This is a genomic window from Pseudomonas hefeiensis (assembly GCF_030687835.1).
Lineage (GTDB): Bacteria > Pseudomonadota > Gammaproteobacteria > Pseudomonadales > Pseudomonadaceae > Aquipseudomonas > Aquipseudomonas hefeiensis.
Window position 1 is genome coordinate 1,895,982 of sequence record NZ_CP117449.1, and the last position, 55,926, is coordinate 1,951,907.

Genomic DNA, 55,926 nt, shown 5'->3' on the forward strand with positions numbered 1-55,926 from the left:
CCTCACCGATTGTTGTCCAACTGACATGGCCCAACGCTATCTGGCGTAGACTGACGCCCGCGCGCGCTGGCCATCTTTCCCCGATGCGGCATTCTTGAGGTTTTTATCATGCGTTTAACTTTATCCAGCTTGGTACTTGGGCTTTTGGTTGCTCAGGGCGCTATGGCCGCCGGCGACGGCACTGCCGCGGTTGGCGGTGGCCTGGGCGGTGCGTTGGGTAACGTAGTCGGCCAGCAGATGGGCGGCAGCACAGGCGCGGCCATTGGCGCCGGTGTCGGCGGTGCAGCCGGCAGTGCGGTGGGGGCTCGTAAGGGCAGCCGTACGGAAGCGGCGATTGGCGGTGGCTTGGGGTCGGCCGGTGGTTCGATTGTCGGTAACAGCCTGGGCGGCTCGACGGGCTCCACCATCGGCGCAGGCATTGGTGGCGCGGCGGGTGGTGCGTTGGGCAGCAACCTGTCCAATGACAATGATGGTCATTCGGGTGGTAAGAAGCACAAACACAAGAACAAGCATAAGAACAAGCATCGTTAATCTGGTGTTTGGATGAGAAAGACCCGGCCTTGAGCCGGGTTTTTTGTTCTCAATAGGTTCGCAGCTTATCTGCTCACAGTCCTGTGGCGTTTCTTTGCGTGGTTATTCACCGGAACGTTTCCCCTCTCTGCACCTCGAATTCATACACCCATCAGCAATTGAGAGGTACGTCATGACCCCGGAAACCGAAGGTACGGAAGAAAAAGGCCCCTCGGGCGTTCCTTTCGTCAATGACCCGGGCAATGAAGACCCCGGCTCGCTGATGGACGACGCCCAAGTGCCCTTGATCGAGGGTGAGGAGGTTGAAGACGCTGAGATTGAGGACGAGTCCTACGATTGAAGTCGCTCAAGCTGACTGTCTGTGTTCTCAAAACTGCATGGCGTGTTGTCCCGTCATCAGGAGGTTGCCATGACTGCCGATTCGCCTGTCCCTGACGATGATGAAACCCCGGAATACCCGCTACCCTCGCCAACCGACTCCCTGAGTCGGGACCAGCGGCCGCCTGACGACGAAGCCGGGGTAGAGCAAGTGCCGAGTGAGGGTGAGGATATCGAGGCGAGCCCGGACGATCCGGACATTGCCGGTAACGACGCCTCTGGCGAACCGAGCTGATTGCCGGTTCCGCCCGTCGATTTATCGGCACCATCGGTCAGGCACGATTGCCACACATCAGGTAGGTAACCTTAAAAAGGGAGACTCACCATGATGAAATCAAATGTGACAGCGCTGACTCTGGCCGGGATTCTGTCGGTCAGTTCCATTACAGTTTTCGCCGAGACTTCGGGCGGCAATCCCCCTGTAGATAAGGGCGGGATGCCACCCTCCACCGAGATGGAAGCCGGCACCCCCTCGGGCACGGGGGGCGCTTTGCCGCCGGGTTCAGTGGAGGGCGGTAATGGCAGCGACGCCAGTGGTAGCAGCACCAGTCCTGGCACGGGCAGCGACTCAATGAGCGGCGGCAGTTCCATGGGCGGCGATTCCTCCAGCAGCGGAACCGGGGCCGGAACCAGCGACAGCGGTGGTAGCTCCGGTGACGGCGGTTCGAGTGGTTCCAGCCAATAACGCATCGCTTATCAACTGAACCTGATCTTTGTTATGGCGAGGGGGCACGCTCCCTCGCCTATGACCGTCGCCCACACAGATTTCCCATTGCCTGTACCAAGCCCCTCTCGTTATCCTGCTGAATCCTTTAAGGCGAACACTTTTGCCTTGGCCAAACCGGGGCCATCTCTGGAACCTTGTGTTGATAACGGATCAGATGCGATGAAAGCACCGCTGCAAGAGTTTGGCCCGATCAAGGCTGTGATTTTCGACATGGATGGGCTGTTGCTGGACACCGAGGGCATTTACACCGAGGTGACTTCCATCATCGCCGAGCGCTACGGGCGCACGTTCGACTGGAGCGTCAAGCAGAACATCATCGGGCGCGGTGCCGGGGATCTGGCCAACTATGTGGTCCAGGCGCTGGAGTTGCCGATCACCCCGGAAGAATTCCTGGTGATCCGCGAGCCCTTGATGCGCGAACGCTTTCCGCACGCCCTGGCGATGCCCGGCGCTGAAGAGTTGGTGCGCCATTTGAAGGCCCATGACGTTCCGATTGCGGTGGGCACCAGTTCGTCGAGCCAGTCGTTTGCGCTGAAAACCACGCTGCACCGGGACTGGTTCGCGTTGTTCGATTTCATCGTCACGGCGGATGACCCGGAGGTCGGCGCGGCGAAACCGGCACCGGATATCTTCCTGACAGCCGCCCGACGCCTGGGTGTTGCACCCCGCGATTGCCTGGTGTTCGAGGATTCACCGTTCGGGGTGACCGCGGCGAAAGCGGCGGGGATGACCGCCATTGCCATTCCGGATTCGGCCATGGCCGATGAAAAATACGCCCATGCCGACGCGATCATTCGTTCCCTGAACATGTTCCAGCCAGGCCTGTGTGGTTTGCCAGAACTGGAATGGGCCTGACGACACAGCGACCCATAATAAAAAACGCCGATCATGGTAGAACCCATGACCGGCGTTTTTTATGGCCTGGATCAGGCGCCGAAACCCCCGTCGATAGTCAGGCTGGCACCGGTGATGTAAGCCGCTTCCGGGCCTGCCAGGTAGGCGACGAAACTGGCGATTTCTTCGACGGTGCCGTAACGGCCGATCGCCATCAATGCCATCAGGCTAGGGGCGAAATCGCCGTCGGCCGGGTTCATGTCGGTGTCCACCGGGCCGGGCTGCACGTTGTTGACGGTAATGCCGCGCGGGCCCAGGTCGCGGGCCAGGCCTTTGGTCAGGCCCACCAGGGCGGACTTGCTCATGGCATAGGGGCCACCGCCGGCGAAGGGCATGCGGTCGGCGTTGGTGCTGCCGATGTTGATGACTCGTCCACCTTCGCTCATGTGCCGAGCCGCTGCCTGGGTGGCGATGAATACGCTACGCACGTTGATCGCCAGGGTCTGGTCGAAGTCTTCGAGTTTGAACTCGTCCAGCGGTGCCATCGCCAGCACGCCGGCGTTGTTGACCAGGATGTCCAGCCGGCCAAAGGCTTCGACGGTGGCATTGACGGCGTTGCGGATGGCCTCTGCGTCGGCGCTGTCGGCCTTGATTGCCAGGGCCTTGCCGCCGGCTGCGATGATACTGTTCTGCAGTTCTTCGGACTTGGCCGCGGAGCTGACGTAGGTGAAGGCCACGGCGGCGCCTTCTGCTGCCAGGCGCTTGACGATGGCGGCGCCGATGCCGCGAGAACCGCCCTGGATCAAGGCGACTTTACCGCTCAGTGCTTGGTTACTCATGATGATCTCCAAAAAGTGCCGGGGCGAGATGCCGCGGTGATGGGGCGAGTATCAAGAAGGTGCGGTGGGCTGTGTAGACCGCCATTGCTATAGTCTGTCTAAACCAAAAGTTTAGAGTGAGTCTCATGGAGACCTTCAACAGTATCGAATGTTTTGTGCGCAGCGCCGAAGTCGGCAGTTTTGCCGAGGCGGCGCGACGTTTGAGCGTGACCCCGGCCGCGGTGGGTAAAAGCGTCGCCAAGCTGGAGGCTCGAATGGGCGTACGCCTGTTCCAGCGCAGCACCCGCAGCCTGAGGCTGACCGAAGCCGGCCAGTTGTTCTTGAGGGAGGTCGGCAGCAGCTTCAACACCATTCAGAACGCCGTCGCCAACCTGGCCAGCGCCGGAGGGCAACCGGCAGGGACGCTGAAGGTGAGCATGGGCACGGCGTTCGGCCGATTGTTTGTCGTGCCGTTGCTGGGGGAATTTCTGCGACGTTATCCGGCGATCAACCCGGACTGGCATTTCGATAATCGCCAGGTGGACCTGATCGGCCAGGGCTTCGATGCGGCCATTGGTGGCGGCTTCGAGTTGCCCCAGGGGGTGGTGGCGCGCAAATTGACGGTGGCTCATCGAGTGCTGGTTGCCTCAACCGAGTACCTGCAAACCCATGCCGCGGTGACAGAGCCGGAAGATCTTTCACAGCATCAAGGCATCCTGATTCGTTCACCACAAACCGGGCGCGTGCGTTCCTGGCAACTGACCAGCCGTAATCGGGAACACAGCCCGCTGACGCTCAAGACGCGCATGACCATGAGTGATTCGGAAGCCGATTGCGCCGCCGCCGCCCAAGGGCTGGGCATCGGGCTGGTGAGCATGCCGATCGCCGTTCCCTTTCTGGAAACCGGGGCGCTGCAGCGGGTGCTGCCGGACTGGTATGTAGACGATGGCAACATCTCCATCTACTACGCCGAGCACAAACTGTTGCCGGGCAAGACCCGGGCGTTTGTGGATTTCATCATCGAGCAGTTTGCCGGGCAGGGGTTGGCGCGGCGGTTTAGTGCGGTTTGAGCTGGGCTCTGGGCTGGGTTGCTCCCATCGCGAGCAGGCTCGCTCCCACACGGGTTTTGTGGTGATCGCACATGTTGCGTCCACCCAAAATCCCTGTGGGAGCGAGCCTGCTCGCGATGGGAGCGATGCGATTCAGAGCGGTGAACTCACCGCCCAAACCGCCCCGGCCAGCCAATGATGGTCTTGGGCCGAGGCGTGGCATAGGTGCGCACTTTCGAGGTGGATAACCCCAGCCGTACCAGGGATTCGGCAATGGTCACCGCCGCCGTCACGCCATCGACCACCGGCACCCCGGTGCGCTGGCGGATCTGCTCACCGAGCCCGGCCATGCCGCCGCAACCCAGGCAGATCACTTCGGCCTTGTCCTGACTGATCGCCAGCTCTGCCTGTTGCACGATGGCTTCGACCGCCCGTTGCGGGTCTTGCTCAAGCTCCAGCACCGCCAGGCCACTGGCGCGCACCGAGGCGCAGCGATCGAACAGGCCGGAGAGCTTGAGGCGGTCTTCGATCAGCGGCACGGTGCGGTCCAGAGTCGTGACCACCGAATAGGCGTGACCCAGGAACATCGCGGTGCTGGCGCCAGCGTCGGTGATGTCCACCACCGGCACATTGAGCAGTTCCTGCAAGCCTTCGCGCCCATGTTCGCCGTAACCGGCCTGGATTACCGCATCAAACGGTTGATCGTAGGACATCACCCGGTCCATCACCGCAATGGCGGCCAGGTAGCTTTCGAAATTGCCTTCGATTGAGTCGGCGCCGAAGTAGGGCGTGAGCCCGACGATCTCGGTGCCCGGCGCGGCCACGGCCTGGGCTTGTTGGGCGATGGCCTGGGTGATGGATTCGGTGGTGTTGACGTTGACTACAAGAATTCGCATGAGCTGTCCTTTTCCATAAGCGCAAGTAGGCGGCCCGTCTGGCGGGCCGTTTTAACAATCAGCGGCAGAGGTTATCCACAGGGATGGAAAAATGTCAGGTTCTTGCGGTCCGCATGGTTTTTGTAGGCACTGCGGTTTTTTTCAGGCCTTGGATTTGCTGATGATATTGCCAGCGTGCAGCCCGCATTCTTTCTGCGTGGCTTCTTCCCACCACCAACGGCCTTCGCGTTCATGCTGGTTCGGCAGCACCGGGCGGGTGCAGGGCTCGCAGCCGATGCTGATGAAGCCGCGTTCATGCAGGCTGTTGTAGGGCAGTTCCAACATGCGGATGTAGCCCCAGACTTCTTCGCTGGTCATCTGCGACAGCGGGTTGAACTTGTACAGGGTGCGCTCAGGGGTGGAAAACGCCGTGTCGATTTCCAGTGCGGCTACCTGGCTGCGGGTGCCGGGGCTCTGGTCGCGACGCTGGCCGGTGGCCCAGGCGCGGACATCGGACAGCTTGCGCCGCAGCGGCTCGATCTTGCGAATGCCGCAGCACTCGCCGTGACCGTCCTTGTAGAAGCTGAACAGGCCTTTTTCCTTCACGAAGGGCTCGAGTTTCGCCGGGTCCGGCGAGATCAGTTCGATATCGATCTTGTAGTGTTCGCGCACCTGTTCGATGAACCGATAGGTTTCCGGGTGCAGGCGACCGGTGTCGAGGCTGAACACCTTGACGTTCTTGTTCAGCTTCCAGGCCATGTCCACCAGCACCACGTCTTCGGCGCCGCTGAAAGATATCCACAGGTCATCGCCGAATTCGGCGAAGGCCAGTTTGAGGATGTCCTGTGGGGACTTGTTGGCATAGGTCGTGGCGAGTTCCACGACGTCAAACGTTGGGCTCATCAGGGCGGCTTCCTACAGGTCGGTGGCGCTGGGCGCTCTATATGGGGCTGATGGTAACAAAAGCTGTCGGGGCTGGCGCGCTCCTGTGCGTTGCGCAGGCATCGACGAATGGCTAGAGTCGGCAGTCCTTTTGTTCGCTCAACCGATAAACAGCAAAAAATGGGAGTGTCTTGTGGAAATTGCCTGTCTCGACCTGGAAGGTGTGCTGGTCCCGGAAATCTGGATCGCCTTCGCTGAAAAAACCGGTATTGAATCCCTCAGGGCAACCACGCGGGACATTCCCGACTACGACGTGTTGATGAAGCAACGGTTGCGCATCCTCGATGAGCACGGCCTCAAGCTCTCCGATATTCAGGAAGTCATCGCCACCCTCAAGCCGCTGGACGGCGCCATTGAGTTTGTCGACTGGCTGCGCGAGCGCTTCCAGGTGGTGATTCTTTCCGACACCTTCTACGAATTCTCCCAACCCCTGATGCGTCAGTTGGGTTTTCCAACGTTGCTCTGCCATCGTCTGATTACTGATGACAGCGGGCGGGTAAGCGGATACCAGCTGCGTCAGAAAGATCCCAAGCGCCAGTCGGTATTGGCCTTCAAGAGCCTGTACTACCGGGTGATCGCCGCAGGGGACTCCTACAACGACACCACGATGCTGGGTGAAGCCGATGCCGGGATTCTGTTCCATGCGCCGGACAATGTGATTCAAGAGTTCCCGCAATTCCCGGCAGTGCACAGTTTTGCCGAATTGAAGCAGGAATTCATCAAGGCCTCGAACCGTAGCCTGAGCCTGTAAGACTGTCGCAAGACCTGTGTGGGCTTGCTCGCGAAAGCGGTGTCTCAGCCAGCATGGATGGTGACTGACACGACGTCATCGCGGGCAAGCCTTGCTCCCACAGGGGTATGACGCAATCCTGTGGGAGCGCACCTGCTCAGCCTTGCTCCCACAGGGGGATGACGCGAGCCTGTGGGAGCAAGGCTTGCCCGCGATGCTTTTAGAGGTCTTGCAAGGTTTCGAGCAAGACCCGAACCTTGGTAATCGACTCCTGATACTCAGCCTGCCAGTCCGAATCCGCGACAATCCCGCCGCCGCCCCAGCAACACACCTGTCCATCCTTGACCAGCAAGCTGCGAATGGCGATGGAGCTGTCCATCTCCCCGCGCACGTCCAGGTACAGCAACGAGCCGCAATACAGCCCGCGGCGGGTCGGTTCGAGTTCGTCGATGATCTGCATGGCGCGGATTTTCGGTGCGCCGGTGATCGAGCCGCCGGGAAAACTGCCCGCGATCAAGTCCAGAGCGTCCTTGGCGTCGGCCAACTCGCCGGTCACGCTGCTGACCAGATGGTGGACGTTGGGGTAGCTTTCCAGGCTGAACAACTCCGGCACGTGCACCGAGCCGATGCGGCAGGTGCGGCCCAGATCGTTGCGCAGCAGATCGACGATCATCAGGTTTTCCGCCCGGTCCTTGGCGCTGGCCAGCAGCTCGGCGGCCTGTGCGGCGTCTTCCTCAGGCGTTGCGCCGCGTGGGCGCGTGCCCTTGATCGGTCGGGTTTCCACATGGCCTTCGCTGACCTTGACGAAGCGTTCCGGCGACAGACTCAGCACCGCGCCGCCATCGGGCAAGCTCTGGAAACCGGAAAACGGCGTCGGGCAAGCCGCCCGCAGCGCCTGGTAGGCGACCCAGGCATCGCCTTGGCACGGGGCGCGGAAGCGCTGGGCGAAGTTGACCTGATAGCAGTCACCGGCCTGGATATAGGCCTGGATCCGTTCGAACGCCTGGCGATAGGCATCGCTATCGAGGTCGGGCGCCATGGGCGCTTCAAGGCTGAAGGCGGTCACAGGCGCTGAGGTTGGCTGGCTGAACAGCGCAATCAGGCGCTGGCGTTCGCTGTCGGCGCAGTGAGGGTGAAACACCAGCTGGCTGGTCCCGGCCTGATGGTCGGTGACCAGCGCCCAGTCGTACACGCCGAACCGTGCGTCGGGCAGGTGCAGATCGTCTTTGGCGTGGGACGGCAGGGTTTCGAGGTGTCGGCCGAAGTCGTAGCTCAGGTAGCCGATCAGGCCGCCTGCGAAGGGCAATTGCACCGAAGCCGGCAGTACAGCTCGCCCCAATTGCGTCAGATGAATGCGCAGGCGTTGCAGGAAATCGGCACCGCTCTCGTCTGGCAATACCGCCAGATGTTCCAGCGGCCAGGCACTGAGCAAATCATAGCGTCCGCGTTCGGCGCTTGGCCGGCCGCTGTCGAGCAGCACACTGCCCGGGGCATGACGGATCACCGCGAAATACTCGGCGGGGTTGGCGCGGTAGGGCAGCGGGTGTACGGAGCAGGTTGGCATGGGCGGGGCGGGTCAGCCGTTCAGGCGGGGTGGCGATTGTAATCCCTCTGTAGGATTTGCTCCTAGAGGGATGTCGGAGATGAGTAAGTATGGGGCCATCGAAAACATCTGGCTGTGAACACCTTGTGGCGAGGGGATTTATCCCCGCTGGGTTGCGCAGCAACCCTAAAACTTACCACCTCGGTGTATCAGGCTGACTGCATCTGCCTGTTTGGGGCTGCTTCAACCCAGCGGGGATAAATCCCCTCGCCACAGGGGTGTTTCAGCCTTCAACCCTCAACCGGCGGAATATGCCCAAACAACTCCTGGGCAAACGCCACGCGTTCCTCGACGGTTTCAACCACGCCACGGGCCTTGAGTTCTTCCAGGCGCGCTTCCACGGCGTGGGTGCGCAGGGTCAGGCCGCAGTCGTTGGCGATCTGGATGTTCAGCCCCGGTCGGGCGTTGAGTTCCAGGATCAACGGACCTTTTTCCTGGTCCAGCACCATGTCCACGCCGATGTAGCCCAGCCCGCACAGTTCATAGCAACCGGCGGCCAGTTTCATGAAGCCATCCCAGTAGGGCAGTTGCACGCCGTCCACCGCGTTGGTGGTGTCAGGGTGTTTGGTGATGATGTTGTTCAGCCAGGTGCCGCGCAGGGTCAGGCCGGTGGCGAGATCTACGCCGACACCGATGGCGCCCTGGTGCAGGTTGGCCTTGCCGCCGGACTGGCGGGTCGGCAAGCGCAGCATGGCCATCACCGGGTAGCCCATCAGTACGATGATGCGAATGTCCGGCACTCCTTCATAACTGATGCTCTTGAAGATCTGGTCCGGCGTCACGCGATATTCGATCAGCGCCCGGTCACGGTGTCCACCCAGGGAATACAGGCCGGTGAGGATGCTGGACACATGGTGTTCGATTTCTTCATGGCTGATGATCTTGCCGGACACCGTGCGATAGCGGCCCTCAAAGCGGTCGGCAATGACGATGATGCCGTCGCCGCCGGCGCCCTGGGCCGGCTTGATCACGAAGTCGGTCCGCCCGTCGATGATCTCGTCGAGCTTTTCGATTTCCTTCTCGGTGGAGATCACCCCATACAGCTCCGGCACATGGATGCCGGCAATGATGGCCCGTTCCTTGGTGATGATTTTGTCATCGACGATCGGGTACAGGCTGCGCTTGTTGTATTTGAGCACATAGTCGGCGTTACGCCGGTTGATGCCCATGATGCCCCGGGCCTCCAGGGCCTTCCAGGTCTTCCACAGGCCGAACATTATGAGTCAGCCTTGACGAAGGCCTTGAACCGCACCAGCTCGGTCAGGCGGTAGCCGCGGTAGCGACCCATGGCCAGCATGAAACCTACCAGAATCAGCAGGATGGCCGGGAAGGTGAACACGAAGTAGATCAGTTCCGGCACGCTCATGATCAGGTGCGCCAGGGCGGCGGCGAACAGGGTGCCGATGGCCACCTTCATGGCGTGGCTGGCGCCGCGCTCTTCCCAGGTAATGGACAGGCGTTCGATGGTCATGGTCAGAATCACCATCGGGAACAGCGCTACCGACAGCCCGCGTTCCAGGCCCAGCTTGTGGCTGAACAGGCTGATGGCGGCGATCAGCACCACCACGAACGTCAGCACCACCGAAAGCCTTGGCAGCATTTGCAGCTTGAGATGTTCCAGGTAGGAGCGCAGTGACAGGCCCAGCGCCGTGATGACCGTGAACAGGATGATCCCGAAGCCCAGCTGGGTTTCGCGGAAGGCCAGGGCGATCAACACCGGTGTGAACGTGCCCAGGGTCTGCAGGCCGATCAGGTTGCGCAGCACCAGAATCACCAGCACGCCGATCGGGATCATCACCATGATCATGAACGTCTGCTGGGTTTGCAGCGGCAGGCCGTAGAGCGAGTATTCGAGGAAGTTGGCGTCGGTGTTTTCGTCCGTCAGCTTGGCCAGGCGAATGGCGTTCATTTCGCTGTTGTTCATGGTGAAGGTGACGTTGGCTTTCTTGCCGCCATCGACGGTGATCAGGCTTTCATCACCGGTCCACCACAGCAGGCGGTCGCTGGGCAGGCCCCGTTCACCGGTGTCCGGGTTGAAGTACAACCAGTCGGCGCCGTTGAAACTGCGCAGCCACAGTTCAGGCGACTGCGGTTGGTCGGCGACCAGGCGGATGGTGTGGACCTTCTCCACCGGCACGTGGGCGATGGACAGCACCAGCTCGACGACTCTCGCCTTGCTGGCCGTGGACGGATCGCCGGCCAGCAGCAACTTGACGTTGTCATCGTTGGGGTTGTTGACCCGTTTGATCGCTTCACTGATGAAGGTCTCGACGTCGGCCGAGTGCTGGCGGATCGGCGCGAGCAGGGCTTCGGCGGCCAGCTTCTCGGGGCCTTCGACGGCGATGCTGTCGCGGAAGGTCGGGCCCTTGATCTTGGATTTTTCCGAGGTATAGCGCTTGGTCAGCACCAGGCGGTAATACAGCGTCTGGTTGCCCTTGGCCCGGCGGGCCGACCATGTGACCTTGCGGTTACCGTCCACCCGGTTTACCGCCACACCGTAGTTATTGGAAATGAAACTCTCGTTGAGACTGACATAGTCCATGCTCAGTGGCGGCACGAACATCTGGATCTTCACCGGATCCTTGGCATTGGGGACGAACTCGACCTTGGCGTCGATGTTCCACAAGTCGTCGGTGGCGTCTTCGGTCACGGGGATGCCGAGCACGAAAATCTGATAGGCCGTCACCGACACGCCCAGCACCACCAAGATGGCGATCAGCATTTTCAAATGGAGGGTAAGAGAGCGCATTGGAATTACTCTGCGGTTTGAGCGGCATTGGCGCAGGCGGGTTTGCCGGCAGCGTATTTGAGACTGGGGTCGACCAGCGCGTCGAAGCGTTTGAGCGCTTCGGAGCCGATCAGTAGCGGGTATTGGAATGCGCTGCGGTCGGTGAGGTTCACTTCGATGCTGCGCAGGGCCGAGCCCATGCAGATGTCCAGTTCGATGACCGGCCGAGCCGTGTAGTTCTTGCCTTCTTCGGGGTCATAGTCCCCGGCGCGGCGTTTAATCTTGCTGACCCGGGCCAGCGGACGTTCGATAGGGTGCGAATGCGCCGCGTCGATGGCCAGGTAAAAGCGTACCCAGGATTCGCCATCGCGTTTGAAGCGCTTGATGTCCCGGGCGCTGAGCGAAGCGGTTTTGGCGCCGGTGTCCAACTTGGCGGCAACCTCCAGGTCGATGCCCTGCAGGGCGGCGTATTCATTGAGACCATACACGGTTTTTTCACCCGCCAAGGCAAGCCCCGGCAGGCACATGAAACAAAGAACAGCAGATAAGGGCTTGAGTGTCATAAATCCTGGTGCACAGTGTTCCGTTTGTCGGTTCAGGCCCTGGCATTACTGCACAAGCTCCCTGGATTGCCTTCTCTAATAGAAGGAGAGCGGCAAATTGCGGCGGCATTCTAGCACGGTGGTTTTCTGACGCCACCGCCGGCCGGATCCTACGACTCATCCGGGTGGACGGTTATGGTGGGAGCGACTCTTAGACGATTGTCGACAATGTTCAATTTTTCTTTGACGTAAGCGCGGCGATTGGTTAGTTTTTGCCTTGTAGATATCAAAGGTGTCGACAATATGCTCGATCAGCTCGAATCCCCGCCTCTGGTTCAGGACGATTCGGAAACCCTTTCCGAGAACGTCTTCCGGCGTATCCAGGCCGCAATCGTGCGAGGCGATATTGCCCCTGGCAGCAAGATTTCCGAGCCCGAACTGGCACGCACCTACGGCATCAGTCGTGGCCCGCTGCGCGAGGCGATCCATCGCCTGGAAGGCCAGCGCCTGCTGGTGCGGGTGCCTCACGTGGGCGCCAGGGTGGTGTCCCTGAGCCACGCCGAGTTGCTGGAACTCTACGAGATCCGCGAGTCCCTGGAAGGCATGGCCTGCCGTCTGGCGGCCGAGCGCATGACCCTGGAAGAAATCGATGAGCTGCGCCGGGTCCTGGAAACCCATGAGCGCGACGCGGCGTTCCAGGCCGGTGTCGGCTATTACCAGCAGGAAGGCGACTTCGACTTTCATTACCGGATCATTCAGGGCAGCGGCAACCGCACCTTGACGCAAATGCTCTGCGGCGAGCTGTATCAATTGGTGCGCATGTACCGCATCCAGTTTTCCACCACGCCCAACCGTCCGCGCCAGGCCTTTGCCGAGCACCACAGGATTCTTGATGCCATCGCCGACCGTGACGGTGAACTGGCTGAATTATTGATGCGCCGGCACATCGGCGCCTCCAAACGCAACATCGCGCGTCATTTCCAGGACAGCGCCGCCACTGAACGAGGTGAGTCATGAGCAACAGCACTCCAGGCCAGCGTTTTCGCGATGCGGTCGCCAACGAGCATCCGCTGCAAGTGGTGGGCACGATCAACGCCAACCACGCGCTGCTGGCCAAACGCGCCGGTTTCAAGGCGATCTACCTGTCGGGCGGCGGCGTGGCGGCCGGCTCCCTTGGCGTGCCGGACCTGGGCATCACTGGCCTGGATGACGTGCTGACCGATGTGCGCCGTATCACCGACGTCTGCGACCTGCCGTTGCTGGTGGACGTGGACACCGGGTTTGGCTCCTCGGCGTTCAATGTGGCACGCACGGTCAAGTCGATGATCAAGTTCGGCGCGGCGGCCATTCATATTGAAGATCAGGTTGGCGCCAAGCGCTGCGGCCACCGTCCGAACAAAGAGATCGTCTCGCAACAGGAAATGGTCGACCGCATCAAAGCCGCCGTCGACGCGCGCACCGATGACAGCTTCGTGATCATGGCCCGTACCGATGCCCTGGCCGTGGAAGGCTTGGAATCGGCCCTGGACCGCGCCGCCGCGTGCATCGAGGCCGGTGCCGACATGATCTTCCCGGAAGCTATTACCGAACTTGAGATGTACAAGCTGTTCGCCAGCCGGGTGAAAGCGCCGATCCTGGCCAACATCACTGAATTCGGCGCGACCCCGCTGTACACCACCGAACAACTGGCGGGCGCTGACGTATCCCTGGTGCTGTACCCGCTGTCGGCCTTCCGCGCCATGAACAAAGCGGCCGAGAACGTCTACACCGCGATCCGCCGCGACGGTACGCAACAGAACGTCATCGACACCATGCAGACTCGCATGGAGCTTTACGATCGCATCGACTACCACACCTTCGAGCAAAAGCTCGATGCGTTGTTCGCGGCAAAAAAATGAACAGAGCGCAGCCTCTACAAATCTAAAAAATGGAGACAGCAAATGGCCGAAGCAAAAGTACTCAGTGGCGCCGGGCTCCGTGGCCAGGTGGCCGGGCAAACTGCATTGTCCACCGTAGGCCAGTCAGGTGCCGGCCTGACCTATCGCGGCTACGACGTTCGCGAGCTGGCGGCTGACGCGCAATTTGAAGAAGTGGCTTACCTGCTGTTGTACGGCGAGCTGCCGACCCGGGCGCAACTGGACGCCTACACAGGCAAACTGAGCCATTTGCGGGACCTGCCTCAGGCCTTGAAAGAGGTGCTGGAGCGCATTCCCGCCGACGCCCATCCGATGGACGTGATGCGCACCGGCTGCTCGTTCCTGGGCAACCTGGAACCGGAGCAGAATTTCTCCGAACAGCACGACAAGACCGACCGCCTGTTGGCCGCGTTCCCGGCGATCATGTGCTACTGGTATCGCTTTAGCCACGAAGGCCAGCGCATCGAGTGTGTGACTGACGAAATCTCCATCGGCGGCCATTTCCTGCACCTGCTGCATGGCAAGAAGCCGAGCGAGCTGCACGTCAAGGTGATGAACGTCTCGCTGATTCTGTATGCCGAGCACGAGTTCAACGCCTCGACCTTCACGGCGCGGGTGTGTGCCTCGACCCTCTCTGACCTGTTTTCCTGCATCACTGCCGCCATTGGTTCGCTGCGCGGCCCGTTGCATGGCGGGGCCAACGAAGCGGCGATGGAAATGATTGAGCGCTTCAAGTCGCCGGAGGAGGCGATCAAGGGCACTTTGGGGATGCTCGAGCGCAAGGACAAGATCATGGGCTTCGGCCACGCGATCTATAAGGACAACGACCCGCGCAACGAGGTGATCAAGGGTTGGTCGAAAAAACTTGCCGACGAGGTGGGTGACACGGTGCTGTTCCCGGTTTCCGAGGCCATCGACAAGACCATGTGGGAACAGAAAAAACTGTTTCCCAACGCCGATTTCTACCATGCCTCGGCGTATCACTTCATGGGCATCCCGACCAAGCTGTTCACACCGATCTTCGTTTGCTCGCGCCTGACCGGCTGGGCCGCCCATGTCTACGAACAACGTGCCAACAACCGCATCATCCGACCGAGCGCCGAATACACCGGCGTCGAACAGCGCAAGTTCGTGCCAATCGAACAACGCTGAACTGGAGGGGCTGCAATTGAAGGAACAAAACCCCTTGTGGGAGCGGGCTTGCTCGCGAATGCGAACTGACATCCAACATTGATGCCGACTGATACACCGCCTTCGCGAGCAAGCCCGCTCCCACAGTGGACCGAGTTCACTTCAGTAGCTCCAGCCCCTTCCTGAAACCACCGTGACCCGAGTGCTGACGATGAACACAGAATTTCGCAAACCGCTGCCCGGCACTTCGCTGGATTATTTCGACGTTCGCGGGGCCGTGGATGCCATCCGGCCTGGCGCTTACGACGGCCTGCCGTATACCTCCAGGGTGCTGGCGGAAAACCTGGTGCGTCGCTGCGACCCGGCGACCCTGAGCGAGTCGCTGCTGCAACTGATCGAGCGCAAGCGCGATCTGGACTTCCCGTGGTTTCCGGCCCGGGTGGTGTGCCATGACATCCTCGGCCAGACCGCCCTGGTGGATCTGGCCGGCCTGCGCGACGCCATCGCCCTGCAGGGGGGCGATCCGGCGCAGGTCAATCCGGTGGTGCCGACCCAACTGATCGTCGACCACTCGCTGGCCGTGGAAAGCGGCGGGTCCGATCCCCAGGCGTTCGCCAAGAACCGCGCCATTGAAGACCGGCGCAACGAAGACCGCTTCCACTTCATCAACTGGACCAAGAAAGCCTTCAAGAACGTCGACGTGATCCCGCCGGGCAACGGGATCATGCACCAGATCAACCTGGAAAAAATGTCACCGGTGATCCAGCAGCGTGACGGCGTGGCGTTTCCCGATACCTGCGTGGGCACTGACAGCCACACCCCCCACGTCGATGCCTTGGGCGTGATCGCCATCGGCGTCGGCGGCCTGGAAGCCGAAAGCGTGATGCTGGGGCGTGCCTCGTGGATGCGCCTGCCGGAAATCATTGGCGTGGAGCTGACCGGCAAGCTGCAACCGGGCATCACCGCCACCGACATGGTGCTGGCGCTGACCGAATTCCTGCGCAAGCAAAAAGTCGTCGGTGCCTGGCTGGAATTTTTCGGTGAAGGCGCCAGTGCCCTGACCTTGGGCGACCGCGCGACCATTTCCAACATGGCCCCGGAATACGGCGCCACGGCGGCGATGTTCCATATCGATCAACAGACAATCGATTACCTGAAGCTCACCGGCCGCGAAGACACCCAGGTGCAGTTGGTGGAAACCTATGCCAAGCATGTGGGCTTATGGGCCGATAGCCTCAAAGGCGCGCAGTACGAGCGAGGGCTGACCTTCGACCTGTCGTCGGTGGTACGCAACATGGCCGGCCCGAGCAATCCTCACGCCCGCGTCGCGGTATCGGATCTGGCCGCCAAAGGCATCTCCGGCCAGTGGGACGATGTGCCCGGGCAAATGCCCGACGGCGCGGTGATCATCGCCGCGATCACCAGTTGCACCAACACCAGCAACCCGCGCAACGTGATCGCCGCCGGCCTGCTGGCGCGCAACGCCAACCGCCTGGGCCTGACCCGCAAGCCGTGGGTCAAGTCGTCCCTGGCGCCGGGCTCGAAAACTGTGGCGCTGTACCTGGATGAAGCCGGTCTGACCAAAGAGCTGGAGCAGTTGGGGTTTGGTGTCGTGGCCTTCGCTTGCACCACCTGCAATGGCATGTCCGGTGCGCTGGATCCACTGATCCAGCAGGAAATCATCGACCGCGACCTGTACGCCACAGCCGTGTTGTCGGGCAACCGCAACTTCGACGGGCGCATCCACCCGTATGCCAAGCAGGCGTTCCTTGCATCGCCGCCGCTGGTGGTGGCCTATGCCATCGCCGGGACCATCCGTTTCGACATCGAGAAGGACGTGCTCGGCGTGGTGGATGGGCAGGAAGTCCGCCTCAAGGACATCTGGCCGAGCGACGAGGAGATCGACGCGGTGGTCAAGGCTTCGGTGAAGCCGGAGCAGTTCCGTCAGGTGTACATCCCGATGTTCGCCATCCAGGAGGACACCGGGCCAAAAGTGACGCCGCTGTATGACTGGCGCCCGCAAAGCACCTACATCCGCCGTCCGCCGTATTGGGAAGGGGCGCTGGCCGGTGCGCGGCCGCTCAAGGGCATGCGTCCGCTGGCGGTGCTGCCGGACAACATCACCACCGATCACCTGTCGCCGTCCAACGCCATCATGCTTGACAGCGCCGCTGGCGAATACCTGGCGAAAATGGGCCTGCCGGAAGAAGACTTCAACTCATACGCAACCCATCGGGGCGACCATCTGACCGCCCAGCGTGCGACCTTCGCCAACCCGAAGCTGTTCAACGAGATGGTCCAGGAAAACGGCAAGGTCAAGCAAGGTTCTCTGGCCCGTGTCGAGCCGGAAGGCAAGGTCATGCGCATGTGGGAAGCCATCGAAACCTACATGGAGCGCAAGCAGCCGCTGATCATCATCGCCGGTGCCGACTACGGCCAGGGCTCTTCCCGCGACTGGGCGGCCAAGGGCGTGCGCCTGGCCGGTGTCGAGGCGATTGCCGCCGAAGGCTTCGAGCGTATCCACCGCACCAATCTGGTAGGGATGGGGGTGTTGCCGCTGGAGTTCCAGCCGGGCACCGACCGCAAGACCCTGGGCATCGACGGCAGCGAGATCTATGACGTAATCGGCGAGCGCACCCCGCGTGCGACGCTGACCCTGGTCATCACCCGTAAGAACGGTGAACGCGTTGAAGTGCCGGTGACTTGCCGCCTCGATACCGCCGAAGAAGTGTCGATCTACGAAGCCGGCGGTGTGCTGCAACGCTTTGCCCAGGACTTCCTCGAATCGGCGGTTGCCGTTTAAATCACTGCTGCGGACACCGGCTGGTGTCCGCTTAAGGAAGAGCATCATGGCTCACGCACCTCAAATCAGAATCCCGGCCACTTATATGCGTGGTGGCACCAGCAAAGGCGTGTTTTTCAGTCTGCAAGACCTGCCGGAAGCGGCTCGCGTCCCCGGTCCGGCCCGGGATGCGTTGTTGCTGCGGGTGATCGGCAGCCCGGATCCGTACGAGAAGCAGATCGACGGCATGGGCGGTGCGACGTCCAGCACCAGCAAGACCGTGATCCTGTCCAAGAGCACTCGGGCGGACCACGACGTCGATTACCTGTTCGGTCAGGTGTCCATCGACAAGCCGTTCGTGGACTGGAGCGGCAATTGCGGCAACTTGTCGGCGGCGGTGGGTTCGTTTGCCATCGGCGGCGGTCTGGTGGACGCCGCTCGTATCCCGCAAAACGGCGTGGCGGTGGTGCGGATCTGGCAGGCCAACATCGGCAAGACCATCATCGCCCATGTGCCGATCACCGACGGTGCGGTGCAGGAAACCGGTGACTTCGAACTCGACGGCGTGACCTTTGCGGCGGCTGAAGTGCAACTGGAATTCATGGACCCGGCGGCCGAGGAGGAGGGCGGTGGCGGCTCTATGTTTCCCACCGGTAACCTGGTGGATGATCTGCAAGTGCCTGGAGTCGGTACGCTCAAGGCGACCCTGATCAACGCCGGGATCCCGACGATTTTCATCAATGCCCGGGACGTTGGCTATACCGGGACCGAATTGCAGGGTGCTATCAACGGCGATCCGAAGGCTCTGGCGATGTTCGAAACCATCCGCGCCCATGGCGCCTTGCGCATGGGCCTGATTCAGCATCTGGACGAAGCCGCCCAGCGCCAGCACACGCCGAAAGTGGCGTTTGTCGCACCGCCGGCGGACTACATCTCCTCCAGCGGTAAGGCCGTGACGGCGCAGGACGTCGACTTGCTGGTGCGGGCGCTGTCCATGGGCAAACTGCACCACGCCATGATGGGCACCGCGGCAGTCGCCATCGGCACAGCGGCGGCGATCAGCGGCACGCTGGTGAACCTGGCGGCTGGCGGGATCGACCGCAACGCTGTGCGCTTCGGCCATCCCTCCGGCACCTTGCGCGTCGGCGCCGAGGCCAGCCAGGTCAATGGCGAATGGACCGTGAAAAAGGCGATCATGAGCCGCAGCGCGCGGGTGTTGATGGAAGGGTTTGTGCGGGTGCCGGGGGATCTCCTGAGCTGACACTTGACCCAGGCAAACCCGTGGTGAACGCGGAGTCTGCGAGCATCCGCGATCAAAACTGTGGGAGCGAGCCTGCTCGCGATAGCGGCGTTTTTCAAGGTAGTTGTCGCGTACACCGTTTTGTTATGCCACTTTTGCAGTCACAGTAAGCTCTCTTTCAGGGTTCAGATACACCGTCCCTACTGGCCTCCAATTGCGTGTTTCTCCTGACCACCGTCCAGGATTTTTCGCTCTAGCTAATCTGTAAACAGTGTCGCGGCGGGCGAGGACTTCATTGTCCTTACCTTCATGACGCTGGGCCGGGGTGACGAAGCGGATTCTGCTATGGCGATGCACGGTGTTGTACCAGACCATAAAGTCCCGCACCCAGACACGTGCATCATCCAGACTGTCAAACCCGCCCAAGGGCCACTGCGGACAGTATTTCAATGTTCTGAACAACGACTCGGAATAAGGGTTGTCGTTGCTGACGCGAGGTCGCCCTCGCGAAGGCGTAATGCCCAAATCGTACATCTTGGACAGCAGGGTCACCGACTTCATGGGCGCGCCATTATCCGAGTGGAGCACCAACGGCTGCTGCCAACATTTTTCCTGAGTCACACTTCGCTGCAGTAATACCGCCGCTTTTTCTCCGCTTTCTGCTTCGTAGACTTCCCAGCCCACGGCTTTGCGGCTGTAGATGTCCTCGATCAAGTAGAGATAGTAAAACTGCCCACGAATCGGCGTGGGCAGATAGGTAATATCCCAGGACCACACCTGATTGGCCGACGTCGCGGCATACGTCGTCGGTGCAGCATGATGCTGTGGTCTCTTGGCTCGCGACCGATGTTGCTGTTGGTCCGCAGCCTTGAGCACCCGATAAAACGTGGCTTCCGAAGCGAGATAGCGCCCTTCATCTGCCAATTGCGGAACGATCTGACTCGGCGGCAGATGAGCATAGGCTTTGCTGTTGCACAGCATCAGGATGCTTTGGCGCTCCAACTCACTGAGCGCATTACAGGGTATTGGCCTGACCGTTGTCGTACGGCCATCGGCGAGGATTTCGGACGGTAAGCTCCAGCGTTGCAGCGTCCTGAGCGAAATACCAACTTCCTGACAAGCAGGCGCCCTACGGGCGCCCGCCGTGATGGCTTCGTTGAGCCAGCCCACGAGTAAATACCGTTCTGGCAACAAGGTCAGTTGTCCCCGTCGTCGCTCCCCCAGTAGGCATTGAGCTTTTTTCGCAGCACCAGCAGGGCTGCGGTTTCAGCGAGAGCGGCATCTTTGCGGCGCAGTTCACGCTCCAGTTGTTGAATGCGTTTCTTGTCTTCGCGCACTTGCGCGGCATCAACTTTTTTAGCTGTAGGCTGATTGGCGCTGTTGGTGATAAACGCGTTGCGCCAAGCGGCAATCTGCTCAGGGAAAATGCCCATGCGGCGGCAATATTCACCCAGTTCCAGTTCCGACAGTGCTGATGTTTCGATGATCGCTGTCAGTTTTGACTCAGCTGACCAGTTCTCTATCGGTTGCTTTTTTTCGGACAATTGAGAGCCTCGGGCAGCAGCCTGTTTGCGCCATTGATAGAGAGAAAAATCGCTACAACCCTCGCGGCGCGCGACCTCTTTTGCGGAGAGGCTAAGGGGCGGAAGCATCATTTTCAGTAGTGCGGCTTTACGTTCAGGTGAATAGAAAGGCATGACCATACTCTTGCCGCCCCCGAAATGCTTTTAGGAATCTGGAGAGGCGACAACTAGCCTGACACCGGGGGATAGCGGTGGTACAGCCAGCAAAGATATTGGATGTGCCGGCCTCATCGCGAGCAGGCTCGCTCCCACAGTGGATTTGTGGTGAACACAGAATCTGCGAGCATCCGCGATTAAACCTGTGGGAGCCGAGCCTGCTCGCGATGAAGCCGGCACAGTCAGCATTGATGTCGCCTGATCCACCGCAATCGCGAGCAAGCCCGCTCCCACAATTTATCTGTGATGGACTTGAGTTCTGGGTCCGCTGCAAATCCCTTGTGGGAGCGAGCCTGCTCGCGATGAGGCCGGCGCAGTCAGCATTGATGTCGCCTGATCCACCGCAATCGCGAGCAAGCCCGCTCCCACAAATTCATCTGTGATGGATTTGAGTTCTGGGTCCGATGCAAACCCCTTGTGGGAGCGAGCCTGCTCGCGATGAGGCTGGCACAGTCAGCATTGATGTTGCCTGATCCACCGCTTTCGCGAGCAAGCCCGCTCCCACAAATTAATCTGTGATGGATTTGAGTTCTGGGTCCGCTGCAAATCCCTTGTGGGAGCGAGCCTGCTCGCGATGAAGTCGGCACAGTCAGCATTGATGTCGCCTGATCCACCGCAATCGCGAGCAAGCCCACTCCCACAATTCATCTGTGATGGACTTGAGTTCTGGGTCCGCTGCAAATTTTTTGTGGGAGCGAGCCTGCTCGCGATGAGGCCGGCACATCCAACATCTTTGCTGGCTGTACCACCGCTATCGCGAGCAAGCTGCTCCCACAGTGGATCGCATTCCTGCTGTCAGCCCTCTGTCAACGCCGTGATGACCAGGTCCACATTGCTTTCCAGCTCCGCCACGGGATCGGCGGCGTCGGTGCTCAGGACCAGTAACTGACTGCCGCCCTCGGTGATGGCCGCTTTCACGGTATCCGAGGGCTGACGATGATGCAGCACCCGCTTCACGTCGTTGTCTTTCAACGTGGCGGTCAGCTGCTGGAGGGCTTCGGGTGTCCATTCGGCGTCGGGTCGGGCATCGGTGCTGATTCCGTCCAGATTCAAGCCACTGATCAAGTAACCGAAATGCTCGCTCAGGCTGACCACGCTCAGGTTGTCGGCACTGGCGAGGCGCTTTTCACTGTCGGCGCTGAGTTTTAGCAGGCGTTGCTTGAGCGCCGCCAGGTTGGCGTCGATCTTCGGTTTGGCCGTTGGCGCCAGGCGCACCAGGTCGGCGGCGATTACATCAGCCATCCGCCCCAGGTTATGGCTGGCCATCCACGGTTGGCTCGCCAGGCCATCGACCGACCCCGATTGCACGGCGATGCCGGGCAGGGCGCCGTCCACCGGGCGGGCAGCATCGACTTCGACGATGCGGATGTTGCTGCGTCGGGCCATGGGGTACAGCGGATCATCCGGCCACAACGAGCGCAGACCTATGACGGCGTCGGCATCGCGGGCCAGTTTGCTCAGCGCCGGCGCACCACGGCCGCTGAAGTAGGCATTCTGGCGCGTACCGGGCAGATTGGCCGGGGTGGCGCGCTCCAGGCTGACATCAGTGCCCTTGAGCAACGCCTCACCCAAGCCGTAGGTGACCGGCAACGAAGCAAGCAGGCGCACCGGTTTGCCTTCGGCGGCGAAAGAAGGGCTGGTTACCAGACCACACAGGGCCACGGCCAATGCCAGTTGTCGCAATGAAAAAACCATTTATCCAAGATTCCCTTTGAGGCTGGGGACAACACCCCGGGCGATGGCGGCCAGGGCGAATGCGATGCCGGCCACCAGAATGATCGCGGCACCGGACGGGATCGGCAGGTCGAAGACAATCGGCGCGAGAATCCCGCACAGGGTGCTGACGGTTGCGATCAGCACGGAGCACCAGAAAAACCCTTTCAGCGACTGGCTGAGCAGACGCGCTGCTGCTGCCGGAATCACCAGCAAGGCCCCCACCAGAATCGCGCCGATGACTTTTACTGCCGCCACGGTGATCAGCGTCACCAACACCACGAACAGGTAATCCAGTGTCTTGACCGCTACCCCGCGCACCGCCGCCAGTTGCGGGTTGAAACTGGCGAGCATGATGCGGTTGTACAGCGGCAACGCCAAAGCCATCACCAGTGAACCGACCACCGCCAGCACCAGCAGGTCATTGCCATTGACCGTCAGCACCGAGCCGAACAGCACGTTCTCCAGGATGTGCACGTTGATCTTGCCCGCCAGGATCAGCAACAGGCTGGCGCCCAGGGCCAGGGACACCGAGAGGAAAACGCCGATCAGCGTGTCCGGTGCCAGACCGGTGCGGTTGCGCAGGTAATTGAGCAGGATGCCGAACAGCAGGCAATAGCCGAACAGGCTGCCGTAGGGCCCGGTGTAGGGTTCGCCGAGCAGGATGCCGACCGCCACGCCGGTCAGCGCCGCGTGGCCCACCGCTTCGGAGAAAAACGCGAAGCGCTTGACCACCACCAGTGTGCCGAGGCCACCCAGGACCGGACCGATCAGCAGCCCGGCCAGCAACGCATTGACCACAAACCCGTAAGCCAGCGCTTCGGGCAGGTAGCCAGACGACGCCCAGCCCTGGACCATCAAACGAAAGGCTTCGTAACTCATCAGGTGGCGCTCCCGTTCTGGCGTGGGTGAGTGGAAAACAGCGTCAGCAAGCGCTCCGGCGTCAGGGTCTGGCGCGGCGGGCCATCGAACAGCACGCGGCGGTTCAGGCCGGTGACGCGGTCAGCCAGGCGCCCGACGGCTTCCAGGTCGTGTTCGATCCACAGCACCGTGATCCCGGCTTGGCGCCAGTCTCGCAGCAGTTGTTCAAACACCTGGATGCCGGCCTCGTCCAGCGCTGACATCGGTTCATCCAGCACCAGCAGTTGCGGCGCGGGAATCAGCCCCTGGGCCAACAACACCCGCTGGCGCTCGCCGCCGGACAGCGCGCCCATGCGACGCTTGCGTTTGTCCTGCATGCCGACCCGTTCCAGGGCCTGGCCGATGGCGCCGACGTAATGCTTGCTCAGGCCGAGAAAGGCCGGCCGGCGTTGGCACATCGCTGCCATGAAATCATCCACGGTCATAGGCAGGCCCCGGTCGAATTCCAGGGCCTGGGGCACATAGCCGATGACACCGGGCTCACCCGGCCATTGCAGGCTCAAGCGTCCCTGGTGGGGCATCTGTCCCAGCAAGGTCTTGATCAGCGAACTCTTGCCGCCGCCGTTCGGACCCACCAGTGCATGAATGCTACCGGGCTGCACCTGGAAGGTCACAGCGTCGAGAATCGTAGTGCGGCCCAGGTTCAGGCTGACGTCGCCGAACTCGATCAAGGGACCGACGTGTTGCAAGGTGAGCGTTTCCTGGACAGTCATGCGCCGGACTCCTGAATGGCCCGGACCACGGTGTCGAGGTTGCCAGTCATTTCCTTTTCATACTTCTCGGCGCTGTAGTCGCCGTAGGAAATGTGCGAGAGCGGGTACAGTTTTACCCCCGACTCCCGCTGGATGGTGTCGACGTAGGTGGAGGGAAAGTCCATCTCCGAGAAGATCACTTTCACGTCCAGTTCGCGCAGTTGGTCGATGGTCTTCTTCAACTGGCTAGGGCTCGGCTCGATGCCATGGGCCGGCTCGACCACGGCGGTGACCTCCAGGCCGAATTCGCGCAACAGGTAATCGTAGGCGGCGTGGACCGTGGCGACCCGCAACTCGGCATTGGGGGCCTGGGTCAGCTTTGCCAGGGCCGCAGCACGCATTTGCCTCAGGCGCTTGCCATAAGCGCGGGCGTTCTGGGTGTAGACCTTGGCGTTGTCCGGATCAAGCTTGCCCAGTTCCCGGGCGATGTTATTGACCTGGGCAATGGAGGCGCTGATGGACAGGAAAGTATGCGGGTTCACAACCTTGCCGGCGCCCCGGGCGGCGATCCCGGTGGCGGCCAGCAGCGGTACGTTTTCGTTGGCTTCGATCACGTTCACGTTCGGGGTTTCGCTGGCGGCGATCATCCGGTCGGCGAAATCGTCATGGCCCACGCCGTTGAGCACGATCACATCGAGACCGCTGATGCGCTTGATGTCCTCGGCACGAGGTTCGTAGGCGTGGGGGTTGAAACCGGCCGGGATCAGCGGCACCACTTCGGCCTTGTCGCCGACGATGTTGGCCACGTAGCTGTAATAAGGATGCAGGGTGATGCCGATACGCAGGCGCTTGGCCGCTTCGGCGCTGGCCAGTGGGGTGAACAGGCAGGCGAGCAGGCCGATCAGCAGAAGGCCCAGCAAGGGACGGCGTTGGAATGCAATAGACATGGGCAAACGGTCTTCTCTCGAATGAGGGCGTGGGGTCAGTGCCGATGCTGGCGCGTTACGCCGGCGTCGAACTGCGCGACGATCTGTTTCCAGCCGGCGGCGGACAAGGCGGTATCGTCCAGATCGCTGGAGACGGCGACGCTGTTGTCGCGATTGAGCCAGATGTCCGGGGCGGCGTCGGATGCTTCGTCGATGCGCATCAGAAATGAACCGGCGACGGATGGATTTGCACTGGCGCCGAAGTAGGCCCGGTTCTCCACTTGCCGCCAGACATGTCCGCCTCGGCTGACGGAACTGGCGTCCTGAGCGAACGGGGCAAAGCCTTCTTCGGCGAGGATTTGCGGGGTTGGCAGGGACTGCTGTTCTTCGCGTAGCAGACGGATCTCATCCAGGGTCACCCGCAGATCGGCATAGATGCCTTGCTCGGCGGCGCTGAGATCGCGGCGGGCGTCGAGCTGATGGGCAGGCACATGGCTGACGTCCCGGGTTTCACCGTGCCAGGCCACCACCGATCCGGCCATCAGAACGATGATCAGGCACAGCAGCAACACATACAGGGTTTCATGGCCGGCGCCGGCGGGGCGGATCACTTGGGTGGTGGGATTACTCATGGGGCCTCGATATCGGCTTGGTCGATTTCCACCACGTGGCCGGGGCCGGCGTCGAAGAGTACGTAGAACTCGGCATTGGGTTTCTTGAACGTCAGCGTTGAATCGGCGCCGAGCTTGCCCGGCACCAGGATGGTTTCGTCATAGCCGATCACATCCAGGGTCACCCCGGGCGCGCCGCTGCCATCGGAAAAACCGCCAGTGCACTGGATCTGCTCGGCATCAATGGCTTTGCATTCACACATCGGGTTGTGGGCCAGGGCGTTGCTGCTGGCGCCTGCGCAGAGCAGCAGCGCCAGGCTGTTGAGATAGCGGCGGGCAATCATGGTTGGGTTCCTTGGGTTTTCAGCCAGGCGATGGTGGCCGGCGAGGCCTGGCTCAGGGGAATGGAAGCCTGGTGCATCGAACCGTCCCAGCCTTCAAGGGTGATCCACAACTCAGCGTCGGGCCGGGTCTTTTGCGGCACCGGCAACAAGGTGCCCATGCGATAGGGCGAACCGAAGAAAATCACCCCGGCGGCCCGCAGGCTGCGAGGTTTGCCGATGCGCAGATAAGTAGCCTTGACCTGGCTGATGCAGCGTTGGCACAGCGCGGCAGTGAAGTGCTTCATAGGCCCTGCCGGCCCATTGAGGCGTGGCGCTTCGTCGCGAAATTCTGCAAGGCGCAAGCTCCAGGGGCCGACCTGGACTTCACCGACCTCCCGCTCACCCAGCCCGGCATCGCCGCGGAATAACGCGGCTTCGGAGAAGTACTTGGGCATGAAACCCAGGGGAATCAGCAAGAGCAGCACGTTGAGGTGGAAGCGCCATTTGCGCCAGAACACACTCAGGCGCGATGGCGGTGCGGTGGTGGAAGGGGTCACAGGTTGCCCTCCGCTGATTCACGGTGGATGGACGGCTGCAATAACGGCGCAGGTTGGGCTTTCCGGGAAGGTTTTTGGCTGCGCTTGAAGGCATTTGCGGTGGCCAGGGCGGTGCGTTTGGTCCAGATCAGCAGCCCGCTGAGGACCATCATGCTCATGATCAAACCGAAGAAGAACCAGATGAGCTTGATCCAGAGGCCGCCGAAGTCCCCAGTGTGCAACGGGCGCATGGATTCGGTGACGAACTCCAGCGCTGTGCGGTCCGACAGCAGTCGCGAGGCGGCGACCTCACCGTTATAGGGATTGATGGTGGCGGTCTGGAACATCAGTGGATACCAACCGCGTCCACCGATTTCCAGATGGCTATAGGCGTTGCCGGGCAGGCTGACGAAGCTCGTTTCCAGGCCAGGGATGCGTTGCTGGGCGATTTCAATCGCACGGTCCAGGTTCAGTTGCGGCGGCGCAACCCCTTCGGCTGACAGCGGAACACTTTCACGCGACACCACCGGGATGACCGGTGCGCTGGAAATGGAAATCTGGTTGTCCGACAGTAGCGCCTGGATCAGGAACCAAGTGCCGGTAATGGAAATGACCGCGATGAACCAGATCGACCAGATACCGCTGAGCCTATGGAAATCCCCCCAGAAAATGCGTGCGCCGTGGCGGATCCGCAGGGTCGGACGGAAAAACCCCTTCCAGAAACGCTTGTAGACCACCAGCCCGGTCACCAGGGATGCCAGCAGCGGCAGGCCGAGGAGTGACACCAGGTACCAGCCCCAACTGAAACCGTTGGTGAACGGTACCAGCCACCAGCCATGCAGGGCACGGGTAAAGCCTCTGAAATTGAACGTCGGCGCCGAGCCCTGGACGATGCCGCTGTAAGGGTTGACGTAGATCTTGTCGGGGCGCCCGTCGGGGTAGGTCACGCCGACCTCCAGGGCAAAATGCGACTCATCCGGGCGCACGATGCTCTGCACTTGAGTTTGCGGCTGGGCTTGCTTGATGGCGGCGACGACCTGATCGTAGCTGAGCAGCGTTGCGTCGTCCGAGGGTTTGCTGGCGCGCATCTCGGGATTGACCAGCCAGACGATTTCCTGGCTGACCACCGCCAGCGTGCCGGTGACGCAAACGATGAGTACGAAAAACCAGATGGGCAGTGCCAGCCAACTATGAACCAGGAACCAGAGTTTGGAGCGGGATTTCTTCGACATGATTTGAACGTCTTGATTCGATGAAAGGTTCGGTATTAGGGGCTTCGTAATCCCCTGAACCCTGAAAAGCCGGCCGTGGCTTTTGCCGACGCGACCTGCTGCATCTAATTAAGACGAACGAGCAATGGAAATCCCGAAGCGAAAGCTGAAAGAAAATGTTTCGCGTTTGCGAACTGGATGTATTTCCACGTTTATTGGGGCAACCGGATGGACGGAAAACGCAAAAAACTGTGGCAAGGGGATAGGTCCCCTCGCCACAAGAGCAGGTTAGCCGTCAGCCCTGCTGTTGAAACATCTCCCTGGCCCGCTGTTCAATCTGTTCCTGCGTCAGATCCTCCTTGTGCGTCGCCAGAAACCACACATGCCCATAGGGGTCTTTCAAGGTGCCGCTGCGATCACCATAGAACTGATCCTTGACCTCGGATATCACCGTGCCACCGGCGGCAATCGCTTGGGCGAACGCATTGTCCACATCTTCGACATAGAGATGCAGGCCTACCGGCACCGATTGTTCGGGGTTACGCAACGGCCCTTGATCACAAGGCGTGCCGAGCATGATGGGGCAGTCGCCGATCCGCAGCTCGGCATGACCGACGCCGCCGTCCGGCATGGCCAGGCGCATGACCTCGGTGGCATTGAAGGCTTTTTTGTAGAACTCGATGGCTTCAGCGGCTTTTTGAATGCCCAGGTAGGGCGTGATGCTGTGGAAACCTTCAGGAATGGCTTTGACACCCATGACGTTTCTCCTTGTTGTTATGGGGAGGCGAAGAGGGCCTCGCCGTTTTGCGCCCATCCACTATAGGACAGCGACTTGGGTGCGGCGCATGACCCGACGAACGTTTCACGGCGCGTCCAGCAGATGCGCTCCCGGCCCGCGCTTGCCCAACACATCGCCTTGGTTGCGCAGCGGGCAACCTTCCATCGACAGGCAACCGCAGCCGATGCAGCCGTTGAGTCGATCGCGCAGCGCTATCAACTGGTTGATGCGCTGATCCAGCTCGCGGCTCCACTGCGCCGAGAGGATCTTCCAGTCGCTCGCCGTTGGGGCGCGGTCGTCCGGCAAGGTTTTCAAGGCGCTGCCGATCTCGGCCAACGGAATGCCCAAGCCTTGGGCGACCTTGATCAGTGCCACACGCCGCAACACTTCCCGAGGATAGCGGCGTTGGTTGCCCTGGTTACGGCTGCTTTTGATCAGCCCTTTGGATTCATAGAAGTGCAGGGCAGTGACGGCCACGCCACTGCGGGCGGCCACTTGGCCGACGGTGAGTTCCTGGTGGACGTTTATCTGTGTCATCACCTGCATTCTCTGCTTGACCTTGAGTTAACTGGAGGTTTTACCCTGCACGCCATCGGACCGCAAGATCCGCCCTACGTACAGCGAGGACCTTTCATGCAATCACCAAGGAACAATCAGAGTTTTACCCAGTTGATGGAGTTCGACATCGAACCTCAATGGCAACAGGCGCTGGTGACGGCCCTGTCAGAACAGACCGAGCGCCTGGCACGGGGGCAAGCGGGATTTCTGAGTGCCAGTATCCAGGTCAGCGAGGACGGACGACGGGTTCTCAACTATTTGCATTGGCAAAACCGTGAGGCGGGCGAAGCGGCGTTTCAGAGTTTCGAGCGCGGTGAGCAGGATTTCTGGCGGCTGATCCAGGCCCATAGGGCCAAGGCCGTGACATTCGGCTCGTTCCAGGTGTTGCGTAACATCGAGCGCAGTGCCGACAACGCGCTGCATTGCCAGTTGGTCGGTTAAGTGCAGCGGATGATCCGAGGCAGCAATACCCACTATCAAAAGGGTTGATTTCTGCCGCGCAGAGTCGGCGGGTAGCCTTTGTTCATCGCCTCACTTCAGAACACTGGATACTCGCCATGAATCGGACTTTTGCTGTTTTGCTGCTGTTGACGGCCACTGTATTGAGCGGTTGTGCTTCTTCGTCGCCGGAGTTACGCCCCTACACCGCCGAAGAAACCCGGGAACTGGCCCTTGAAGCCTTGAATCGCCGGGGCCTTTCGTTCGACGAGTATCACGCGAAAAAAGCCGAGTTGCTCGGTCCTTCGCAGAAAAACGTAGGTTTCGACGACCAAGGGCAAATGAGTGCCGAGCGAGCCATGAAGCTGCCAGGGCGGCCGAGCTGAGGGACTGTACCGCTCGAAGTTTTGCCTAACTGTCCATGGGTTTGGATCAGGACGTGGGGTAGGGTCATGAATTGACTCACCGTCCCAATGGATACGCCTGCCATGACCCTTTCGCTAGACCTGTTGCTGGGCTTCGCCCTGTTTGCCCTGGTGACCTCGATCACCCCCGGTCCCAACAACACCATGTTGCTGGCCTCGGGCGTCAACTTCGGTTTCAACCGCACCATTCCTCACATGCTGGGCATCACCTGCGGCTTCTTTTCCCTGGTGCTGGCGGTGGGCCTTGGCCTGGGCGCGGTGTTCCAGACCTATCCTCTGCTCTACACCGTGCTGCGCTACGTAGGTGCGAGCTACCTGTTGTACCTGGCGTGGAAAATCGCCCACTCCGGGCCGGTCTCTGAGAGCCGGCCAGGGGATAGCACGCCCATCAGCTATTGGGGGGCGGCGGCGTTTCAGTGGGTCAATCCCAAGGCCTGGATCATGGCCATCGGAGCCATCAGCACCTACACGCCGCTTCAAGGTTATTTCTTCAATGTGGTGGTTATCGCCGCGGTGTTTGCCCTGATCAACCTGCCGAGCGTAAGCCTGTGGGTGGTGTGCGGCAGCCTGTTGCGCAATCTTTTGCGTGATCGTCGCTGGCTGCGCCTGTTCAACTGGGGGATGGCGCTATTATTGGTTGCCTCGCTATATCCGTTGCTACTCGAAAGCATCGGCTGAGGGCTGAGCTTGGGGCGGATGCCTGTTAAGCTCGCTGATCAGTCGCTGCGGCAGATTTCCAGAACCCTTGGTGCAAGCGAACAACACTATTTACGAGCAGGAGAAACGATGAGTACCGAGCCTTTGACCCAAGGACTGGTTCCCCAGCGCCTGGCCCAAATCCGCCAGTTGATGAATCGCGAAGGCATTTACGCGCTGCTGGTGCCATCGGCCGACCCGCACCTGTCGGAATACCTGCCGGGCTATTGGCAAGGACGGCAATGGTTATCGGGGTTTCATGGGTCGGTGGGGACTCTGATCGTCACGGCGGACTTCGCTGGCGTCTGGGCCGATAGCCGTTATTGGGAGCAGGCCACCAAGGAACTTGAAGGCAGCGGTATTGAACTGGTCAAGCTCATTCCCGGTCAGGCCGGCCCCCTGGATTGGCTGGCCGAACAGACGCCTGAAGGCGCAGCGGTGGCGGTTGATGGCGCGGTCATGGCTGTGGCCTCTGCCCGGACCCTGAGCGGCAAGCTTGAGGCGCGTGGGGCGCGATTGCGCACCGACATTGATCTGCTCAAGGAAATCTGGAGCGATCGCCCAAGCCTGCCGGATCAACCGGTCTACGCGCATCTGCCGCCGCAGGCGACCGTCAGCCGGGTCGAGAAACTCGCCAAACTGCGTGAAACTCTCAAGGAGCGTGGTGCTGACTGGCATTTCATCGCCACGCTCGATGACATTGCCTGGCTGTTCAACTTGCGCGGCGCGGATGTGTCGTTCAACCCCGTATTCGTTTCCTTTGCCTTGATCAGCCAGCAACAGGCAACGCTGTTCGTGGCCCTGGATAAGGTCGATGTACCACTGCGTGCTGTTCTTGAACAGGACGGTGTGACCTTGCGTGATTACAGCGAAGCGGCGGTCGCATTGCGGGAAGTACCAAGTGGCGCGAGCCTGCAGATCGATCCGGCGCGGGTCACGGTCGGTTTGCTGGATAATCTGGACAGTGGCGTGAAGCTGGTCGAGGGACTCAATCCAACGACGCTGGCCAAGTCTCGTAAAAGCCCGGCCGACGCCGAGCACATCCGCCGGGCCATGGAGCAGGACGGCGCGGCGCTCTGCGAGTTCTTTGCCTGGCTGGAAAGCGCCTGGGGTCGCGAGCGCATCACCGAACTGACCATCGATGAGCACCTGACCGCGGCCCGTACACGCCGGCCGGAGTTTGTCTCCCTGAGCTTCAATACCATCGCCGCGTTCAACGCCAACGGCGCGATGCCCCATTACCACGCCACGGAGCAAGCCCATGCGGTCATCGAGGGCGATGGCTTGCTGCTGATCGATTCTGGCGGCCAATACCTGGGCGGCACCACCGATATCACCCGTATGGTGCCGGTCGGAACGCCCACCGTGGAGCAGAAGCGTGATTGCACCCGCGTGCTCAAGGGCGTGATTGCCTTGTCTCGCGCCAAATTCCCACGGGGCATTCTGTCGCCGTTGCTGGATGCCATCGCCCGGGCGCCGATCTGGGCCGAGCAGGTGGATTACGGTCACGGCACCGGTCACGGCGTCGGTTATTTCCTCAACGTTCACGAAGGTCCGCAGGTGATTGCCTATCAGGCCGCCGCCGCGCCGCAGACCGCGATGCAAGCGGGCATGATCACCTCTATCGAACCGGGTACTTATCGTCCGGGCCGTTGGGGTGTGCGCATCGAAAACCTGGTGTTGAATCGTGAGGGGGGGAGCAGCGAGTTCGGCGAGTTTCTCGAATTCGAAACCCTGACCCTGTGCCCGATCGACACTCGCTGCCTGGAGCCGTCCTTGCTGACCCAGGATGAAAAAGACTGGTTCAACACCTACCATGCCGAGGTTCAGCGTCGATTGAGCCCGTTGCTGGAGGGCGACGCGCTGCAATGGCTGAACACGCGGACAGCAGCGATCTGATGTAGGGCGTTAGCTGAGGCCTTCAGGGGAGAGACCCAACCGATTCTGTTCGAAGAACAGTTCGGTTGGGTCTAGGGTCATCTACAGATGACGATCATGCTGCGACTGGTATAACCGGCGGGGTTGAGTCCGAAAGGATAATCCCCCGGCTCCTCGACGGCGTCACCCGACTTTGCGATCACCCTGTAACCTTTGGGTGCGCATGAATTGGCGGCACTGGCCGCGCACTGCTCCCAGGACGAGGACAGGCCAGAACAGTTGATATGCAAGCCTTTTTTACCGCGTTTGACTTCAGTTCTCGTGGTCGCCGCGCAGCCCGCAATTGCAAGCACAACGATCAATATCAAAATTCGTTTCATTCCCGTCCTTATCACCGCCGCAGATCTTATGTCCACGTGCGATTGTGTTCGCTTTTGCTTTAAGCGTTCGTGACGTCCTGTATGAAAATTCCATGTCTGACATTAGGTTACGGGCTAAACATGGCCTAAATGTGTGGTAAATACCAGAGCTTCCTTAAATCCTGCCTCAATCAACCGCGATGGCGGGCTTCGCGGCGCTACCCATCGTCAGCGTTGCGCCGACTGACGCCAGGATGATGCAGCCGATGGCCGCCCATTGGGCCAGGGATAAGTACTCCTGGAGGAACACGAGTCCTGACAGCGCGCCGAAGGCGGGTTCTATGCTCATTAGTGTGCCGAAGGTGCGCGCTGGCATTCGTGTGAGGGAGATCATCTCCAGAGTGTAGGGCAGGGCAGTGGACAGGATGGCGACGCCAATGGCGATTGGAATCAGGCTCGGCGTCAGCAATGCGGCCCCTGCGTGGACGATACCGATAGGCGCGACGAAGAGGGCCGCGATCATTACCCCCAGTGCGGCGGTTTGCACGCCGTTGTCCGCGCCAGCCTTTTGGCCAAACAGGATGTACAGCGCCCAGCAGAATCCCGCACCCAGGGCATAACCGGCGCCGACCAGGTCAATGCCGCTGCTGGAGGCTCCAGTCGGTATCAATAGAAGCAGGCCGGTGATCGCCAGGGCAATCCAGAGAAAGTCGATGGCCCGACGCGAAGCGTAAATGGCAACCGCCAGAGGACCAGTAAATTCCAGTGCCACGGCAATTCCCAGCGGAACCGTTTGCAGCGACATATAGAAAAGAAAGTTCATGCCGCCTAACGCCATCCCATAGACGATTACGGTGCGCAGGGATTGAGCCGAGAGCTTGGCGCGCCATGGCCGCAGCAACAACAGCATGATGAGACTGGCAAAGATAAGCCGCAGCGTTGTAGTGCCTTGTGCGCCCACGACCGGGAACATGCTTTTGGCAAGTGAAGCTCCCGACTGGATGGATGCCATGGCAATCAATAGAAGGGCGACCGGGTAAAGGGTGGTTGCCAGGCTGCGATGTGGGAGAGTCATTACTAAGAGTCGTCCAAGATAAAAGCGGGGAAGGCTGGTTTGCGCAATATACTGCGCAATCGCAGCGATTCCGTCTATATATAAGGAGGATTTCAGCGGGGTGCGTCTGGCTGGATAGAAAAATCAAATTAGGGGTTGACGGCAAATCCTGGACGTCTATAATTCGCCCCACTTCCGGCGCAGTCGAAACGTAAAACTCCTTGAGTTTCAATGAGTTAAACGATTTTTGGCGGCGCAGGGCTTCAGATCATCGAAGCCTGGGAAGCAGTTGGTGGGGCGGTTTACATGGCTTCGTTAACGATTCGGTCTTCTCGATCGGAAGCGGTCAAAAAGAGGTGTTGACAGCAGCGAGTAACGCTGTAGAATTCGCCTCCCGCTAACGAGAGATCGGAAGCGCAAGTGGTTGAAGTTGAAGAGGAAACTTTGAAAGCTTCTTAAAATAACCGCTTGACAGATACACCGGGCGCTGTAGAATGCGCGCCTCGGTTGAGACGAAAGGCTCAACCCACCGCTCTTTAACAACTGAATCAAGCAATTCGTGTGGGTGCTTGTGGAGTCAGACTGCTAGTCAACAGATTATCAGCATCACAAGTTACTCCGCGAGAAATCAAAGATGTAACCAACGATTGCTGAGCCAAGTTTAGGGTTTTCTCAAAACCCAAAGATGTTTGAACTGAAGAGTTTGATCATGGCTCAGATTGAACGCTGGCGGCAGGCCTAACACATGCAAGTCGAGCGGTAGAGAGGTGCTTGCACCTCTTGAGAGCGGCGGACGGGTGAGTAAAGCCTAGGAATCTGCCTGGTAGTGGGGGATAACGCTCGGAAACGGACGCTAATACCGCATACGTCCTACGGGAGAAAGCAGGGGACCTTCGGGCCTTGCGCTATCAGATGAGCCTAGGTCGGATTAGCTAGTTGGTGAGGTAATGGCTCACCAAGGCGACGATCCGTAACTGGTCTGAGAGGATGATCAGTCACACTGGAACTGAGACACGGTCCAGACTCCTACGGGAGGCAGCAGTGGGGAATATTGGACAATGGGCGAAAGCCTGATCCAGCCATGCCCGTGGTGAAGAAGGTTTCGGATTGTAAAGCACTTTAAGTTGGGAGGAAGGGCATTAACCTAATACGTTAGTGTTTTGACGTTACCGACAGAATAAGCACCGGCTAACTCTGTGCCAGCAGCCGCGGTAATACAGAGGGTGCAAGCGTTAATCGGAATTACTGGGCGTAAAGCGCGCGTAGGTGGTTCGTTAAGTTGGATGTGAAATCCCCGGGCTCAACCTGGGAACTGCATTCAAAACTGTCGAGCTAGAGTATGGTAGAGGGTGGTGGAATTTCCTGTGTAGCGGTGAAATGCGTAGATATAGGAAGGAACACCAGTGGCGAAGGCGACCACCTGGACTGATACTGACACTGAGGTGCGAAAGCGTGGGGAGCAAACAGGATTAGATACCCTGGTAGTCCACGCCGTAAACGATGTCAACTAGCCGTTGGGAGCCTTGAGCTCTTAGTGGCGCAGCTAACGCATTAAGTTGACCGCCTGGGGAGTACGGCCGCAAGGTTAAAACTCAAATGAATTGACGGGGGCCCGCACAAGCGGTGGAGCATGTGGTTTAATTCGAAGCAACGCGAAGAACCTTACCAGGCCTTGACATCCAATGAACTTTCCAGAGATGGAGGGTGCCTTCGGGAACATTGAGACAGGTGCTGCATGGCTGTCGTCAGCTCGTGTCGTGAGATGTTGGGTTAAGTCCCGTAACGAGCGCAACCCTTGTCCTTAGTTACCAGCACGTTATGGTGGGCACTCTAAGGAGACTGCCGGTGACAAACCGGAGGAAGGTGGGGATGACGTCAAGTCATCATGGCCCTTACGGCCTGGGCTACACACGTGCTACAATGGTCGGTACAGAGGGTTGCCAAGCCGCGAGGTGGAGCTAATCCCACAAAACCGATCGTAGTCCGGATCGCAGTCTGCAACTCGACTGCGTGAAGTCGGAATCGCTAGTAATCGCGAATCAGAATGTCGCGGTGAATACGTTCCCGGGCCTTGTACACACCGCCCGTCACACCATGGGAGTGGGTTGCACCAGAAGTAGCTAGTCTAACCTTCGGGAGGACGGTTACCACGGTGTGATTCATGACTGGGGTGAAGTCGTAACAAGGTAGCCGTAGGGGAACCTGCGGCTGGATCACCTCCTTAATCGACGACCGCAGCTGCTCCATGAGCTCCCACACGAATTGCTTGATTCATTGAAGAAGACGATTGGGTCTGTAGCTCAGTTGGTTAGAGCGCACCCCTGATAAGGGTGAGGTCGGCAGTTCGAATCTGCCCAGACCCACCAATTTCACATGGTGTCCCCTGTAGCGATACGGGGCCATAGCTCAGCTGGGAGAGCGCCTGCCTTGCACGCAGGAGGTCAGCGGTTCGATCCCGCTTGGCTCCACCATTACAGATTGGTACCAACGTTTAAAGCTTAGAAATGAGCATTCCACCAAGACGGTGCTGAATGTTGATTTCTAGTCTTTTGATTAGATCGTTCTTTAAAAATTTGGGTATGTGATAGAAAGATAGACTGAACGTTACTTTCACTGGTAACGGATCAGGCTAAGGTAAAATTTGTGAGTTTAATCGCGAATTTTCGGCGAATGTCGTCTTCACAGTATAACCAGATTGCTTGGGGTTATATGGTCAAGTGAAGAAGCGCATACGGTGGATGCCTTGGCAGTCAGAGGCGATGAAAGACGTGGTAGCCTGCGAAAAGCTTCGGGGAGTCGGCAAACAGACTGTGATCCGGAGATGTCTGAATGGGGGAACCCAGCCATCATAAGATGGTTATCTTGTACTGAATACATAGGTGCAAGAGGCGAACCAGGGGAACTGAAACATCTAAGTACCCTGAGGAAAAGAAATCAACCGAGATTCCCTTAGTAGTGGCGAGCGAACGGGGACTAGCCCTTAAGTGGCTTTGAGATTAGCGGAACGCTCTGGAAAGGGCGGCCATAGTGGGTGATAGCCCTGTACGCGAAAATCTCTTAGTCATGAAATCGAGTAGGACGGAGCACGAGAAACTTTGTCTGAATATGGGGGGACCATCCTCCAAGGCTAAATACTACTGACTGACCGATAGTGAACTAGTACCGTGAGGGAAAGGCGAAAAGAACCCCGGAGAGGGGAGTGAAATAGATCCTGAAACCGTATGCGTACAAGCAGTGGGAGCCCACTTTGTTGGGTGACTGCGTACCTTTTGTATAATGGGTCAGCGACTTATTTCAGTGGCGAGCTTAACCGAATAGGGGAGGCGTAGCGAAAGCGAGTCTTAATAGGGCGTCTAGTCGCTGGGAATAGACCCGAAACCGGGCGATCTATCCATGGGCAGGTTGAAGGTTGGGTAACACTAACTGGAGGACCGAACCGACTACCGTTGAAAAGTTAGCGGATGACCTGTGGATCGGAGTGAAAGGCTAATCAAGCTCGGAGATAGCTGGTTCTCCTCGAAAGCTATTTAGGTAGCGCCTCATGTATCACTGTAGGGGGTAGAGCACTGTTTCGGCTAGGGGGTCACCCGACTTACAAACCGATGCAAACTCCGAATACCTACAAGTGCCGAGCATGGGAGACACACGGCGGGGCTAACGCCGTCGTGAAAAGGGAAACAACCCAGACCGTCAGCTAAGGTCCCAAAGTTATGGTTAAGTGGGAAACGATGTGGGAAGGCTTAGACAGCTAGGAGGTTGGCTTAGAAGCAGCCACCCTTTAAAGAAAGCGTAATAGCTCACTAGTCGAGTCGGCCTGCGCGGAAGATGTAACGGGGCTCAAACCATACACCGAAGCTACGGGTATCACTTAGGTGATGCGGTAGAGGAGCGTTCTGTAAGCCTGTGAAGGTGAGTTGAGAAGCTTGCTGGAGGTATCAGAAGTGCGAATGCTGACATGAGTAACGACAATGGGTGTGAAAAACACCCACGCCGAAAGACCAAGGTTTCCTGCGCAACGTTAATCGACGCAGGGTTAGTCGGTCCCTAAGGCGAGGCTGAAAAGCGTAGTCGATGGAAAACAGGTTAATATTCCTGTACTTCTGGTTATTGCGATGGAGGGACGGAGAAGGCTAGGCCAGCTTGGCGTTGGTTGTCCAAGTTTAAGGTGGTAGGCTGGAATCTTAGGTAAATCCGGGATTCTAAGGCCGAGAGCTGATGACGAGTTACCCTTTGGGTGACGAAGTGGTTGATGCCATGCTTCCAAGAAAAGCTTCTAAGCTTCAGGTAACCAGGAACCGTACCCCAAACCGACACAGGTGGTTGGGTAGAGAATACCAAGGCGCTTGAGAGAACTCGGGTGAAGGAACTAGGCAAAATGGCACCGTAACTTCGGGAGAAGGTGCGCCGGTGAGGGTGAAGCACTTGCTGCGTAAGCCCACGCCGGTCGAAGATACCAGGCCGCTGCGACTGTTTATTAAAAACACAGCACTCTGCAAACACGAAAGTGGACGTATAGGGTGTGACGCCTGCCCGGTGCCGGAAGGTTAATTGATGGGGTTAGCTAACGCGAAGCTCTTGATCGAAGCCCCGGTAAACGGCGGCCGTAACTATAACGGTCCTAAGGTAGCGAAATTCCTTGTCGGGTAAGTTCCGACCTGCACGAATGGCGTAACGATGGCGGCGCTGTCTCCACCCGAGACTCAGTGAAATTGAAATCGCTGTGAAGATGCAGTGTATCCGCGGCTAGACGGAAAGACCCCGTGAACCTTTACTATAGCTTTGCACTGGACTTTGAATTTGCTTGTGTAGGATAGGTGGGAGGCTTTGAAGCGTGGACGCCAGTTCGCGTGGAGCCAACCTTGAAATACCACCCTGGCAACTTTGAGGTTCTAACTCAGGTCCGTTATCCGGATCGAGGACAGTGTATGGTGGGTAGTTTGACTGGGGCGGTCTCCTCCTAAAGAGTAACGGAGGAGTACGAAGGTGCGCTCAGACCGGTCGGAAATCGGTCGTAGAGTATAAAGGCAAAAGCGCGCTTGACTGCGAGACAGACACGTCGAGCAGGTACGAAAGTAGGTCTTAGTGATCCGGTGGTTCTGTATGGAAGGGCCATCGCTCAACGGATAAAAGGTACTCCGGGGATAACAGGCTGATACCGCCCAAGAGTTCATATCGACGGCGGTGTTTGGCACCTCGATGTCGGCTCATCACATCCTGGGGCTGAAGCCGGTCCCAAGGGTATGGCTGTTCGCCATTTAAAGTGGTACGCGAGCTGGGTTTAGAACGTCGTGAGACAGTTCGGTCCCTATCTGCCGTGGACGTTTGAGATTTGAGAGGGGCTGCTCCTAGTACGAGAGGACCGGAGTGGACGAACCTCTGGTGTTCCGGTTGTCACGCCAGTGGCATTGCCGGGTAGCTATGTTCGGAAAAGATAACCGCTGAAAGCATCTAAGCGGGAAACTTGCCTCAAGATGAGATCTCACTGGGACCTTGAGTCCCCTGAAGGGCCGTCGAAGACTACGACGTTGATAGGTGGGGTGTGTAAGCGCTGTGAGGCGTTGAGCTAACCCATACTAATTGCCCGTGAGGCTTGACCATATAACACCCAAGCAATTTGTTGACCCGATACATCAAGGGCACCAGATTGCGGTGTGTGAAGACGCTATGAACCGAAAGTTCGCACAACACACAAATCTATCGCATACCCATTCGCTGGCACGTGACCGCAAGGCACGCACCGGCTACCGAATTTCTTGACGACCATAGAGCATTGGAACCACCTGATCCCATCCCGAACTCAGCAGTGAAACGATGCATCGCCGATGGTAGTGTGGGGTTTCCCCATGTGAGAGTAGGTCATCGTCAAGATTAAATTCCGAAACCCCTATCTGCTGACGCAGGTAGGGGTTTTGTTTTTGTACCTAAAAAAGGATGACTTGAAGAGGTCATCCTTTTTTTGCATCAGGTGGTCAAGCCCCAGGGACCGGGCAGCTCAGGTCGCCTTCTTCGCACTTGAGGTAGGTCTTGAACGTCTCGACCCGGGCCTTGGTTACGGCAGTGGTGCAATTGCTGTGAATCAGCGGATAGACGCTACCCCCTTCGACCCCGGACGCAGAAAAATTGCATTCGGCGTCACGGAAGCTGATCCAGGCCCGCTGTGCCTTGACCAGTAATTGCTTGGCCTGCGGGTCATCTTTCAGACGCGCAGTGATCTGCTTGTACAGACTGTTCAGCTCGTCGTCAGCGGCTTTGTTCTCTTGGGCTGCGCACTGGTTCATCGCTCCCTGGGTGGTCGCATTGGCGCAGTCATTGGCTTGGACGACGCCGATAAAAAGCAGCGGTGTCAGGCCCAGAAACAAGCGTGGGGACATGGTCGATCTCTCCTTGATGGGGTTACAAATGCCGAAGGAGTGTACCCAAACGCTGCGTCGATACAACTTTCTGGTTGGCCTTGTGGTCTTACAGGCCTACTGTTAAACACAGGAGGTGACTCATGCATTCATCCGATCGCATCGAAAGAAAAATTCTGCTCAAGGCACCGCGCTCTCAGGTCTGGCGGGCCTTGGCCAATGCCGAAGCCTTCGGTCAGTGGTTCGGCGTCGCGCTTGAGGGCAAGCGATTTGTCGCGGGCGACCGTACCCAGGGGCAGATCACCTATCCAGGCTATGAACACCTCATCTGGGACGTTGCGGTAGAGCGGGTCGAGCCGGAGCGGGTTTTTTCGTTTCGTTGGCATCCGTACGCCATTGAACCGCAGGTGGACTACTCCCAGGAACCGGAAACGAGGGTTCAGTTCGAACTTGAAGACATGGATGGCGGCACTTTGCTCAAAGTGGTGGAGTCGGGTTTTAACGGTATCCCTGAGGCGCGCCGACTTAAGGCTTTTCGTATGGACAGCCGTGGCTGGGACGAGCAGATGGCGAACATCGAAGCATTCCTGGCCAAGGCCTGATCCTCAGTGCCCGAGCAATCTAAGGGTTTACGGAAGGGCTGCTATAGCGAATGTCTTACACGTCATGGTCACTATCTCGTCTGTTGCGTTTTGGATCCGATGCGTAATCTGTACTCATCCACTGAAGCACAGGGAGTGCTTCAGGATCAGGGACGATCGACCTTGCAAGGATGGCTATCGACAGGGAGTCGTAATGGTCTTGGAAAAACCCGCCTCGGCGGGTTTTTTTTCGTCTGCAGAAAAGCCGACCTATCACGCCAGGCGTCGCGCCATGGTGCGGTCCGAACCGTCAGCGGCCACAGCCTTCTGATATCCCAACGTTTGGGTAAAGAAACGGTCCTGCTGCTGGCTCGGCAGGGCAAAGGCACTGACGCTCAATACGAAGGTGGTAACGGCGATCAAGGAACTGAAAGTTTTCATGGCAATGACTCCGGTCGTATCAAAGGGGTTGAATGCCGGGTCGTTCAGATGTCGCGATCTGCTGAACCCGCTGCAGCCCGGACGGTTGTCTTGCTGCATGAGTTCAGAGTAAGGGCGAGGAGGGAGGTGCCATTAGACAGATACTGCCCCTGATTTGCCTGATCCTATTTGTGTACGGGATCAGGCACTACTTGCCTGCAAGAGCTGGGCACGCAGCCGGGCGATGTCCTTGCTCGGCGAGGCGCCGAACAGACGGCTGTATTCGCGGCTGAATTGCGAGGGGCTTTCATAGCCCATTTTGTAGCCGATTGACGAAACGTCGCTGTTCTCCGCCAGCAGCAGCCGTCGGGCTTCCTGCAGGCGCAGCTGTTTCTGGTATTGCAGCGGGCTCATGGCGGTCACGGCCTTAAAGCGATGATGCAGTGCCGAAGGGCTGAGATTGATCATTTGTGCCAGGCTATCGATGCTCAGCGGTTCGGCATAATGAGTGTTGAGCCACTCGATTGCGCGATTGATACGGTGGGTTTGCGTGTCGGGGATGGCAATTTCGTGCAAGCGCTGGCCCTGGGCACCCCGTAGCAGTCGGTAAAAAATCTCCTGTTGGGCCAAGGGCGCGAGAGTGGCGATATCGTCTGGACTCTCCAACAGCCGCAGCAAGCGCAACACCGCATCGAGCAGTGGCGCATCGATGCGGTCCAGGAATAACCCGCGACCGGTCCGTTGGGTCGGTACCTCGATGGGGTTGGCGTCGGCGATCAGACGACAGATCTGCGCCGGGTCGATATCCAGACGAATACACAGGTAGGGGTGCTCGGGGCTGGCTTCGATCACCTGGCCAGCCAACGGCAGGGTAACCGAGACCACCAGGTAGTTGAGCGAATCATAGACGTAACATTCATCCGCCAGCCGAACCTCTTTGCGCCCCTGGACGATCACGCACAAACCGGGTTTGTGGACCGTGTGCAGGGCTTCGGTTGGCTGGTCGCTACGGATCAGGTGCAAGGCCTCGATGGCCGTGGGATGAACGCCGAATCCCGGGGCGAAGCGCTTCATTAGTTCCGCCAGTTCGGCACGGCGCTGGTTGACGCCGTCGTCAGGCGCTACGTGTAAGGGCGTGGATACCGACATGCCGATCTATCTCCCTGGCCAAATGCGCGGACCGCGCTAGTAAAACCGATTGTACGCCCGGCGACCAGAGTCGGTTTTATCGCTACAGGATCGTGCAAGGGCGCAGGAGGATCCGGCTAACCCAGACACGGATCTGCTCCTTAATCTGGACCTGTCAAAACGCTCCCAACGGGGGGCAATACTTCCAGACGAGGAAACCATCATGTCCGCTATTCAAAATAAAGTTGTGGTCATCACCGGCGCCAGCAGCGGTATTGGCGAAGCCGCCGCACGGTTGCTGGCTGCCCAGGGCGCCCGAGTGGTGCTGGGTGCGCGGCGCGTCGATCGTTTGCAGGCACTGGTGCAGGAACTCGCAGCCGAGGGCCAGCAGGCAGCATGCAAAGCCGTAGACGTGACGCGTCGTGATGACGTCCAGAGCCTGATCGACTTCGCTGTCGAGCGATTCGGCAAGGTCGATGTGATCGTCAACAACGCCGGGGTCATGCCACTCTCCAAACTCGAGGCGCTGAAAGTTGACGAGTGGGATCGCATGATCGACGTCAACATTCGTGGCGTACTCCACGGCATCGCCGCCGGTTTGCCTTTGATGCAACGCCAGCGCAGTGGCCAGTTCATCAACATCGCTTCCATTGGTGCCTACACGGTCAGCCCGACCGCAGCGGTGTATTGCGCCACCAAGTTCGCCGTGCGGGCGATTTCCGAGGGTTTGCGCCAGGAGGTTGGCGGTGACGTGCGGGTGACGGTGATTTCCCCTGGCGTAACCGAGTCGGAGTTGGCCGAAAGCATTTCCGATGAAGGCGGGCGCGCCGAGATGCACGAGTTTCGCCGGATCGCCATTCCCGCCGAGGCGATTGCCCGGGCGATTGCCTACGCCATTGAGCAGCCGGCCGATGTGGACGTCAGCGAACTGGTGGTGCGTCCGACGGCCAGCCCGTTCTGAATTGAATCGACCCGGCAGGAGATTCTCCAGGCGTTAATCGTTATTGCAGCGCCAATCGTGCCGCTGCTCGTTGAGTAATCTGCGAGCGCACTCGAAACGACTCTGCTGCGCGCCGTTTGGCTTCATCCAACACTTGGGTCGGCGCGGTGTCCGGGCAGCCGGCGGTGAACGGCGGGGCCGGGGCGTATTCAAGCTGTAGCTGGACCAGTTCGGCGGTGTCTTGGTCGAACAGTTCGGCCGCCAGGGTCAAGGCAAAATCGATCCCGGCGGTGATGCCACCCCCGGTGAACAGGTTGCCGTCGCGTACCACGCGCTCCTTGACCGGTGTGGCGCCCAGGGGTTGCAGCAAACTGTGATAGGCCCAGTGGGTGGTGGCCCGTTTACCCCGCAACAGGCCCGCCGCACCAAGCACCAGTGAGCCGGTGCACACGGAGGTGATGTATTGAGCGTGGGCCGCCTGTTGCTTGATGAAAGTCAACGTCTGCTCGTCTTCCATCAACGGCCCGACACCGCTGCCACCTGGGATGCAGATCACATCGAGCTTCGGACAGTCTTGGAACGTGGTGGTCGGTAGTAACACCAGTCCGGTGCTGGCGGTGACTGGGGCCAGGTCTTTCCAGATCAGGTGCACCTTCACGTCTGGTAGCGAGGCCAGCACGTCATAAGGGCCGGTGAGGTCCAGTTGTTGAAGCTGGGGGAATAACAGAAAACCGATCTGCAACGCCATGGCGCTTTCTCCTGAAGTAATGCCTGAGGGTGGACGGTTTAACTTTAGGCCCGTAGGCTCTGGCGTATACGCCAATAAACCCACGAATCACGCCAATATGCAAAATCCACCGAAAACCGTTCATGTATTGGCCTTCGCCAACGTGCAGGTGCTGGATGTCACCGGGCCCTTGCAGGTCTTTGCTTCGGCCAATGATCTGGCACGCCAGCAAGGCTTGCCGTTGCCTTACGCGCCGACCGTGATAGCTGCCGGCGGCGGGGCGGTGATGTCGTCGGCGGGGCTGACGCTGCTGGCCGAGCCGCTGCCGAGCGAAGGCAGCGATACATTGCTCATCGCTGGCGGTTGGGGGGTGTACGAGGCGGCAAAGGACACGGCGCTGGTGGCTTGGGTCAGGGACCATGGCCTGCGCTCGCGACGCGTGGCGTCGGTGTGTACCGGGGCGTTCCTGCTGGCCGCCAGCGGTTGGTTGGACGGACGGCGAGTGGTCACACACTGGACCCGTTGTGAACAACTGGCCAGGCAGCACCCGCAACTGCGGGTCGAACCCAACCCGATTTTTATCAACGACGGTCCGGTCTGGACTTCGGCCGGGGTTACGGCCGGCATCGACCTGGCGTTGGCCCTGGTGGAAGACGATTTAGGCCGCGCCATCGCCCTGGAAGTCGCCCGGCAACTGGTGGTGTTCCTCAAGCGTCCGGGCGGGCAATCACAATTCAGCGTGACCTTGTCACTGCAGAATCAGGGCAGTCGTTTTGACGACCTGCACGCCTGGATCGCGGAAAACCTCACCCTGGACCTGGGCTTGCCGAATCTGGCGGCCGAGGCGGGGATGAGCGAGCGCAGTTTCGTGCGTCACTACCGCGCCGACACCGGCCAGACGCCGGCACGGGCGGTGGAACTGATTCGCGTGGAGACCGCCCGCCGGCTGTTGGCCGACTCTGCACTGTCGATCAAACGGGTAGCAGTGCAATGCGGCTTTGGCAGCGAAGAAACCCTGCGTCGCAGTTTCCTGCGGGCCATGGGCGTGACGCCCCAGGCATATCGCGAGCGTTTCGCGGTCAGCCTTCAAGCAGATCCAGCAATGCCCTGAGCGTGGCCTGGGGGGCTTCCTGGGGAATGTTGTGGCCGACGCCGCTGAGCACCCGACGCTCGTAGAAACCGCTGAAATGTTCGGCGTCTTCGTCGAACTCAACTGCAGGCCCAACGCCATCGTCGGCACCGCACAGGGAGATGCTCGGCACACTGATGGCCGGTTGCGCGGTCAGTCGTTCCTCCATCCACTCCAGCGTCGGGTCGCCCGGTGCGTACATGAAGCGATGGCGGTAGGAATGAATCACCACCTCGACGAAATCCGGGTTGTCGAAAGACGGGGCACTGAGGGGAAACAGCGCTGTGCCGCGCTTCCAGGTGGGTGACCACAGGCGCCAGAGCAACTGGCACAGTTCGCGCCGGTTCTGCGTCAGGCCCTCGACGCCGCGAGCGCTATGGAAGTAATACTGGTACCACAATCTGTGCTCGGTCTCAGGGGCCAGCGGCTGTGCCGAGCGGGGAATGTCCTGCAAGTTATAGCCATCCCCGGTCACCAAGCAGCGAACCCGTTCGGGCCACAACGCCGCCACGATACACGCGGCCCGACCGCCCCAGTCGTAGCCGCACAACGCTGCTTGAGGGATGGCGAGTGCCTGCATCAGGTCCAGCAGATCCTGGGCCAGCGCCGCTTGCTGGCCGGAACGCAGGATGCTCGGGTTATTGAACCGGGTCGGGCCGTAGCCGCGCAGGTACGGCACGATGACCCAATAGCCGCGCAGGGCCAGGGCCGGTGCGACTTCATCAAAGGCCCTGGGGTCGTAAGGGAAACCGTGGAGCAGAATGACCGGCGCACCGCTGGCGGGGCCGTGCTCTTCGTAGGCGATGCGCAGCAGAGGCGTCACCGCGAAGTTGATTCTGGGCGCCTGGTTCATGTCGACCTCCTGCACGGCTCGGTTGCCGTTATGCGGGTTCCTGATTCACGTATTTGGCCCGATCTGGCGTGAAGGTCACGATCATGTTCGTGCTGGAGCAGGTCAGGGTGCGGTCCTGGGACAGGTCGATGTCCAGGTCTTCACCGCGCAGGCCCTGCCATTGAGCGAGGTATTTGAGGCAGCCGAACTTTTCGTTTTTCTTCAGGCTGCGGCTGACACCGCCTTTCCAGCCGAGCACCGGCAATTCACCGGCCAGGCAACGTTGCGCCAGCTCGGGAAACTTCAGCGCCCGGTCGCGGCCGATTTCCCAGCATTTGATCAGGCCCTTGTCCTGGCCTTCCCAGAGGTCTTCCCGGGTCAGGCCTGTTCGCGGCGCAGCGGTGATAGAGCGTTTTACATGGGTCATGTCAGATCCTTGAATCGGGTTTTATCGGGCAGCTCCGCTGCACCCTTGAGTGCATCGATCTTAGGAGGGGTTTGCGGGGCTGGCAACCTGAAACAGGTAGTAGCGATAGATGGAGAAATATCGGTGCCCGCTTCTGTGGCGAGGGGATTTATCCCCGCTGGGCTGCGTAGCAGCCCCGAAAACGGTCAACTCGGTCTGTCTGGCGAATTGGATTGGCCTCTGGAGGGGCTGCTACGCAGCCCAGCGGGGATAAATCCCCTCGCCACAAGGGTGTGGTGTTCCTACAAAAAAATAGGTGAACCGGAATTTTCTGACGAGTCGTGGCGGTTGCCGGTTCGGAAACGGCGGGGCTAGGCTTTGCCGGTCGCTGCAAAATCAGCGACCGGGTTTGGTCGCCCGGGTTTAGAATGGCGCACGGTGCCGCGCGAGCGGCTGTCTGCTTTATGGCTGACTGTGCGTGGGAGGGCTTCTGGCCCTGCCGGGTTTCCATTCCCTGGTCGACCAACCTGCGTACAGTTCGCCACCCTCCTGCTTGGTCGCGGAAACGGCGAACTCCACTTTTGAATGGAGCTTCACAAATGGTCAAGATCACCCCCAACCCTCCACGCGCCGAAAACCTGTCCGCCTACACCACCCTCGACACAAAAAAACTCCGCAAAGCCGCCGATCGGGCGCTGAATGTTCACTTGTCTCCCGCAGCCAAACCCGACACCCGGGACGGCCAGGTATTTTCAGTGGTCCCGGGCCTCAACACCGAGTCCGTGCTGACCAGCCTCAGCGAAACCCTGGCTTCGGCCAACGCCATGGTCAGTGACCTGGCATTCGAGCTGGAAGGTTCCCGGCGGCATGTTGCGCTGGGGATTCAGCAGTTGATTGAACTGGGTACGTTGCTGGCCAATCGAGCGTTGGATGACATCGAAGTGGCAGAGCCTACGCGATAGTCGTTACACCCTGTTCTCTGTGGTGAGGGGATAAATCCCCTCGCCACAAGGGTGTGGAGTTCCTACAAAAAAATAGGTGAGCCGGAATTTTCTGACGAGTCGTGGCGGTTGCCGGTTCGGAAACAGCGGGGATAGGCTGTGCCGGTCGCTGCAAAATCAGCGACCGGGTTTGGTCACCCGTCCAATGTCAGGCGCACACGCGCCAACCTCAGCGCTTTAAGTCGCGAGGTCGGTGAACTCAATTTCAAGCTAGGAGTTTCACGATGGATAAGATCACCTCCCCAAAAGCCGAAAACCTGTCCGCCTACACCACCCTCGACACAAAAAAACTCCGCGAAGCCGCCGATCGGGCGCTGAATGTTCACTTGTCTCCCGCAGCCAAACCCGACACCCGGGACGGCCAGGTATTTTCAGTGGTCCCGGGCCTCAACACCGAGTCCGTGCTGACCAGCCTCAGCGAAACCCTGGCTTCGGCCAACGCCATGGTCAGTGACCTGGCATTCGAGCTGGGAGGTTCCCGGCGGCATGTTGCGCTGGGGATTCAGCAGTTGATTGAACTGGGTACGTTGCTGGCCAATCGAGCGTTGGATGACATCGAAGTGGCAGAATCGACGCGGTAGTAGATACACCACTTGTTGTGCTGCGCTTTGGTGGTGCAGGGTGGGAGCAAGGCTTGCCCGCGATGAAGGCGACGCGGTCCTGAAATCGAGTCGCCTTCATCGCGGGCAAGCCTTGCTCCCACAAAAGCGGGAATTGCGTTCACTCGCAAGCCCGGTTCACGGCTGCCAATGCGTTTTGTCCCCACTCAATTTACGGTCCAGGAAACTGGCGGCGCTGATCAGCGCCAGGTGGGTCAAAGCCTGGGGGGTGTTGCCCAGGTGGTAGCCGTGGCTGTCGAACTCCTCGGCGTACAAGCCCAGCGGGTTGGCGTAGCGCAGCAGTTGTTCGAACTCCAGCTGGGCTTTTTCCACGCGGCCGGCGCGGGCCAGGCATTCGACGTACCAGAACGAACACGCGGCGAACGAGCCTTCGATACCGCTGAGGCCGTCGACGGCGCTTTCGTCGTTGCGGTAGCGGTACACCATGCCATCGCGCACCAGGTCTTTTTCAATGGCATCGAGGGTCGAGAGCCAGCGTGGGTCGCGGGCGCTGACGAAGCGCACAAGCGGCATCAACAACATCGAACCGTCGAGAGCGGTGCTGCCCAGGCGCTGGACAAAATGCTGCCGTTCCTCATTCCAGAAATTTGTCCAGATGTCTTCATAGATGGCCTGGCGAGTCTGGTCCCAGCGGGCGAAAGGCGCGGGCAAGGAGCGTTTGACCGCGAGGCGGATGGCGCGGTCGACGGCGACCCAGCACATCAGCCGCGAATGCAGGAAGTGCTGCTTCTCGCCGCGCATTTCCCAGATGCCGACGTCTTTGTCCTGCCAGATATCGCATACCTGATCGACCACATTGACGGCGTGTTTCCAGCCCTGATTGGAAATGGCTTCGCCGTACTTGTTGACCAGGTACACCGCGTCCATCAATTCGCCGAAGATATCCAGCTGCACTTGTTTGTAGGCCAGGTTGCCGATGCGCACCGGCTGCGCATGACCAAAGCCGCTGAGGTGGGGCAGCTCGACTTCTGGTAACTCCAACCTGCCGTCCAGGCCGTACAGAATGTTGAGTTTGATCGGCTGATCGCAGCAGTCGCTGACCCGGCCCCGCAGAAAACGCATATAGGCGTTAGCTTCTTCAACGAAGCCCAGGCGCATGAACGCGTAAACGGTGAAGGAAGCATCGCGGATCCAGGTGTAGCGGTAATCCCAGTTGCGCTCGCCGCCACGGGTTTCCGGCAGGCCGAAGGTCGCGGCGGCGAGGATGGCGCCGTGTTTGCGTGAGGTCAGCAGTTTCAGGGCCAAGGCCGAGCGGTTGACCATTTCCCGCCAGCGCCCGCGATAGGTGGACTGGCCAATCCAGCCGCGCCAGAACCCCAGGGTTCGCTCCAGGCATATTGCGCTGGCGTCGCTCGTGAGGCGCGGGTCGTCGATGCCACCCAGCAGGAACTCGGCGGTCTGGCCTTGTTCCAGAGTGAATTCAGCCATGGCGGCATGACAGTCCAGGGTCATGGCCTGATCCGAACACAAGCGCAAGGTCGGTTGTTGCGCTGCTTCGAAGAGGACGTGATCACCGTCCTGACGCGCCGTGGTGGCGGCTCGCGCATAGTCGTGGCGTACCGCGCAGCGCATGCGAAACGTTGCGCGGCCGACGGTCATATGCACCTTGCGCATCAGCACCGGCAAGTCGTCCTCGCTGTCGCCGATGGGCAGCATGTCGGTGATCTCCACCACCACGCCATCACTCAGCCAGCGGGTTTGCAGTACGTTGGTGTCAGGCAGGTAGATTTGCTGGCGACGGGCGTGGGGCAGGTCCGGGGCCAGTTGAAAGATCCCCGCGTCGGGCGTGTCCAACAGTGAGCAGAAAATCGATGGGCTGTCGAATTCCGGCCAGCAGAAAAAGTCGACACTGCCGCGGTCATTCACCAACGCAGCACTGCGCATGTCGCCGATGATGCCGTGGTTCTCGATAGGGCTTTGTGTTTCGTGATAGTTAGCCATTGCCGCGAAACCCCGGATAAAGGCTCATCCCGCCATCGATGAACAAGGTGGTTCCCACCACATAATCGGACAAGTCTGACGCCAGCCAGACCACTGCGTTGGCGATATCTTCCACATCGCCGACACGACCGTAAGGAATCAGCTCCAGCAATTTTTTCTCCTGTTCCCCTTCGGTGACCTCGCGGTTGATGGCCGTGCGGATCGCACCGGGCGCGATGCTGTTGATGCGGATGCGCTGGTGGCTGGTTTCCTGGGCCAGACTCTGCATCAGCAGATCGACGCCGCCCTTGGACGCTGCGTAATTGACGTGACCGGCCCAGGGGATGCGCTGGTGCACCGAACTCATGTGGATGATTTTGCCGGCGGCCCGGGACACGCCCTGGCGAATACCTTGCTGGTTGAAAATCCGCAGTGCAGCGCGGGCGCAGAGGAACTGGCCGGTGAGGTTGACGCCGATCACGGTGTTCCAGTCCTCCAGGCTCATGTCGACGGCGGCGGCGTCTTTTTGCAGGCCGGAATTGGCGATCAAAATGTCCAGCGCACCAAAGGCGTCCAGGGTCTGGGCGAACAGCCGCTCGACGTCTTGCTCATTCGACACATCGGCGCCGATGGCAACGGCGCGGCCACCCGTTTCGTTGATCTGACGGGCCAGTGCTTCGGCCGGCCCGGCGCTGGAGTGGTAGTTGAGCACCACCGCGGCACCGGCCGCCGCCAATGCCTTGGCCGAGCCCGCACCGATGCCGGAACTGGCGCCGGTGACCAGGGCAACCTGTCGAGCGAGGGATATCTGCATGGTCTAGCACCTTGAGTTGAGGGCTTTACCTGCTGACTGGTATGAGGTGCGTGGAGTTCATTTGGGTGAAGCGATCTTCACGATGGAATGTTCGCGCCACCCATGGCGCGAACACAAAACCTGTGGCGAGGGGATTTATCCTCGCTGGGGCGCGAAGCGGCCCCATTCAAACTGTATGCCTCATCACCGTTGCCAGGTTTTGGGGCTGCTGCGCAGCCCAGCGGGGATAAATCCCCTCGCCACAAAGGCAGCTTGCCCCAAGTCAGCTCTCACCACCCACGCCCCGAATTCACCCAGAAATTCACCGACAGCGAAGTGGACACCGACTCCACCTGATGGAACCAGCCTTCAGGCAGGAACAGCAGGTCCCCGGCCTCCAGCGTCACCCGCAGGAAGGTCACGTCACGGGCGCGGGGGAAGCGCTGGTAATCCGGCGCGTCAGGGTTGAAATCGCAGCCGTCCAGTCCGCCTTGGGGCGCCGTGGACCAGGTGCCGAGGGCTTCGCGGTGATGGGGCGCGGCGAGGGTGAAGGTTTTCTGGCCCCATACCTGGGCGAACAGGTTGTCGGTGTCGTCGCGGTGCAGCGGGGTGAGGGTGCCCTTTGGGCCGATCCAGATGCGCGGTGGAATGAACAGCGACGGGTCGAAATAGGGCGGGTAGTTGATTTGCTCCATCAACTGCGCCGGCAGGATGTTGTTGCCCATGTAGGCCGGCGGTTCGCCATCGGCGCCCTTGACCGCCGGGTTGTCCAGCGAAGCAATGAAATCGGCCATGGACGTGGAGCGGAAGTCTCGCTCGGTGGAGAAAGTTTTCTTCACGTAGTCGCCGTGACGGGTGATGCCTTGCAGCTCGGCAAAATGCACCAGGGATTCTTCGCGACTGAGCTTGAACAACGGCCAGTCCTGCAAGGCATTGCTGATGACCACCGGAATGCCATGGGGCAGGTAGCGCGCCTGAAACGCTTGCACCGTCAGCTCGCTACGCGGCCGACGCTCCACGCTGCGTTGGGTCGGCAGGCTGGCGGTGAGCTTTTCGCTGAAGCGCGGCGGGGTGGGATAGCGCTTGTTCATGTCGACCTTTTCCACCGCGCTAGCGCCGTGGCGGGCATGCTCGATGATCTGCGGCAACAACGTCGCCAGGCCCATGTTGCCGCCGATCTTCAGGCGTCCGCTGGCAAACAGCTCCTCGACATTGGCCAGGCCGGCCATGATCCCGAGAAAGTCCTTTTCCGCCACTTCAATGATCACGTCGGGGCTGCTGTGGCGACCGGCCTGGGTGCGGCTGCTGGTTCTGACCTCGGACCAGTACGCCTGCTGGGGGCCGAACACGAATTGGAAAACACCTTCGATACCAACGGCGCCGGCGTTGGCGAACAGTTTGCCCAGGATGGTTTGCAGGTCCACGGCGGTCACTCTTGTCGGTTTTGGTCTGAGCAGGTAACGAGGGCCGGGAGCGAAAATTTAACCCTAGCGGGTTGCGACCATGAACACACGGGGGAAGGGCAGTAGCACCGTTCCATCGTCCAGGGCTGGATAAGCCTGTTCGACGGCGTTGAGATACTGCTCCAGGTATTGCCCGCGTTGCACCTCATCCAGCGGGTCGAGAAACGGTCGCAAGCCGCTGCCCTTGAACCACTCCACCACGCCGGCGGCGCCCCCGGCTAGCGGGTGATGGTAGGTGGTGCGCCACACATCGACGCGGGTGCAATGGGGCTTGAGGATCGAGTAGTACAGGCTGGCGTCGGCCACTTCCGTGCGCGTATCGGCGGCTCCGGCCAACTGGCTGGCCCAGGGCCCATTGGCGGCGATCTCCCGCATCAAGCGGTGGGACGGCTGGTGCAGCGTGTCGGGCATCTGGATGGCCAGGCTGCCACCCTGGGCCAGTTTGCTGACCAGTGACGGCAGCAGGGTCGCGTGGTCGGGCAGCCATTGCAGCACCGCGTTGGCGAAGATCACATCGAAGGGGCCGGGTTCGTCCCATTGGCCGATGTCCGCAGTGTCGAATGTCACTTCGGGCAGGCGCTGGCGGGCGGCCTGGATCATGTCGCTGGAACTGTCCAGGCCGCGCACCGCGGCGCCGGGAAAGTGCTCCACCAACAGTTCTGTAGAATTGCCGGGGCCGCACCCCAGGTCGATCACCGAGCGTGCTTGTCCCGGCGGGATGGCGGCCAGCAGGTCCCGGGCCGGACGGGTGCGTTCCTGTTCAAACGTGACGTATTGCTTGGCAGACCAGGTCATGGCGTTCTCCTTGCGATGGGGCGAGCCGAGGTGTCGCCAGTATAGGGGGCGTGAGAGGCCATGGGGCAGGTACGGCGACGCTGACTAATTCAGGCTGTCGCCACTTCGTTATCTTCCATACACAACGGATCGGAGAAAACCGCAGTGACCCAACTGACCTTGCTATGCCTGCCGTATTCCGGCGCCAGCGCCATGGTTTACAGCCGCTGGCGGCGCAAGGTGCCGCAATGGCTGCAGGTGCAGCCGGTTGAACTGCCGGGACGCGGGGCGCGTTTCGGCGAGCCGCTGCACACCGACATGGGCCCGTTGGCGATGCAACTGGCCCGGGAACTGCGCCCCATGCTCCAGGCCCCTTATGCGCTGTTCGGCCACAGCCTGGGCGCATTGCTGGCCTGCGAAATCGCCCATGCCTTGCGCGAGCTGGGTTGCCCGGAACTGGTCGCGCTGTTTGCCTCGGGCACCGCGGCGCCGACGATGCGCGCTGATTACGATCGCGGGTTTGCCACGCCGAAAACCGATACCGAATTGATCGAGCAACTGCGCACCCTCAATGGCACCAGCGAAGAAGTATTGGCCAATGAAGAACTGATGGCCCTGACCTTGCCTGTGCTGCGGGCGGATTTTCTGCTGTGCGGGCGCTTCCAGCCGCGAACCCGAGCGCCGCTCAAATGCCCGGTGCACGTGCTCGGCGGCACCACCGACAAGGCCAGCACCGAGCAACTGATCGGCTGGCGTCGCGAGACATCGGGCAGCTTTTCGGTGGACATGCTGGCGGGTGGGCACTTTTTTATCCATGAGCACGAGGCCAGGGTGCTGCGCCTGATCAAGGATCAGTTGAGCGTGCATCATCGACGGCATGGGTTGGCGACTGTGGCGAGGGGATTTATCCCCGCTGGGCTGCGCAGCGGCCCCGAAAATGGTCAACCCAGGTTGTCAGATTGATTGAGATTGTTCTCCTGAGGGGGCTGCTTCGCAGCCCAGCGGGGATAAATCCCCTCGCCACAGTGTGGGTGGACTGTTGCATGTCTGGATGCTCTTCCTGACCTCTATTCTCAAACGCTAATTTTTCCGGTCTGCATTCGTTTTATAGGGACGACATGCCTTTGTGCCTTGTGCCCACTGATTCCGGATACCCAGAAATGAATGCTGAAGACGCCTTGAAACTTGCTCGCCGGTTTATCGGGTTGCCCCTGGACAAGCGCCGGATGTTCCTGGCGGCGCTGGACAAGGAGGGCGTCGAGTTCAGCGGTTTCCCCATCCCCCAGGGCGTCGAAGCCGAAGATCGCCAAGCCTTGTCCTACGCCCAGCAGCGTATGTGGTTTCTCTGGCAACTGGAGCCCGGCAGCGCGGCCTACAACCTGCCGGGGGCGGTGCGGCTCAAGGGCGCGCTGAGCCTGACGGCGCTGGAGCAGGCTTTCGCCAGCCTCGTCGCGCGTCACGAAACCCTGCGCACGGTGTTCCAGCGTCAGGCGGACGATAGCCTGTTGCAAGTGCCGACCTGCGCGCCGCTGGTGATCGAACAACAGGATTTTCGTGCCTTGCCGGCCGCCGAGCGCGAACGGGCGGTGGCCGAGGCGGCGCAGCAACAGTCGCTGCTGCCCTTCGATCTGGCGGTCGGGCCGCTGCTGCGGGTCAAGCTACTCAAGCTCGACGAGCAGGAACACGTGCTGTTGCTGACCTTGCACCACATCGTCTCCGATGGCTGGTCGATGAACGTGCTGATCGACGAATTCATCCGTTGCTACGACGCCCATGAAGCGGGGCAGTCGCCGCAACTCGCGCCGCTGCCGATTCAGTACAGTGACTACGCTCTGTGGCAGCGCCGCTGGCTCGAAGCGGGCGAACAGGCGCGGCAACTCGAGTATTGGCAGGCACAACTGGGCAGCGAGCATCCGGTGCTCGAACTGCCGACCGATCACTCGCGCCCGGCGATGCCGAGCTATCGCGGCAGTCGTCATGAGTTTGCCATCGATGCCGCTTTGGCGGAGCAACTGCGCAGCACCGCCCAGCAGCATGGCATCACGCTGTTCATGCTGTTGCTCGGCGCGTTCAACGTGCTGTTGCATCGCTACAGCGGCCAGTCCGATATCCGCGTCGGCGTGCCGATCGCCAACCGCAATCGCGATGAAATCGAAGGCCTGATCGGCTTCTTCGTCAACACCCAGGTGCTGCGCAGCGAACTCGACGGGCAAACCCGTGTTGCCGATTTGCTCCGCGCAGTCAAAGAGACCGCGCTCGGTGCCCAGGCTCATCAGGACCTGCCATTCGAGCGCCTGGTCGAAGCCTTGAAGCTGGAGCGCAGCCTCAGCCATACGCCGTTGTTTCAGGTGATGTACAACCATCAGCCGCACGTGGCCGACATCACCACGGTCAGCACCGCGTCCGGGCTGGAACTCGGCATGCTCGACTGGCAGGGCCGCACCACCCAGTTCGACCTGACCCTGGACACCTACGAAAAGGCCGGCAAGCTGCACGCCGCGCTGACGTACGCCAACGACCTGTTCGAAGCACCCACCATCGCGCGCATGGCCCGGCATTGGTTGCGTTTGCTGGCGGCGATGGTCGCCGATCCATCGCAACGCATCGGCGAATTGCCGCTGCTCGACGCCGACGAGCACAACGCCCTGGTGCACGGTGGCAATGCCACGGCCCAACGCTATCCGAGCGACCGGTGCATGCATCAACTGATTGAAGCGCAGGTGGTGCGTACCCCGGATGCTCCGGCGTTGTTGTTTGGCGAACAACGCCTGAGCTACGCCCAACTCGATGCCCGGGCCAACCGCCTGGCCCATCTGCTGCGTGAGCGGGGTGTGCGGCCGGACAGTCTGGTGGGGATCTGCGTCGAGCGTTCGGTGGAAATGGTGGTCGGCCTGCTGGCGATCCACAAGGCCGGCGGCGCCTATGTGCCGCTGGACCCGGAGTACCCGCAGGATCGTCTGGCCTACATGATCGAAGACAGCGGCATCGCGTTGCTGCTGACCCAGCGCTCGCTGTCGGCGGGGCTGCCAACCGCTGGCGTCACCGTGATTTTGCTTGATCAGCCGAGCGGCTGGCTCGACGGTTACAGCGAGCGTCGCCCCGAGGTGACGGTTGATCCGTTGAGTCTGGCCTATGTGATCTACACCTCCGGCTCCACT

The 55,926-nt window shown here is 60.0% G+C and carries 53 protein-coding genes, 2 tRNA genes and 3 rRNA genes (1 of these 58 cut by a window edge); 28 read left to right on the forward strand and 30 right to left on the reverse strand.

The features are described from left to right. Positions 1–108 precede the first annotated feature (108 nt). The 5 genes from PSH57_RS08405 to PSH57_RS08425 all read left to right on the forward strand — a co-directional run bounded on the left by PSH57_RS08405 (position 109) and on the right by PSH57_RS08425 (position 2,491). Positions 109–531, forward strand: a complete 423-nt coding sequence (locus PSH57_RS08405) for a glycine zipper domain-containing protein (RefSeq protein ID WP_256232905.1) — start codon at positions 109–111, stop codon at positions 529–531. A 172-nt stretch (positions 532–703) separates the two neighbouring features. Next, positions 704–871, forward strand: a complete 168-nt coding sequence (locus tag PSH57_RS08410) for a hypothetical protein (RefSeq protein ID WP_171061338.1) — start codon at positions 704–706, stop codon at positions 869–871. A 69-nt stretch (positions 872–940) separates the two neighbouring features. Beyond that, positions 941–1,144, forward strand: a complete 204-nt coding sequence (locus PSH57_RS08415) for a hypothetical protein (protein ID WP_305388939.1) — start codon at positions 941–943, stop codon at positions 1,142–1,144. Positions 1,145–1,234: 90 nt separating this feature from the next. Beyond that, complete coding sequence (locus PSH57_RS08420) at positions 1,235–1,594, forward strand: hypothetical protein (RefSeq protein ID WP_305388940.1); 360 nt, start codon at positions 1,235–1,237, stop codon at positions 1,592–1,594. 201 nt (positions 1,595–1,795) lie between these two features. Continuing rightward, positions 1,796–2,491, forward strand: a complete 696-nt coding sequence (locus tag PSH57_RS08425) for an HAD-IA family hydrolase (protein WP_305388942.1) — start codon at positions 1,796–1,798, stop codon at positions 2,489–2,491. 71 nt (positions 2,492–2,562) lie between these two features. Here PSH57_RS08425 and PSH57_RS08430 read toward each other — a convergent pair whose 3' ends face one another. Beyond that, positions 2,563–3,309, reverse strand: a complete 747-nt coding sequence (locus PSH57_RS08430) for a 3-oxoacyl-ACP reductase family protein (RefSeq protein ID WP_305388943.1) — start codon at positions 3,307–3,309, stop codon at positions 2,563–2,565. 125 nt (positions 3,310–3,434) lie between these two features. On the opposite strand from PSH57_RS08430, the gene PSH57_RS08435 reads away from it, so the two are divergent. After that, positions 3,435–4,358: a LysR family transcriptional regulator gene (locus PSH57_RS08435; protein ID WP_305388945.1), complete on the forward strand. Its 924-nt coding sequence runs from the start codon at positions 3,435–3,437 to the stop codon at positions 4,356–4,358. 146 nt (positions 4,359–4,504) lie between these two features. On the opposite strand, the gene PSH57_RS08440 is transcribed toward PSH57_RS08435, so the two are convergent. Both PSH57_RS08440 and PSH57_RS08445 read right to left on the reverse strand, forming a co-directional pair. Further along, on the reverse strand, positions 4,505–5,233 hold the full coding sequence (locus PSH57_RS08440) for an aspartate/glutamate racemase family protein (protein ID WP_305388947.1): 729 nt from the start codon (positions 5,231–5,233) through the stop codon (positions 4,505–4,507). Between the two features lie 141 nt (positions 5,234–5,374). Then, positions 5,375–6,115, reverse strand: a complete 741-nt coding sequence (locus tag PSH57_RS08445; protein ID WP_305388948.1) for a phosphoadenylyl-sulfate reductase — start codon at positions 6,113–6,115, stop codon at positions 5,375–5,377. A gap of 172 nt (positions 6,116–6,287) precedes the next feature. Here PSH57_RS08445 and thrH point away from each other — a divergent pair, with 172 nt between their 5' ends. Beyond that, a complete protein-coding gene (thrH, locus tag PSH57_RS08450) occupies positions 6,288–6,905 on the forward strand; it encodes a bifunctional phosphoserine phosphatase/homoserine phosphotransferase ThrH (RefSeq protein WP_256233274.1) in 618 nt (205 codons plus the stop codon). 199 nt (positions 6,906–7,104) lie between these two features. Here thrH and pabB read toward each other — a convergent pair whose 3' ends face one another. The 4 genes from pabB to rloA all read right to left on the reverse strand — a co-directional run bounded on the left by pabB (position 7,105) and on the right by rloA (position 11,778). After that, a complete protein-coding gene (gene pabB / locus PSH57_RS08455) occupies positions 7,105–8,448 on the reverse strand; it encodes an aminodeoxychorismate synthase component I (protein ID WP_305388951.1) in 1,344 nt (447 codons plus the stop codon). 269 nt (positions 8,449–8,717) lie between these two features. After that, entirely contained in the window at positions 8,718–9,704 is a 987-nt protein-coding gene (locus PSH57_RS08460; protein WP_305388952.1) for an alpha-L-glutamate ligase-like protein, read from the reverse strand. Beyond that, positions 9,704–11,236, reverse strand: a complete 1,533-nt coding sequence (gene rloB / locus PSH57_RS08465; protein ID WP_305388953.1) for an osmotic stress tolerance membrane protein RloB — start codon at positions 11,234–11,236, stop codon at positions 9,704–9,706. Before rloB ends, PSH57_RS08460 begins: the two co-directional genes overlap by 1 nt. A 5-nt stretch (positions 11,237–11,241) precedes the next feature. After that, positions 11,242–11,778, reverse strand: coding sequence for a retropepsin-like aspartic peptidase RloA (gene rloA / locus PSH57_RS08470; protein ID WP_092399897.1), 537 nt, complete (start codon positions 11,776–11,778; stop codon positions 11,242–11,244). 282 nt (positions 11,779–12,060) lie between these two features. Here rloA and PSH57_RS08475 point away from each other — a divergent pair, with 282 nt between their 5' ends. The 5 genes from PSH57_RS08475 to prpF all read left to right on the forward strand — a co-directional run bounded on the left by PSH57_RS08475 (position 12,061) and on the right by prpF (position 18,847). Further along, positions 12,061–12,774 (forward strand): GntR family transcriptional regulator, encoded by a 714-nt coding sequence (locus tag PSH57_RS08475; protein WP_256233270.1) that lies wholly within the window; start codon positions 12,061–12,063, stop codon positions 12,772–12,774. After that, positions 12,771–13,655: a methylisocitrate lyase gene (gene prpB / locus PSH57_RS08480; protein WP_047228278.1), complete on the forward strand. Its 885-nt coding sequence runs from the start codon at positions 12,771–12,773 to the stop codon at positions 13,653–13,655. Before PSH57_RS08475 ends, prpB begins: the two co-directional genes overlap by 4 nt. Positions 13,656–13,697: 42 nt before the next feature. Beyond that, a complete protein-coding gene (prpC, locus tag PSH57_RS08485) occupies positions 13,698–14,825 on the forward strand; it encodes a bifunctional 2-methylcitrate synthase/citrate synthase (RefSeq protein WP_305388957.1) in 1,128 nt (375 codons plus the stop codon). A gap of 190 nt (positions 14,826–15,015) precedes the next feature. Next, positions 15,016–17,607, forward strand: a complete 2,592-nt coding sequence (gene acnD / locus PSH57_RS08490) for a Fe/S-dependent 2-methylisocitrate dehydratase AcnD (RefSeq protein ID WP_305388959.1) — start codon at positions 15,016–15,018, stop codon at positions 17,605–17,607. 46 nt (positions 17,608–17,653) lie between these two features. Beyond that, positions 17,654–18,847, forward strand: a complete 1,194-nt coding sequence (prpF, locus tag PSH57_RS08495; protein WP_305388961.1) for a 2-methylaconitate cis-trans isomerase PrpF — start codon at positions 17,654–17,656, stop codon at positions 18,845–18,847. 123 nt (positions 18,848–18,970) lie between these two features. On the opposite strand, the gene PSH57_RS08500 is transcribed toward prpF, so the two are convergent. The 11 genes from PSH57_RS08500 to soxR form a co-directional block, all read right to left on the reverse strand. Further along, positions 18,971–20,523, reverse strand: a protein-coding gene (locus tag PSH57_RS08500; protein ID WP_305388963.1) for an IS3 family transposase whose coding sequence is annotated in 2 segments (ribosomal slippage) — positions 18,971–20,061 and positions 20,061–20,523 — 1,554 coding nt in all. Because the reading frame shifts where the segments join, the coding sequence is not laid out codon by codon here. 837 nt (positions 20,524–21,360) lie between these two features. Continuing rightward, positions 21,361–22,260: a metal ABC transporter solute-binding protein, Zn/Mn family gene (locus PSH57_RS08505; protein WP_305388964.1), complete on the reverse strand. Its 900-nt coding sequence runs from the start codon at positions 22,258–22,260 to the stop codon at positions 21,361–21,363. Continuing rightward, a complete protein-coding gene (locus PSH57_RS08510; protein ID WP_047228283.1) occupies positions 22,261–23,160 on the reverse strand; it encodes a metal ABC transporter permease in 900 nt (299 codons plus the stop codon). Then, entirely contained in the window at positions 23,160–23,912 is a 753-nt protein-coding gene (locus tag PSH57_RS08515) for a metal ABC transporter ATP-binding protein (protein ID WP_305388966.1), read from the reverse strand. The genes PSH57_RS08510 and PSH57_RS08515 overlap by 1 nt, the downstream gene beginning before the upstream one ends. Continuing rightward, positions 23,909–24,838, reverse strand: a complete 930-nt coding sequence (locus PSH57_RS08520; protein ID WP_305388967.1) for a metal ABC transporter substrate-binding protein — start codon at positions 24,836–24,838, stop codon at positions 23,909–23,911. The genes PSH57_RS08515 and PSH57_RS08520 overlap by 4 nt, the downstream gene beginning before the upstream one ends. Before the next feature lie 35 nt (positions 24,839–24,873). Next, a complete protein-coding gene (locus tag PSH57_RS08525; RefSeq protein ID WP_305388968.1) occupies positions 24,874–25,449 on the reverse strand; it encodes a DUF6162 family protein in 576 nt (191 codons plus the stop codon). Continuing rightward, positions 25,446–25,772 (reverse strand): hypothetical protein, encoded by a 327-nt coding sequence (locus PSH57_RS08530; RefSeq protein WP_305388969.1) that lies wholly within the window; start codon positions 25,770–25,772, stop codon positions 25,446–25,448. Before PSH57_RS08530 ends, PSH57_RS08525 begins: the two co-directional genes overlap by 4 nt. Continuing rightward, a complete protein-coding gene (locus tag PSH57_RS08535; RefSeq protein ID WP_305388971.1) occupies positions 25,769–26,308 on the reverse strand; it encodes a thiamine pyrophosphate-binding protein in 540 nt (179 codons plus the stop codon). The genes PSH57_RS08530 and PSH57_RS08535 overlap by 4 nt, the downstream gene beginning before the upstream one ends. Next, positions 26,305–27,519, reverse strand: coding sequence for a PepSY-associated TM helix domain-containing protein (locus PSH57_RS08540; RefSeq protein WP_305388973.1), 1,215 nt, complete (start codon positions 27,517–27,519; stop codon positions 26,305–26,307). The genes PSH57_RS08535 and PSH57_RS08540 overlap by 4 nt, the downstream gene beginning before the upstream one ends. A 274-nt stretch (positions 27,520–27,793) precedes the next feature. Continuing rightward, positions 27,794–28,255 carry a VOC family protein gene (locus PSH57_RS08545; protein ID WP_256233259.1) on the reverse strand — a complete coding sequence of 154 codons (462 nt, stop codon included), beginning with the start codon at positions 28,253–28,255 and terminating at the stop codon, positions 27,794–27,796. A 105-nt stretch (positions 28,256–28,360) separates the two neighbouring features. After that, on the reverse strand, positions 28,361–28,813 hold the full coding sequence (gene soxR, locus PSH57_RS08550; RefSeq protein ID WP_305388974.1) for a redox-sensitive transcriptional activator SoxR: 453 nt from the start codon (positions 28,811–28,813) through the stop codon (positions 28,361–28,363). A gap of 96 nt (positions 28,814–28,909) precedes the next feature. Here soxR and PSH57_RS08555 point away from each other — a divergent pair, with 96 nt between their 5' ends. The 4 genes from PSH57_RS08555 to PSH57_RS08570 all read left to right on the forward strand — a co-directional run bounded on the left by PSH57_RS08555 (position 28,910) and on the right by PSH57_RS08570 (position 32,292). After that, a complete protein-coding gene (locus PSH57_RS08555; protein WP_305388975.1) occupies positions 28,910–29,275 on the forward strand; it encodes an antibiotic biosynthesis monooxygenase in 366 nt (121 codons plus the stop codon). Between the two features lie 116 nt (positions 29,276–29,391). After that, entirely contained in the window at positions 29,392–29,658 is a 267-nt protein-coding gene (locus PSH57_RS08560) for a hypothetical protein (protein ID WP_305388976.1), read from the forward strand. A gap of 102 nt (positions 29,659–29,760) precedes the next feature. After that, complete coding sequence (locus PSH57_RS08565) at positions 29,761–30,375, forward strand: LysE family translocator (RefSeq protein WP_305388977.1); 615 nt, start codon at positions 29,761–29,763, stop codon at positions 30,373–30,375. A gap of 108 nt (positions 30,376–30,483) precedes the next feature. After that, positions 30,484–32,292: an aminopeptidase P family protein gene (locus PSH57_RS08570; RefSeq protein ID WP_305388978.1), complete on the forward strand. Its 1,809-nt coding sequence runs from the start codon at positions 30,484–30,486 to the stop codon at positions 32,290–32,292. 77 nt (positions 32,293–32,369) lie between these two features. Here PSH57_RS08570 and PSH57_RS08575 read toward each other — a convergent pair whose 3' ends face one another. Continuing rightward, positions 32,370–32,651, reverse strand: coding sequence for a hypothetical protein (locus tag PSH57_RS08575; protein WP_305388980.1), 282 nt, complete (start codon positions 32,649–32,651; stop codon positions 32,370–32,372). 166 nt (positions 32,652–32,817) lie between these two features. Beyond that, positions 32,818–33,705 (reverse strand): threonine/homoserine exporter RhtA, encoded by an 888-nt coding sequence (rhtA, locus tag PSH57_RS08580; protein ID WP_305388982.1) that lies wholly within the window; start codon positions 33,703–33,705, stop codon positions 32,818–32,820. Positions 33,706–34,375: 670 nt separating this feature from the next. Here rhtA and PSH57_RS08585 point away from each other — a divergent pair. The 5 genes from PSH57_RS08585 to rrf all read left to right on the forward strand — a co-directional run bounded on the left by PSH57_RS08585 (position 34,376) and on the right by rrf (position 39,552). Then, a 16S ribosomal RNA gene (locus tag PSH57_RS08585) occupies positions 34,376–35,908 on the forward strand. 65 nt (positions 35,909–35,973) lie between these two features. Beyond that, positions 35,974–36,050: transfer RNA gene (locus PSH57_RS08590), tRNA-Ile, on the forward strand. A gap of 29 nt (positions 36,051–36,079) precedes the next feature. Further along, positions 36,080–36,155 (forward strand) — tRNA-Ala (locus tag PSH57_RS08595). A 240-nt stretch (positions 36,156–36,395) separates the two neighbouring features. Then, positions 36,396–39,282, forward strand: a 23S ribosomal RNA gene (locus tag PSH57_RS08600). Positions 39,283–39,436: 154 nt separating this feature from the next. After that, positions 39,437–39,552: ribosomal RNA gene (gene rrf / locus PSH57_RS08605) — 5S ribosomal RNA — on the forward strand. Together the 16S, 23S and 5S rRNA genes with 2 tRNA genes alongside form the textbook arrangement of a ribosomal RNA operon. A gap of 101 nt (positions 39,553–39,653) precedes the next feature. On the opposite strand, the gene PSH57_RS08610 is transcribed toward rrf, so the two are convergent. Then, complete coding sequence (locus tag PSH57_RS08610; protein WP_305388984.1) at positions 39,654–40,055, reverse strand: lysozyme inhibitor LprI family protein; 402 nt, start codon at positions 40,053–40,055, stop codon at positions 39,654–39,656. A 122-nt stretch (positions 40,056–40,177) separates the two neighbouring features. Here PSH57_RS08610 and PSH57_RS08615 point away from each other — a divergent pair, with 122 nt between their 5' ends. Beyond that, entirely contained in the window at positions 40,178–40,636 is a 459-nt protein-coding gene (locus PSH57_RS08615; protein WP_256232502.1) for an SRPBCC family protein, read from the forward strand. A 252-nt stretch (positions 40,637–40,888) separates the two neighbouring features. Here the strand turns inward: PSH57_RS08615 and PSH57_RS08620 are convergent, their stop codons facing one another. Continuing rightward, positions 40,889–41,056: a hypothetical protein gene (locus PSH57_RS08620; protein WP_305388985.1), complete on the reverse strand. Its 168-nt coding sequence runs from the start codon at positions 41,054–41,056 to the stop codon at positions 40,889–40,891. 180 nt (positions 41,057–41,236) lie between these two features. Then, entirely contained in the window at positions 41,237–42,184 is a 948-nt protein-coding gene (locus PSH57_RS08625; RefSeq protein ID WP_305388986.1) for an AraC family transcriptional regulator, read from the reverse strand. A gap of 202 nt (positions 42,185–42,386) precedes the next feature. On the opposite strand from PSH57_RS08625, the gene PSH57_RS08630 reads away from it, so the two are divergent. Next, positions 42,387–43,124: an SDR family oxidoreductase gene (locus PSH57_RS08630; protein WP_305388988.1), complete on the forward strand. Its 738-nt coding sequence runs from the start codon at positions 42,387–42,389 to the stop codon at positions 43,122–43,124. A 40-nt stretch (positions 43,125–43,164) separates the two neighbouring features. On the opposite strand, the gene inhA is transcribed toward PSH57_RS08630, so the two are convergent. Beyond that, positions 43,165–43,851: an isonitrile hydratase gene (gene inhA / locus PSH57_RS08635; protein WP_305388989.1), complete on the reverse strand. Its 687-nt coding sequence runs from the start codon at positions 43,849–43,851 to the stop codon at positions 43,165–43,167. A 97-nt stretch (positions 43,852–43,948) separates the two neighbouring features. Here inhA and PSH57_RS08640 point away from each other — a divergent pair, with 97 nt between their 5' ends. Beyond that, positions 43,949–44,941: a GlxA family transcriptional regulator gene (locus PSH57_RS08640; RefSeq protein ID WP_305388990.1), complete on the forward strand. Its 993-nt coding sequence runs from the start codon at positions 43,949–43,951 to the stop codon at positions 44,939–44,941. On the opposite strand, the gene PSH57_RS08645 is transcribed toward PSH57_RS08640, so the two are convergent. Continuing rightward, a complete protein-coding gene (locus PSH57_RS08645) occupies positions 44,910–45,812 on the reverse strand; it encodes an alpha/beta fold hydrolase (RefSeq protein WP_305388992.1) in 903 nt (300 codons plus the stop codon). The two genes, PSH57_RS08640 and PSH57_RS08645, sit on opposite strands and share 32 nt — an antisense overlap. Before the next feature lie 28 nt (positions 45,813–45,840). Continuing rightward, positions 45,841–46,218 carry a hypothetical protein gene (locus PSH57_RS08650; protein ID WP_305388993.1) on the reverse strand — a complete coding sequence of 126 codons (378 nt, stop codon included), beginning with the start codon at positions 46,216–46,218 and terminating at the stop codon, positions 45,841–45,843. Between the two features lie 578 nt (positions 46,219–46,796). Between PSH57_RS08650 and PSH57_RS08655 the strand changes: the two genes are divergently transcribed. Both PSH57_RS08655 and PSH57_RS08660 read left to right on the forward strand, forming a co-directional pair. Continuing rightward, positions 46,797–47,159, forward strand: coding sequence for a DUF6124 family protein (locus tag PSH57_RS08655; protein ID WP_305388994.1), 363 nt, complete (start codon positions 46,797–46,799; stop codon positions 47,157–47,159). Positions 47,160–47,422: 263 nt separating this feature from the next. Then, positions 47,423–47,779, forward strand: a complete 357-nt coding sequence (locus PSH57_RS08660; protein ID WP_305388995.1) for a DUF6124 family protein — start codon at positions 47,423–47,425, stop codon at positions 47,777–47,779. A 156-nt stretch (positions 47,780–47,935) separates the two neighbouring features. Here the strand turns inward: PSH57_RS08660 and PSH57_RS08665 are convergent, their stop codons facing one another. From PSH57_RS08665 to tam, 4 genes are all read right to left on the reverse strand, one after another. Continuing rightward, entirely contained in the window at positions 47,936–49,759 is a 1,824-nt protein-coding gene (locus PSH57_RS08665; protein WP_305388996.1) for a glycoside hydrolase family 15 protein, read from the reverse strand. Beyond that, a complete protein-coding gene (locus tag PSH57_RS08670) occupies positions 49,752–50,552 on the reverse strand; it encodes an SDR family oxidoreductase (protein WP_305388997.1) in 801 nt (266 codons plus the stop codon). Before PSH57_RS08670 ends, PSH57_RS08665 begins: the two co-directional genes overlap by 8 nt. A gap of 269 nt (positions 50,553–50,821) precedes the next feature. Beyond that, positions 50,822–51,955 (reverse strand): cupin-like domain-containing protein, encoded by a 1,134-nt coding sequence (locus tag PSH57_RS08675; RefSeq protein ID WP_305388998.1) that lies wholly within the window; start codon positions 51,953–51,955, stop codon positions 50,822–50,824. Positions 51,956–52,018: 63 nt separating this feature from the next. Further along, positions 52,019–52,789: a trans-aconitate 2-methyltransferase gene (tam, locus tag PSH57_RS08680; RefSeq protein WP_305388999.1), complete on the reverse strand. Its 771-nt coding sequence runs from the start codon at positions 52,787–52,789 to the stop codon at positions 52,019–52,021. Between the two features lie 144 nt (positions 52,790–52,933). Between tam and PSH57_RS08685 the strand changes: the two genes are divergently transcribed. Both PSH57_RS08685 and PSH57_RS08690 read left to right on the forward strand, forming a co-directional pair. Continuing rightward, on the forward strand, positions 52,934–53,731 hold the full coding sequence (locus tag PSH57_RS08685; RefSeq protein ID WP_305389000.1) for a thioesterase II family protein: 798 nt from the start codon (positions 52,934–52,936) through the stop codon (positions 53,729–53,731). Between the two features lie 197 nt (positions 53,732–53,928). Beyond that, positions 53,929–55,926: the 5' end (the start) of a non-ribosomal peptide synthase/polyketide synthase gene (locus tag PSH57_RS08690; protein ID WP_305416484.1), read on the forward strand. The gene runs 10,656 nt beyond the window's last position; only the first 1,998 of its 12,654 coding nucleotides appear in the window; its start codon is at positions 53,929–53,931; its stop codon lies beyond the right edge, outside the window.

What these genes read in the sequence shown, in the direction of transcription:
- PSH57_RS08520 (WP_305388967.1), bottom strand. Translation starts at nt 24,838, where the DNA reads ATGTCTATTGCATTCCAACGCCGTCCCTTGCTGGGCCTTCTGCTGATC.
- PSH57_RS08670 (WP_305388997.1), bottom strand. Translation starts at nt 50,552, where the DNA reads ATGCAGATATCCCTCGCTCGACAGGTTGCCCTGGTCACCGGCGCCAGT.
- PSH57_RS08660 (WP_305388995.1), top strand. Translation starts at nt 47,423, where the DNA reads ATGGATAAGATCACCTCCCCAAAAGCCGAAAACCTGTCCGCCTACACC.
- rhtA (WP_305388982.1), bottom strand. Translation starts at nt 33,705, where the DNA reads ATGACTCTCCCACATCGCAGCCTGGCAACCACCCTTTACCCGGTCGCC.
- PSH57_RS08575 (WP_305388980.1), bottom strand. Translation starts at nt 32,651, where the DNA reads ATGAAACGAATTTTGATATTGATCGTTGTGCTTGCAATTGCGGGCTGC.
- prpC (WP_305388957.1), top strand. Translation starts at nt 13,698, where the DNA reads ATGGCCGAAGCAAAAGTACTCAGTGGCGCCGGGCTCCGTGGCCAGGTG.
- PSH57_RS08640 (WP_305388990.1), top strand. Translation starts at nt 43,949, where the DNA reads ATGCAAAATCCACCGAAAACCGTTCATGTATTGGCCTTCGCCAACGTG.
- PSH57_RS08420 (WP_305388940.1), top strand. Translation starts at nt 1,235, where the DNA reads ATGATGAAATCAAATGTGACAGCGCTGACTCTGGCCGGGATTCTGTCG.
- prpB (WP_047228278.1), top strand. Translation starts at nt 12,771, where the DNA reads ATGAGCAACAGCACTCCAGGCCAGCGTTTTCGCGATGCGGTCGCCAAC.
- PSH57_RS08505 (WP_305388964.1), bottom strand. Translation starts at nt 22,260, where the DNA reads ATGGTTTTTTCATTGCGACAACTGGCATTGGCCGTGGCCCTGTGTGGT.
- PSH57_RS08665 (WP_305388996.1), bottom strand. Translation starts at nt 49,759, where the DNA reads ATGGCTAACTATCACGAAACACAAAGCCCTATCGAGAACCACGGCATC.
- PSH57_RS08515 (WP_305388966.1), bottom strand. Translation starts at nt 23,912, where the DNA reads ATGACTGTCCAGGAAACGCTCACCTTGCAACACGTCGGTCCCTTGATC.
- PSH57_RS08630 (WP_305388988.1), top strand. Translation starts at nt 42,387, where the DNA reads ATGTCCGCTATTCAAAATAAAGTTGTGGTCATCACCGGCGCCAGCAGC.
- PSH57_RS08430 (WP_305388943.1), bottom strand. Translation starts at nt 3,309, where the DNA reads ATGAGTAACCAAGCACTGAGCGGTAAAGTCGCCTTGATCCAGGGCGGT.
- PSH57_RS08545 (WP_256233259.1), bottom strand. Translation starts at nt 28,255, where the DNA reads ATGGGTGTCAAAGCCATTCCTGAAGGTTTCCACAGCATCACGCCCTAC.
- PSH57_RS08570 (WP_305388978.1), top strand. Translation starts at nt 30,484, where the DNA reads ATGAGTACCGAGCCTTTGACCCAAGGACTGGTTCCCCAGCGCCTGGCC.
- PSH57_RS08555 (WP_305388975.1), top strand. Translation starts at nt 28,910, where the DNA reads ATGCAATCACCAAGGAACAATCAGAGTTTTACCCAGTTGATGGAGTTC.
- PSH57_RS08615 (WP_256232502.1), top strand. Translation starts at nt 40,178, where the DNA reads ATGCATTCATCCGATCGCATCGAAAGAAAAATTCTGCTCAAGGCACCG.
- PSH57_RS08620 (WP_305388985.1), bottom strand. Translation starts at nt 41,056, where the DNA reads ATGAAAACTTTCAGTTCCTTGATCGCCGTTACCACCTTCGTATTGAGC.
- PSH57_RS08560 (WP_305388976.1), top strand. Translation starts at nt 29,392, where the DNA reads ATGAATCGGACTTTTGCTGTTTTGCTGCTGTTGACGGCCACTGTATTG.
- PSH57_RS08610 (WP_305388984.1), bottom strand. Translation starts at nt 40,055, where the DNA reads ATGTCCCCACGCTTGTTTCTGGGCCTGACACCGCTGCTTTTTATCGGC.
- PSH57_RS08415 (WP_305388939.1), top strand. Translation starts at nt 941, where the DNA reads ATGACTGCCGATTCGCCTGTCCCTGACGATGATGAAACCCCGGAATAC.
- PSH57_RS08435 (WP_305388945.1), top strand. Translation starts at nt 3,435, where the DNA reads ATGGAGACCTTCAACAGTATCGAATGTTTTGTGCGCAGCGCCGAAGTC.
- PSH57_RS08540 (WP_305388973.1), bottom strand. Translation starts at nt 27,519, where the DNA reads ATGTCGAAGAAATCCCGCTCCAAACTCTGGTTCCTGGTTCATAGTTGG.
- PSH57_RS08460 (WP_305388952.1), bottom strand. Translation starts at nt 9,704, where the DNA reads ATGTTCGGCCTGTGGAAGACCTGGAAGGCCCTGGAGGCCCGGGGCATC.
- PSH57_RS08565 (WP_305388977.1), top strand. Translation starts at nt 29,761, where the DNA reads ATGACCCTTTCGCTAGACCTGTTGCTGGGCTTCGCCCTGTTTGCCCTG.
- PSH57_RS08530 (WP_305388969.1), bottom strand. Translation starts at nt 25,772, where the DNA reads ATGATTGCCCGCCGCTATCTCAACAGCCTGGCGCTGCTGCTCTGCGCA.
- PSH57_RS08650 (WP_305388993.1), bottom strand. Translation starts at nt 46,218, where the DNA reads ATGACCCATGTAAAACGCTCTATCACCGCTGCGCCGCGAACAGGCCTG.
- soxR (WP_305388974.1), bottom strand. Translation starts at nt 28,813, where the DNA reads ATGACACAGATAAACGTCCACCAGGAACTCACCGTCGGCCAAGTGGCC.
- inhA (WP_305388989.1), bottom strand. Translation starts at nt 43,851, where the DNA reads ATGGCGTTGCAGATCGGTTTTCTGTTATTCCCCCAGCTTCAACAACTG.
- prpF (WP_305388961.1), top strand. Translation starts at nt 17,654, where the DNA reads ATGGCTCACGCACCTCAAATCAGAATCCCGGCCACTTATATGCGTGGT.
- PSH57_RS08625 (WP_305388986.1), bottom strand. Translation starts at nt 42,184, where the DNA reads ATGTCGGTATCCACGCCCTTACACGTAGCGCCTGACGACGGCGTCAAC.
- tam (WP_305388999.1), bottom strand. Translation starts at nt 52,789, where the DNA reads ATGACCTGGTCTGCCAAGCAATACGTCACGTTTGAACAGGAACGCACC.
- PSH57_RS08425 (WP_305388942.1), top strand. Translation starts at nt 1,796, where the DNA reads ATGAAAGCACCGCTGCAAGAGTTTGGCCCGATCAAGGCTGTGATTTTC.
- PSH57_RS08410 (WP_171061338.1), top strand. Translation starts at nt 704, where the DNA reads ATGACCCCGGAAACCGAAGGTACGGAAGAAAAAGGCCCCTCGGGCGTT.
- PSH57_RS08440 (WP_305388947.1), bottom strand. Translation starts at nt 5,233, where the DNA reads ATGCGAATTCTTGTAGTCAACGTCAACACCACCGAATCCATCACCCAG.
- pabB (WP_305388951.1), bottom strand. Translation starts at nt 8,448, where the DNA reads ATGCCAACCTGCTCCGTACACCCGCTGCCCTACCGCGCCAACCCCGCC.
- PSH57_RS08525 (WP_305388968.1), bottom strand. Translation starts at nt 25,449, where the DNA reads ATGAGTAATCCCACCACCCAAGTGATCCGCCCCGCCGGCGCCGGCCAT.
- PSH57_RS08475 (WP_256233270.1), top strand. Translation starts at nt 12,061, where the DNA reads ATGCTCGATCAGCTCGAATCCCCGCCTCTGGTTCAGGACGATTCGGAA.
- acnD (WP_305388959.1), top strand. Translation starts at nt 15,016, where the DNA reads ATGAACACAGAATTTCGCAAACCGCTGCCCGGCACTTCGCTGGATTAT.
- PSH57_RS08405 (WP_256232905.1), top strand. Translation starts at nt 109, where the DNA reads ATGCGTTTAACTTTATCCAGCTTGGTACTTGGGCTTTTGGTTGCTCAG.
- PSH57_RS08510 (WP_047228283.1), bottom strand. Translation starts at nt 23,160, where the DNA reads ATGAGTTACGAAGCCTTTCGTTTGATGGTCCAGGGCTGGGCGTCGTCT.
- PSH57_RS08655 (WP_305388994.1), top strand. Translation starts at nt 46,797, where the DNA reads ATGGTCAAGATCACCCCCAACCCTCCACGCGCCGAAAACCTGTCCGCC.
- PSH57_RS08645 (WP_305388992.1), bottom strand. Translation starts at nt 45,812, where the DNA reads ATGAACCAGGCGCCCAGAATCAACTTCGCGGTGACGCCTCTGCTGCGC.
- PSH57_RS08445 (WP_305388948.1), bottom strand. Translation starts at nt 6,115, where the DNA reads ATGAGCCCAACGTTTGACGTCGTGGAACTCGCCACGACCTATGCCAAC.
- rloA (WP_092399897.1), bottom strand. Translation starts at nt 11,778, where the DNA reads ATGACACTCAAGCCCTTATCTGCTGTTCTTTGTTTCATGTGCCTGCCG.
- rloB (WP_305388953.1), bottom strand. Translation starts at nt 11,236, where the DNA reads ATGCGCTCTCTTACCCTCCATTTGAAAATGCTGATCGCCATCTTGGTG.